The following is a 57671-nucleotide window of genomic DNA, read 5'->3' on the forward strand; positions in this document are numbered from 1 at the left end:
TATTGCCTTTATTCTACCCCAAACTAAAAGAATAAAAACCATATAAAAAAAGCGGTTAACAAGCTAAGCTAACAATTCACACAAAAGTAATGAAATAAGCTTTTAATAAAGTAAAAACTTGCTAAACTATATCGCAAGTCAGCAAATTGACCATGGTTGGCAGTATAGCGAGCCATGAATAATAATATCACTGGAAGCAATCGAAAGAGTTAACTCTTTCATATCAATGGAGAATTGAGCAATGGCATTTGAACTACCGGCTCTTCCTTACGCGAAAGACGCGCTAGAACCACACATCTCAGCAGAAACGCTAGATTTCCACCACGGTAAGCACCACAACACTTACGTTGTTAAGCTAAACGGCCTTATCCCAGGTACTGAGTTTGAAGGCAAAACACTAGAAGAGATCGTTAAGACTTCTACTGGTGGTGTTTTCAATAACGCTGCTCAAATCTGGAACCACACGTTCTACTGGCACTGTCTTGCTCCTAAAGCGGGCGGCGAACCAACTGGCGCTGTTGCAGAAGCTATCAACGCTGCATTCGGTTCTTTCGAAGAATTCAAAGCGAAATTCACTGATTCAGCAATCAACAACTTCGGTTCTTCTTGGACTTGGTTAGTTAAGAAAGCTGACGGTTCTCTAGACATCGTTAACACTTCTAACGCTGCTACTCCTCTAACAGAAGAAGGTGTTACTCCACTTCTAACTGTTGACCTATGGGAACACGCTTACTACATCGATTTCCGCAATGTTCGCCCTGACTACATGGCTGCATTCTGGAACCTAGTAAACTGGTCTTTCGTAGAAGAGAACCTAGCTAAGTAATTATTGCTTACGCTGCGCTATTTATAGCGAGTTATCTATTGAAAGCTCATGCCTCGGCGTGAGCTTTTTTGTATCTGTCGTGTTCCACAAAATCTAAACATTTCGTAATAAACCCGCCAATAGCGCTTACTTCTCGAACTATTGATAGCCTTCTTCCCAACCCTACATAAATTCTCTATTTGCCTGTAATTAAACACTAAAGTTTGCCGACTCCATGCCGTTAAAGGTGTATCCAATGAGAGGCGACATGCAAATACATACTTTAGACAAAGCAGGAATCATCAACGAACTGAAGTTCGGCATCGGGATCAGCCAAGCGGTTGAGCAAGGTCGCCGTGCAGATTTCGCGTTGCTGTTATCTATGTTTTCTAATGATGTCCGTGATTGCACGCCAATTGACACCATTGAAATCACAGAGACAAATGAAGATCGCCTGCGCAAACAATTTGGCGTAGCAGAACCTCAACAACTGCGTTCAAACCAGTCTTCATATGAGATTTCAGCTCAGCAATCTAATCATTTTCATCAAGCTAGCCTTGCCAGCGCCAAACTCAGCCATTACTTGAAACCTGAAGCGCTTGCCTTCATGCCTGAAGATACAGCCGACTTACCCGAAGAGGTTTACCAAAACCTTTCTGGTCATGACCGACGCAAACTCGCAAACAAGCATTTACCTGATTTGCCACATGCCACGCTCTACAATGAGCTAACCACCGCGCAACGTCGGTATCAAATTCAAGCTCAAGTATAGCGATCACCTACCTTTCCCTTTTTCGCTGTCTATCCATAGCTCTTCTTCGACTAACTCGCACACTTCAAAGTATTCACACGAATGATATGAACCACTAGCCTTAGGCAACCTAAAAACACCTGATGTCGGTTACCGCTTGAAGTTACTACAAAATGTGACGTGCCACTAAGTTTATAAAAACTTATTAATTGGCACACCTTAGTTTGAACCAATTCACACCCGTTGTATAAATTTCAACCCATCCTTATCCGACATGGACGATTTGTTTAGGTACTGGGATGGAAATAAAAAGCTCAATCATATTGGTGACATCTGCCGGCTCGCGACTGGGGGGGGCGATTGCGAACCACTTTGTTAACCTTGGAGCCACCGTCATCCTTTGTGATAAAGACACGGAAGCACTTAAAGCGACGTATCTACAGTGTGCCCGGTTTTCTGACTCTGTTTACCACTACACGCTCAAAGGCAATGACAGCCAAGCGATTCTCAGCGTATATGATTTTATTCAAACCACCTTCAACACGACACCCGATGTGCTGGTCAATAACTGGATAAGCTCCCCAATGCCTAGCCTAATTGGCGATCAGCCTGTGAGCAGCTTTATTAATGATCTCTCATCGATGGCATCGACCCTGTTCGCATTTGGGCAAATCAGTGCTGAGAGATTGCGAGAGGAAGATAAGGAAGGCGTGATTGTGAATGTGATATCTCATGATGACTTTCACGATGTGTCTGGCTTAGAGAGCGCAAACTCAATGATCACTGGCTTTACCCATAGTTGGGCGAAAGAGCTGACTCCCTTTGGCATTCGAGTCGGTGGCGTTGTTCCCGCCGTTCATAACTCCGATGGCAAGCTCAACCGATGTCACTGGGCGCAGCTGCAAGACGAGCTGACCAGAACAACCGAATACATTGTCTCGAATGACTACTTCAGTGGGCGAGTTGTCGCGGCAGAGGTTTAACTCCCTATTCCAATTGAACATGACTGGCTCAGCTAATATTAAGTAGCAGAGCTATTGCCTCTCAATCCGTTTTACAAACGAACCAAACATAAAAAAAGCCCCAGTCTCTCGACTGGGGCTTTCATCTTTTCCCGATAGATAAGTATCGTGCTAGCGAAAACTTATCTCAAAACTAATGCTTACTTATTATGCGTTAGCTTTTTCTTTTTTAGCTTTTGGCGCTTTCGCTTCAGCTGGCTTTTGGTCTGCTTTCTTAAGGATAACTGTAGTACCTTCGAAAGTTTCGCCTTCAACGTATGGTTGGCCGAAGTAAGAAGTTGTTAGAACTTCTTTTAGCTCAGTGATTAGAGGGTAACGTGGGTTAGCACCTGTACACTGGTCATCGAACGCTTCAACAGCTAGCTCGTCTAGTTTAGCGATGAAGTCAGACTCGTTAACACCCGCAGCTTGGATAGATAGTGGGATGTCTAGGTCAACTTTAAGCTCTTCTAACCAAGTCAGTAGACGTTCAATCTTCTGAGCTGTACGGTCACCAGCTTGGCTTAGGCCTAGGTGGTCAGCAACTTCAGCGTAACGACGACGTGCTTGTGGACGGTCGTACTGAGAGAATGCAGTCTGCTTAGTTGGGTTATCGTTCGCGTTGTAACGTACAACGTTTGAGATAAGTAGTGCGTTAGCAAGACCGTGTGGTAGGTGGAACTCAGCACCAATTTTGTGAGCCATTGAGTGACACACACCTAGGAATGCGTTCGCAAATGCTACACCAGCGATAGTTGCTGCGTTGTGTACTTTCTCACGAGCTATTGGGTCAGCCGCACCATTTTTGTAGCTTGATGGTAGGTATTCTTTAAGCATCTTAAGAGCTTGAAGAGCTTGACCGTCTGAGTACTCGTTCGCTAGAACAGATACGTAAGCTTCAAGAGCGTGAGTTACTGCATCGTAACCACCGAACGCTGTTAGAGACTTAGGCATGTTCATTACTAGGTTCGCATCAACGATAGCCATGTTTGGCGTGATTTCGTAATCAGCTAGTGGGTATTTAGCACCAGTCTTGTCGTCAGTAACAACAGCGAATGGAGTAACCTCTGAACCTGTACCTGAAGTTGTAGTGATACATACAAGCTCAGCTTTTTGACCCATTTTAGGGAACTTGTAGATACGTTTACGGATGTCCATAAAGCGCATTGCTAGTTCTTCGAAGTGAGTTTCTGGGTGCTCGTACATAACCCACATGATCTTAGCAGCATCCATTGGAGAACCGCCACCTAGAGCAAGGATTACGTCAGGTTGGAAGCTCTTCATTGCTTCAGCGCCTTTCTCAACAACAGATAGCGTTGGATCCGCTTCTACGTCGAAGAAAGTTTGAACTTCGATGCCTTGTGCTTTAAGCAAGCTAACTACGTCATCTGCGTAACCGTTGTTGAATAGGAAACGGTCAGTTACTAGGAATGCGCGTTTCTTACCTTCTAGGTCGCTCATTGCGATTGGAAGGCTACCACGACGGAAGTAGATAGACTTAGGTAGTTTGTGCCACAACATGTTTTCAGCTCGCTTCGCTACAGTTTTCTTGTTGATAAGGTGCTTAGGACCTACGTTCTCAGAGATAGAGTTACCACCCCATGAACCACAACCTAGAGTTAGAGAAGGTGCAACGTTGAAGTTGTACAGGTCACCGATACCACCGTGAGTAGTCGGGATGTTGATTAGGATACGAGCAGTCTTCATCTTGTCACCGAAGTAACGGATGCGGTCTGCGTTAGTATCTTGGTTAGTGTAAAGACCAGATGTGTGACCGATACCACCGATTTCAACCATAGTTACCGCTTGAGCAACTGCGTCTTCGAAGTCATCTGCGCGGAATAGACCTAGAGTTGGAGATAGTTTCTCGTGAGCGAATTCGTCATCGTAAGAAACTTTACCAAGACCTTCACCTACAAGTACTTTTGTATCAGCAGGAACTTTAACACCAGCCATTTCAGCGATTGCTGGAGCAGGTTGACCTACGATTTTAGCGTTTAGGTTGCCGTCGATAAGCAGAACTTTACGTACTTTATCAGCGTCAGCTTTAGATAGAACGTGAGCTTTGTGAGAAGCGAAACGCTCTTTAACTTCGTCATATACTTCGCTAACTACGATTGCAGCTTGCTCAGAAGCACATACTACGCCGTTATCGAAAGTCTTAGACATAAGGATAGATGCTACAGCACGTTTGATGTCAGCTGTTTCATCGATAACGACAGGAACGTTACCAGCACCAACACCGATAGCAGGCTTACCAGAAGAGTATGCTGCTTTAACCATGCCTGGACCACCAGTAGCAAGGATAAGTGCGATACCGTCGTGCTTCATAAGCGCGTTAGAAAGCTCTACAGATGGTTGGTCGATCCAACCGATGATGTCTCTTGGAGCACCAGCTGCAACAGCTGCGTCTAGAACTAGTTTCGCTGCGTCGTTAGTTGAGTTCTTTGCACGTGGGTGTGGCGAGAAGATGATGCCGTTACGTGTCTTAAGAGAAATTAGAGATTTGAAGATTGCTGTAGAAGTTGGGTTCGTTGTTGGAACGATACCACAGATGATACCTACAGGCTCAGCGATAGTCATTGTGCCTAGGTTGTCATCTTCTTCTAAGATGCCACATGTTTTTTCGTCTTTGTATTTGTTGTAGATAAATTCAGATGCAAAGTGGTTTTTGATAACCTTATCTTCAACAATACCCATTCCAGATTCAGCAACTGCTTGTTGAGCAAGTGGAATACGAGCGTGGTTAGCAGCAAGAGAAGCTGCGCGGAAGATTGCGTCTACTTTCTCTTGAGAGAATGTTGCAAACTCTTCTTGTGCTGCTTTAACGCGAGCTACTAGAGCATCAAGTTCCGCTAAGTTAGTTACAGGCATGGTGGATCTCCTAAAATAATAAATATTAAAAACTTTTTATTAAATTCGCTGCTTGCCGTTAACCTTAAACACCAGCGTTCTTAGTAAATTGCTTTCAGGGCTGAGTATATTATTTCACTGTGTGAAAAAAATTGACCCAGATCAGTTACCCAAAAAGAATTAACCAGAAAGTAGTAAGGCAATCGCAAAAATGAACTTAAGAGCATGATTTATATAGATTAAACTCACACTTTTCGTTCGCGCAAAAAACAAGCAAACAGACAACTTTTTTCTACATAGCGTAATAAACTGTAAAAAAGTTTCATTTTTAGTCCGTTAAATTACATGTATACAGCTATATTCGTGCTACTGAGAGTATATCTATAGCGTTGTACGGGCTAGATTCTGACATAATTTTTATTAATTTCGTGCGTCGGTTAACAGTTACTCAATAATAAATTACAAAATGAAACACTACCAACTAGCTTGCAACAGGCTTAAAACAAAAGTGAGATTCAATTAGTTTTTCTAAAAAGAATCACCCATTTCAAGTTAGTTTTTTTCATTCGCGTAAATTGAGTTTGTCCCTTACATTACGCGCCTAAACTATTCACAGATCAACCCTTCAACCTTAAGTACGCTAACTGGAGATCGCTCTCATGCAAGGCTTAGAACTCGCAATTTTTATGCAATTCTTCCTTGGGCTTGTTGCTGCCGTAAACCCAATCGGCATCATGCCTGTTTTTGTTTCTCTTACTGCTCATATGCCGCCAGAAGAGAGGAACAGGACAGCCTTACAAGCAAATATTGCTGTTGCCGTGATCTTGATTATGTCACTTGTTGCAGGGCAAATGCTTCTTGATATGTTTAGCATCTCGTTGGATTCATTCCGCGTTGCTGGTGGCTTACTGTTATTGAGCATCGCATTTTCGATGATGAGCGGTAAGCTCGGTGAAGATAAGCAGAACAAACAAGAGAAGTCTGAATACATCAGCAAAGAGCAGATCGGCGTTGTTCCACTTGCTATGCCGCTAATGGCAGGCCCAGGTGCAATCAGCTCGACCATTGTTTATGGTTCTCGCTACCCTGCTGCTATTGATACGGTCGGCATCGGCATTAGCATCATCGCATTCGCAACGTGCTCTTGGCTTTTGTTCCGTTCAGCGCCGGTTATCGTTCGCTTTTTAGGTCAAACGGGTATCAACGTGATCACTCGTATCATGGGTCTGATTCTTGGCGCATTGGGCATCGAGTTCATCGCCAATGGCCTACGTAATCTGTTCCCAGGCTTGGCATAACGTTTAACAACATTTCGGTTGCTCTATAAAGGGCAACAATATTGAAATATAGATGAGACGAGTAAAGCAATTGGGCTTTCACTCGCCTCGTTATTATGAAGCTTGTATAATGACTGTTAATGCATTTAACAGAAGACGAACCTCTCCTTATGTCACGCAAGCCACTCAAGCATCATTTGTACGTCATTATCTTTGGTACTCACACGCCAGCCGGACGTGCATTTGATATAACTCTGATCGTTGCAATCTTGGCTTCGCTGTTGGTTCTGATCTTAGAATCCATCCCTAATGTGATGACCGAATGGTCACAACAGCTGCGTTATATCGAATACACCTTCACTGCACTCTTCACTCTTGAGTATTTGTTAAGGCTCTATTGCTCCCCAAAGCCAAAATCTTACGCCACCAGTTTTTATGGTGTCGTTGACCTATTGGCGATTCTTCCGACCTACCTAGCAATCATCTTCCCAGGCGCTTCATTTATGGGTGTGGTGAGACTGCTGCGTGTGATGCGTATCTTCCGAATTCTAAAGCTGGTTCGCTACCTGCAAGATTCCAATATTCTGTTGCGCTCACTATTAATGGCACGACGAAAGATACTGATCTTCTTTAGCACCGTCGGCATCTTGGTGGTTATCTTTGGCGCCTTGATCTTTGTTATTGAAGGTCCTGACAATGGCTTCACCAGTATTCCTCACAGTATCTATTGGGCCATCGTGACTATCACTACGGTAGGTTATGGTGACATGGTGCCGCAGACCGCGCTTGGTAAAGCCATAGCATCACTGACCATGCTATTGGGTTACTCTATCTTAGCAGTGCCAACCGGGATCATTACTGCAGAACTCAGTAATGAGATGAACTCGCACAAAGAATTGGTTAAGTGCCCGAACTGTAACCGAGCGGGTCATGATTCAGACGCCATGTATTGCAAGCACTGTGCTAGCGAATTAGCGGATCCAGACAAGCGTGTCGTCACCGACGAGAAATAAAAGCAGACACGAGATTCGAGTAGCGAAGAGATTTAAGGGCAGTTTCGAGGGCCGAATAACGAGGTAGCAATAAACTAAAAAGGGTTGACGTTTATCGTCAACCCTTTCGGTTTATCAGCTAATAGAATTTAAGCAATCTTGCCTATTACGCTTTCTCAGCAAGGATAATGCGCAGAGTACGACGTAGTGGTTCTGCAGCACCCCAAAGTAGTTGGTCACCAACCGTGAAGGCGTTTAGGAAGTCGTTACCCATCGACATCTTACGCAGACGACCGACAGGTACAGACATTGTGCCTGTTACTTTCGCTGGTGTTAGCTCCTGTGCCGTGATGTCGCGGTCATTAGGAATCACTTTAACCCAATCATTGTGCGTTGCGATGATCTCTTCGATCTCGTCCATTGGCACGTCTTGCTTAAGCTTGATCGTTAGTGCTTGAGCGTGACAACGCATTGCACCGATTCGTACACAAGTACCATCAATTGGGATTGGCTGACCATCTAGACCAAGAATCTTGTTCGCTTCAACACCGGCTTTCCACTCTTCTTTACTCTGACCGTTTTCACGCTTCACATCGATCCAAGGAATCAGTGAGCCTGCAAGCGGAGCACCAAATTGGTCTGTTGGGAATGAAGATGAACGAATCGTATCAGCCACTTTCTTATCGATATCAAGAATTGAGCTTGAAGGGTTTGCTAACTCAGAACTTACGCTGTCGTTGATCACACCCATTTGTGAGATCAGCTCACGCATGTTCTTAGCACCCGCACCAGAAGCTGCTTGGTAAGTCATGGCACTCATCCACTCAACCATGCCTTTCTCGTACAGACCACCTAGAGCCATAAGCATTAAGCTCACAGTACAGTTACCGCCAACGAACGTGTTGGTGCCGCTGTGAATGCCTTGCTGGATTTGAGCCAAGTTAACAGGATCAAGAGTGATGATTGAATCAGCGTCCATACGCAGAGTAGAAGCTGCATCAATCCAGTAACCTTTCCAACCTGCTTGACGCAGTGCTGGGTATACTTTTGATGTGTAATCGCCGCCTTGACAAGTAATCACAGCATCAAGCTGTTTTAGGCTATCAATATCAAAAGCGTCTTGAAGTAGACCCGCATCTTTACCACCTAGAACAGGGGCAGGAATACCAATCTGAGATGTGCTGTAATAAACAGGCTCAATCAAGTCGAAGTCTTTCTCTTCAACCATACGTTGCATCAGTACAGAACCCACCATACCGCGCCAACCAACTAGACCTACTCTCATCGCTCACTCTCCATGTATAAATTAAAAATTGCTCTCCCCCATCTATAAGTTTTTCAGAAACAGAACTCAAGTGCTTTTTGTCAAAAAGTGTAACTTTTTCGTTTCTTTTAAGTGAACGTAATGAATCGTGCAGTTATCTCTGTATCGACATTCCATCTCCACCTCATTGATTAAGCGTCCATTATCGTCAAATTCAAACATTTACATCGCCAAAACCAGTTCAATCGACGCTCATCACAAACAGTAAATCCCTCTTTTAAACAAAGGTTAATCAGAATTTTATTTTACAAAACGAAAACAACGTGCGACAGATTTCAACATGTAACAATCATGAATTTAACAAAATTTTAGATTATGAAACCACAATTAATTGAGTTAACAGTCAAATATCACAACTTGGACGTATTTTTTCGATATAATAAACTAATTACTGTAGTGTCCGTTTTGTACCACACACTATAACGAAGCACTATAAATGCTCGAAATCACAAGAGGCTTTTATGAAGCAGAGTAAAACTCGCCTACCGAACCTATTGCAGGTATTCATCGCGTTAGGACTATTTCTATCCCTTGCTTTTTCCTTTACAGCAAAGCTTGACCTTCCAATTCAACTTGCCTTGTATATTGGCTGGTTCATTATCATGGTTCTTGGTATTCGTCTTGGACACCAATACAAAGACTTAGAAAAAGCAGCACTCAAAGGAATATCCAATGGCTTAGGCGCGGTTTTAATACTTTTAGCCGTTGGCGCTCTTGTTGGTACTTGGATCTCAGGCGGGATCGTACCTACTATCATTTACTATGGTCTGAAAGCTATCCACCCTTCTATCTTCCTTTTAGCGACCATGATCATCTGTTCTCTAACCGCATTGGCAACTGGTACTTCTTGGGGTGCTGCGGGTACAGCAGGTATCGCAATGATGGGTATCGGCCAAGGTCTCGGTGTTCCAGCGCCGATTACTGCGGGTGCAGTGCTGTCAGGCTGTTACTTCGGTGACAAGATGTCTCCGCTTTCTGATTCAGTGATTCTGGCTTCTTCAATGTCTGGTGTTGAAGTGGTTGAACACATCAAGGGCATGTTGCCAGTTGCGTTAATCAGCTACGTGATTACAGGCATCATGTTTACTGCGTTTGGTTTCCACTACGCGGGCAACGTTGACATGAGCCAAGTTGACTCTGTCATCAAAGCAATGGAAGTTCAGTTCTACATCACGCCTTACTCATTCGTTCCAGTACTTATCGTGCTTGGTTTGTTGGCTTTCCGTATGCCTTCATTCCCGGTAATCAGCTTTGGTTCTCTGCTGGGTATTATCTGGGCAGTCATGATCCAAGATATCGACTTCCTAACGGCATTCAACACTGCTTGGGCACCGTTCTCAATCTCATCTGGCGTAGAGTTTATTGATTCGATTCTTAACCGTGGCGGCATGTCTTCAATGCTGGGGTCGGTTGCGGTTATCGTATTTGGTCTAGGTTTCGGTGGCTTACTGGATAAAGTGGGCGTACTAGAGACAATCGCTAAAGTGTTTGAGCGCCGCGTAAACAGCGCAGGCTCACTAGCGACTAGCACCATTGGTACGGCTTTCATGGGTAACGTATTCGGTTCTGCAATGTACGTATCGTTAATCCTTACGCCAAAAATCTGTGCGAAAAACTACGACCGTTTAGGCTACAAGCGTAAGAACCTATCGCGTAATGCTGAGTTTGGTGGAACGTTAACGTCGGGTATGGTTCCGTGGAGTGATAACGGCATCTACATGGCGAGTATTCTTGGTGTTGCAACGCTGTCTTACGCACCATTCATGTGGTTAAGCTTCATCTGTATCATCGTGACTATCGTAACGTCTTACATGGGTTGGTTCGTTGATAAGTGTGAACCAACAGCACCAGCGTTTGAAGCTGAAGAAGCGACCGAGTTAAGCAAGCAACAAGCTTAAGTTCAGGAGCTAACGCTTTCGAACGTAACTCACAACGTTAATGGATAAATGCAAAAAGAGCGCCCTAGAGCGCTCTTTTTTTGATCTACTGATTTACTTATTTATTGGCGGTTCGTTTACCCAACCAGTAACCGATACCTAACGGTGCAAAGAACACTACTAAGATAAACAGGATGAAGTAGATAATCACACCTTTGATTAGCTCCATCAGCTTATCAATCGCAAGCACAACCACTTCTTGAGATACTCGGTCTAAATCTTGAGTGAACAGCTCTCTTTCTGATGTCACGATACCAGCAATCTCAATACGCTCTTTCGCAATCATCTCTACTAATGCTTCTCTCTCTCGTGTAACCATTTTTTCTAACGCCACACGTTCATCACTCAGCATCGCCAGTTTTTGGTCTGTTTTGTCACTAAGATCATTGAGCAATGGCTGCATTTCTGTCGACATAATAGAAGCCAGTGTTTGCATGTATTCCGGATTGTTCTCAATGAAGTCTTGCATGCTTGCTGATGTTTGACGAAGGCTTTCTAGAGTCATCGACAAATCTTCACCCGTCAGTGAGCTGTTCATCGCCACCAATTCGGCTTTCCAAGACATCAGTTTTGGCGTTTGGTCCGCCATTAGGCTTAAGCGGTCTGATGCATCGCTCATGGCTTCTGGCATGGTACCTAGACTCTGAACGATCTGTGATTCATCTTTACCAAGGTAAGCTAGCCATTCTCGATAGGCAGGCGTAGTTCTGAAGGTAAGATCGTTAAATGAGTTGCTCGCTACAAACTCGGCAACGAATGCTTTGCTCTTCTTAAAGTCACTAGAGCTCAGAACGCCCTTTGCTAGCTTCTCTGCTTCTTGGTCCAAAAAACGAGCAGTATCTACCGCATCATTTGTCTCGAACAGGTCAGCCCCTTCACCTTGAGCATAGAATTGATTCATTTGCGCAGTAAATACCCAAGTATCAATGAGTGCAGACATAGGAGATGTTTGGTAAGCCGCTTGTTGTAAGCCCTGCTCTGCATGGATCTTCCAAAGCAAAACATAAGATTGATGTAAGGTGTCATCAGCAGGGTAAGATTGCGCGATGAGATCGGCCGAATCTTCTACTCGTGTAAAGAACATCTTGGCGTATTCACGCGTCATGATCCGAGCATTTAACTCTTGTTGAGTGAGAGGCGTCGTTTGACTATCTAACTTAACTTCTAAGAGAGAACAACCACTTAGCACAATGCTAAGCACCAACACCATCCAACTTCGACTCGAAACTCGTAACATATAAACCTCTGACAAAGACTAAGGGCGCTGATTGTATGAGCGCTTCGTCATAGTATTGTCAAAAATCCTGTAAAAGTTAACGCTGACTGTCTAAATATTCATGAGCAGAATCCACAGAGGCTTTTATAGCCTGCTCTAGTTCAGCTAAATCATGTTCACTGATTGCTCTGGACTGCTTCATTGTCATTTCAATGGTTGCGGCAATGATGGCTAACCGAGACGCTTTAATACTGCCAGCCACGCCTTTTAAGCTATGTACAATGCGAGCCGCGGAGGTTTCATCTTTGGTCAACAAAGACTTAAACTTCTCGTAGTCACCTGCGTGGTCTTGTACAAACACACCAAGTAAGAGTTCGACAGACTCAGCATCACCATCGAGCGTTTCTAACATGTCTTCGATATCAATCGCAGGCTTTGAATCTGTGACACTGGCAACGTGTTTCTCTACTACTGGCGCCTGTTCAGGGACTTGCTGAATAGAGTATTGCGGTACAACGGGTTGGCTTGTAACGTTAACGCTCTGCGGAGGTTGAGAGTCGGAAGACTGGCGCGTTGGCCTGTTCTCGGATACATAAGCGTCACTATCTGCTTGTTTCACTGCTGAGGAAACAACATCGCTATAAGAAGCGTCTTCCTTACTTGAATTAATTTCTAGTTCAGAGCTGAGTTCTTGGTCTGCTTCTTTCATCGTTTTTGTGGACCTAACGCCCCAAAACACTATCCCGCTCATCGCCACCAAGCTTAAGCCTAGCATCAGCAACAATAGGTTGAATTGACGATCATGGAACTCAGCTTCGAGTTTTATGATCTGTTCATTTACTGAGTTTTTCTTAATCTTATCAACCAAATAGTTAAGCTGAGCGTAATCACTCAACAATGCTGACGCATCAGCCAGTAGTTGTTGGAGTGCATCTTGTTCTTCGTTTTCTAAGGAATAAGATTTTTCTAGAATGGAATCAAAGGCGCGATAAGTCGCTGACGAACTTTGATTTTCAGAATACATGGCTTCAAATACCACAACGCCGAATTCGTTGAGGAGTGGTTTTAGCTTAGGGGAAAGCTCTTTATCCGCACGCAAGATCTTAATGTTATCAACGATGTCTTGAACTTGGCTTTCGATTGGAATGAACTCATCGAACTTTTCAAGGAACTGATCGGCTACGTATAACAGTTGGTTCACATCAGGACGAAACAAGGCGCGTTGGAAATCAGATTCAATCTGCAGTCGGATCGAATAAACCAATTGAGCATCGAGTGCGAGATCATTGATACGAGAGACTCGAAGTGGTTCTGAGAAATAAAGCGATTGCCTCAACTCGTTGACTCGAATACCGAGCTCTTCGATTTGAGCAAGAGAATTGGTGTAGGAACGGCTTAGATTAAGAAGAGCCAATGAAGGAAGTAACCACAGAGCCAAGAGCACAACCAAAAAAGTGGCTGGTTTTTTAAAGCGTTTGGGCTTTGCTACTGATTGTTCCATCTATATTCCTTGTGCGTGTTAACTTGAAGCCATGACCGTAGCTAAAAGATTAAGCACAAAATAAGCGACAACGTCCTGCTGCCGCTTTTATCCGTTAACTTCGGACTATGACTTATTGCGAGTCAGTTGGTCACGTAAGTTCGGTGGAGTGCCTTTAATCGTTAGCGTGTCTGTCTCTGGATCGTAAAAGATACGTTCGCCTAGAAGCAGACTATCAAAACTAACATTCAAACCGCCACCAGCACCAACAAATTTTGTTAGTTTACGCATAGTTGCGCGATCGGCTGGGAAGCTGTCCTCTAACTCGTAGCCTTGCTCACTAGTATAGTCAAAGAAGCTTGTGCCATCTGTGCTCGCTGGCAACTCACCAGAAAGTTCACGAACTTGCACTTCATCGCCCGCTTTAAGCTGCTCGTTACAGTAATCCGCAACCTGCTTTTTGTAGCTGATCGCTTCTTCTTTCTCTAATTTAGAGTCAGAAACGAAGTCTTCTACCGCTTGCATCAGTACTTGGTTTTGCTGTTTCGCATCCAAACCCACTTCAGCTTGTAAGAAATCTAAGAAGAAATCCGCGACTTTACGGCCAACACGTCCTTTAATGTAAGTTAAGTAACGGTTTGACTCTTTATCAGTCTCATAAGTTGAAAGGTCTAGGCGAGCCGCGATATCCATTTTTGAGATATCAAGGTAGTCAGTCGCACTAATATCAAGCCCTTCAGTTACCTTTAGGCTTTGGTTTGAAGGCAATAAACCAATGAAAAGGTAATCTGTTGCAAGTGACTGATATTCAGCCATTACCAAGATACCTTCGTCAGCGAATGGGTACTTTGATAGTTCGTCTTTTAGACGTTGCGCACTCTTTTGAGAAAAATCGTAAAAGTTTGTCTCACCAGCACGAAGTTGATGCAACCACTGCTGGAATTCGCTGTCAGATTTGAAAGAACCAAACCCTTTGCCTGCTTTTGAATTAAAAACACGGTGAAGTTCAGCAACTAGGCTTTCAGATGAAGCATCGTTTTCTAGAGATTCAGCACGATAGTTAACAATCAGCTCATCCTGATCGTTCTTGCTCAGCTGGTGTAAAATTACGTTGGAAAGGTGAAGGCTCATAGTGAAAATATTACCGTTCAGGTTTCAGTTGTCGTGCATAGTAGGTTATCATAAGCCGCTTTTACTATCATTATTAGAGTCCTTATGCCGATTATATCTAAATACACAGATGATCAAGTTGAAAAAATCCTAGCTGAAGTAGGTGCTGTACTATCTAAGCACAAAGCTTCGCCAGAACTTTCACTGATGATCGCTGGAAATATCGCAACCAATGTCTTAAATCAGAATGTTGCTGCTTCACAACGCAAAGGAATTGCTGAAAAATTTGCCGAGGCTTTAATTTCTTCTCTTGAAGATAAAAAGTCTCACTAAATTTGATTGACGGATAAAAGAATTATAAATGGTAGACAGCGCAAACTCATATAGCGATCGTGTATCTCGACTGGTTGGTTGGGGTCACTGGTTTGCATTTTTCAACATCATTGCTGCGATGTTGATTGGTACTCGTTATATTACTCAATCTGCTTGGCCAGAAACCTTGCTAGGTCAATTCTATTTGGCTGCATCGTGGGTTGGTCATTTTGGCTTTTTAGTGTTCGCGCTCTATCTATTAGTGCTGTTCCCGCTCACTTTTATTCTTCCGTCGAGGAAGTTATTACGTTTGGTTGCCGTTATCTTCGCGACCATAGGTTTAACTGTCCTACTGATTGATACCCAAACGTATCAAAATATAAACCTCCACCTGACGCCTGTCGTGTGGGAGGTTTTATTCAGTGGAGAGGAATCTGCATTCACGTCTGATTTGCAGCACCTCTTCATTGTTATGCCGCTTATCTTCTTGCTGCAACTCGGTCTATCTGAGTGGGTTTGGCGTAAGCAGCGTAAACTGTCTCATAAACACATTGGCCGTCCGATTACTGCCGTCTTCTTCTTGTGTTTCATCAGCAGCCACTTGACCTACATGTGGGCTGATGCGTACTTCTATAACCCAATTACTAGCCAGAAAGCGAACTTCCCACTGTCTTACCCAATGACAGCGAAAAGCTTTATGGAAAAACATGGCCTATTAGACCGTGAAGAGTACCTTGAGCGTTTAGAAGCGAACAAAGAGAATGTAAACCTAGTTAGCTACCCGCTAGAAAAAATTCAATACAACCGCCGCAGTGATGATCTTAATATCCTGATGGTGAGTGTGAACAACCTTCGCTCTGACGCTCTTAATGCGACAGCGATGCCAAACAGCTATGCCTACGCACAACAGTCGATCAACTTCACCAACCACTACAGTTCAAGTAACGATATGTTTGGTATTTTTGGCTTGTTCTACGGCCTACCGAGCAGCTACGCAAGCAGCATTGAAGCTCAGGGGTCAAGCGCAGTATTGCTCGATGTTTTAGAGAATCACGATTACAAGTTCGCTGCTTTCAGTGGCGACAACTTTAGTGATGCACTGTACTCGGATATCATCTTCCGAGGCCGTGATGTGATGCCAGAGCAAGCAACTTATGATGACCAGAGTGCCATAAAAGCTTGGTCTAACTGGATTCAATCACCGCAAGCTAAACGCCCTTGGTTTAACTTTATTGAATTAACCACACTGGATAACTTCGCCAGCTACGATTCAAGTTCAGAGTCGGACTCTACGCTAACGACAGCAGAGCGTTTTGCAGCAGACTATCAAAAGTCGGCGACAGCGGCCGATGCTCAGCTAGCAACTATCTACGCTGAACTGGAACGCTTAGAGCTTGCCGATAACACGGTGGTTATCATTACCTCTAACCACGGTACTGAGTTTAACGAAACCAAAACCAACAGCTGGGGTGCAAACTCCAACTACAGTCGTTATCAGTTACAAGTACCACTGTTTATCAGCTGGCCTGGCAAGTCTGCTTCTGAATACACCCACCGTTCTAGTCATCTAGACGTGTCAGTAACACTGATGCAAGAGCTATTGGGTGTATCTTCGAACCCAACAGATTTCAGTAGTGGTCGCAGCCTGTTTAATGAACGTAACAGAAAGTGGATTCTCGCGGGCGACTCTCGTGAACTTGCTCTTGTTACTGACCAGCAAACAACGGTGTTGGATAAATTTGGTAACTACAAATTGTACGACCAAAATTACAAGCGCCTGAAAAACGTAAGCCCTCGCTTACCTGTGTTGATGCAAGGCCTGACAGAGCTACAGCGTTTCTACACAAAAAATGACTAAATAATCAGCAAACAGCAAAGGGAAGCCAATGGCTTCCCTTTTTTATTGCCGTGAATGATTAGAAAACAAGCAACAAAACAAAATTATGAAAATTAAGGGTTTACAAGATCCTCCACCCCTTATATTATTCACGCCACTGGAGGGATGGCTGAGTGGTCGAAAGCACCGGTCTTGAAAACCGGCAACCGTTAATAGCGGTTCTAGGGTTCAAATCCCTATCCCTCCACCACTTTAAAGAAAGCCGCTGAGAAATCAGCGGCTTTTTTGCATCTGAAGCTTTTTAAAATATAAAGCTCATCTAACAAAACTCTCTACAGTCCCAGTTTCAAACCCATTCACTTTATACCTAGTTTTAAATTCCGATCTCACCGTTCTAAACTAAAAGTTCATGCGCCTAAGCCACTCCCCTCATAACTTTACCTGCAAGCCAATTAGATACTTTCTTTTTTAATAGCACAGAAACACTTCACGTATAACAAAAGTTGGGAATACTTGGCTTATTGAATATTAGATTTTGTCGGCTTCTTAATAAACCGAACAATAAATAATCATTCAGAACAAAAACACCAAAAAGCGTTCATAAAAAAAGCAGTCAGTTAATAAGGGTATTTACAAGCGAAAGCCACCCTTATATCATACGCGCCATTGGAGGGATGGCTGAGTGGTCGAAAGCACCGGTCTTGAAAACCGGCAACCGTTAATAGCGGTTCTAGGGTTCAAATCCCTATCCCTCCACCACATTAAAGAAAGCCGCTGAGAAATCAGCGGCTTTTTTGTATCTGGCGTTTGCGTAAAGAACTTACGTATTTTCCACTACGCCACCTTTCGGCTCACTTCAAAACGCCCAATCAATTGGTCTAAACGGCTCAATGCATTGCCCATCAAGGACACTCGACGTGCGAGTTGCTTAGTAGACAATTGTAAGTCAGATATTGAACGTTGGGCTTTATCTGCCGTTTGTCCATTTTTCTGACTGTTTTCATCTAAGTTAGACATCGTGGTAAAGAGGTCACTCACCGCTGATTGAATTTGCTCACTGCGAGCATTTGAGTCGACTGTTAAGTTTCCTTTACTCACATTCTCGACACCTCGCTCCATGGACTCAACAGCACTGCGAGACTTACTATGCAGCTCTTTCATTAGGTCACTAATATGGTTAGCAGCTTGTGAAGTTCGGTCAGCCAGAGTTCTTACTTCAGAAGCGACGACAGAGAACCCTCTCCCGTGTTCACCTGCTCTTGCCGACTCAATGGCCGCATTCAAGGCCAAAAGGTTAGTCTGCGCGGTAATGTCAGTAATGATATCTATAATGTCAGACACCTTAGTCATTTCATTATTCACCTCATTCACGCTATGCGCCGAGCTTTCTACGATATTGCGAACAATCTCCATGCCTTCGACGGACTGATTGTACTCCTTCTCTGCGCTCAGGACGGCTTGTTTCATCACCGTGTCCATTTGCGTTGCTGAGACACTCGCATGAGTAATTTCGCTCTGTTGATACTGACTCAACTGAAGCATATTGCTTAACGCTTGTGATGCATCATCACTGGTTTGCTTCATCACGACACTGCGACGAAACATCGATTCCGAAACCTCTCTAACTTCGTGACTCGCATGGATCAACTCACTCACCGTGTTATCTAAATTGTCGATAAAACTGTTAGTCCAGCGCCCTAAGTTGCCAAGTTCATTATGACTGAATGTGGTGGGATCAAGTCTCCGACTTAAGTTGCCATCACCTTCGGCTAAGGTCTGCATTACCCCGGTCATTTCATGAATCTTCTTCGCTAGTGGTTTGGCGCTAACTAAACGGAATAAGCCCAATGAAAGCAACGCGCAAGCGAACATAATACCACTCTGCATAAAAGGTGTGAGTGTATAAAGGTTGGCAAACAGTAATGGAACAAATAGAGGCAGTAGCATGCAGCTGATAAAGTGCTTAGATAAGGTATAACTTAGACTTCGGTCTCTGTAGACCTCTTCTAAATCGGACTCACACATCATGCCAAAGGTATCTGGTGAACCATCTAATTGAAAAGTGATACCTTTGCCAATAACGGGTATGTGGCGATAGTCAGAATACCCCGGATAACCAATAAACAAGTTATTGCCATTTTTAATGGTTTCTCTGACGCCTGGGTGAAGCTGATTAGTGCCTGGGTCTGTAAAGCGAATCTCAAATTCGGTGTGGTGCTGGATCTTAACCGTTCCCCAATCAGTATGAATCCCTTGCTTTAAGTTCTCGCCGTGTGAAAAGGTATTATCTTCAAAGCGAGAACGAGAGAGCGCAACACCCGGCTGAGTATTAGGATCATGAATGGAGTCGACCATAAAGATATAGTTATCACCCGACTCGCTATAAATATGCCCCGCTTCTCTTTGAATAATGTCACCAATAACATCATTTGGAACACGACCACATAGGAATTGCGGCGCCCCTTCATCCCGAGAAAAGGGGACATAAAACATCAGCGTTACTTGGTCATGAAACGATGAACTCGAAGCCCCTACGTTCAACGTGCGCTGATCCATATACGGCCCATGCAGATAACGCTTTGAAGCCCCTTCAACTAAAGCCTTCTTGTCTCCAAGGTTAACCCCTACATGCTCATGATAACTCGATGCTTGTGCTATCCCCTTAGCATCGACGATCGCCAACTCAGAAAAATCCGTACTGCGTTTAAGAAGGCTAGATAACGTCCCCTGTGCTTGCTCTTCCGTTCGACTTGCCAAATAAACAGCAGAGTCTTCTAAAAAGTCCCATTGATTCTTGACCCAGTTATGCAGAAGTTGAACTCGCGTGTGAGCAATACTTTCAAAAGCTTGTTCAAGCTCCTCCGTCCTACTTCGATTGAGGAAACAAGCTCTGCGCATAGCCAGTTTTCCTGTTGCGCCAAACCAATTAAGCCAACTACGTTCCTTGTCCGTCAGGTTCATTTTTATCCCTTGTGTTTTTATAGACACATGGGTCAAGCAATTTACAGACCACAATTAACCACACAAATACGTAACTAATTAATAAAAAAGTACTTTATATGAGTCACAATGGTGCAAGCGTGTCTTTTATGGTGCAAAAGGCGCTTATTTCACACCATCATTTCAATGAACTATCAGCCGCTAATTTGAGAGGTTAACCGTGAACATGATAGGCCGCTTTTAACAGCTGCATGTGAATCGGCACCAGATCTTGGTGTTTAGTGCGGTACCCGCCACCGACTACGCAAGCCATCGGAATAGACTCTGATTTCGCTAATTCAATCATGAAACAGTCGCGCTCAAATATCCCTTGTGTCGAGACATTCAAATAACCCAGTTCATCGTCTTGATGAATATCTATCCCCGCATCATAAATAATCAGATCAGGTTGATGGTGAGCAATCGCTAACTTAGTGACTTGTTCAAAACAACGTAGGAACTCTTCATCTTCTGTTTCACGACTTAATGGCGCATCTAAATCGGATAGCGGCTTTCGTGCAGGGAAGTTTTTATCGCAGTGGAACGACAGAGTAATGATGTCGTCGTTGTCTTGGCAAAGAGTTGCTGTGCCATCACCATGATGAACGTCGCTATCAACGATCAGCACTTTATCGATATGTTCAAAGGTCAGCGCGTGTTTTGCCGCTAAAACCAAATCGTTCAACAAACAAAAGCCACTGCCAAAATCATGATGCGCATGATGATAACCACCACTCAAATGAATCGCTAAACCAGTCTCTATTGCCATTTCAGCGGCCAAGCAGGTTCCACCACTTGAGTAGAGTGTTCTTTCGATAAGTTGCTCGCTCCACGGGAAACCGATACGTCTCATCTTTGCTGCAGGTAACTTACCAGACACGAGCAAATCAACATATTCGCTATCATGTACCTGTTTTACTTGCTCAACCGAAACCGGCGTTGGTTGGCACACTTCAAACTTGCACTTCCATCGAGGTTCGCTATTCATCAGCGCCTCAACAGCACTATGCAACAACTGATATTTGTTGATTGGGTAGCGATGACCTTCTGGTAAAGGTAACTGTGAATAGATTGGGTGGTAAATTAAAGGAATCATAATCAGGCTAATTGCGTATCTTTCTCAAAATCATAACAGCCTCAAACTTGGCGACAACCTTAATTAATGATAATGGTTATCATTGTTATTAATTATAAAGTAGAGACCATAATGAAAAACGTAATACTCATCTTTGGGGTGATCTGCGGCTCAGCGGCAGCAGTAATGATTTTTGTAGGAATGCTAATGGCCAGTTGGTGGAGCGTTGATTTTCTCGTGTTAAGCCATCAAACTTAACTAATTGAACTGAAAAGGAATCACCATGAGCGTTATTTTTATTACTGGAGCGAACCGCGGCATTGGCTTAAGCCTGACTCGACAATACTTGGAAAGTAATCACAAGGTGTACGCGACTTATCGTGATGACAATTCAGCAAAAGAACTGCTCTCACTCGCAGACCACAACACCAACCTTACCTGTATTCAATTAGAGATAACCGATTACCAAGCAGTAAGCCAACTCCCTTCGCAAATAGAGTCGATTGATATCTTGATCAACAACGCTGGCTACTATGGCCCTAAAGGCTACGGGCTGGGTAATACCGATGTTGAAGAGTGGCGTCGTGTATTCGAAGTCAACACCATCGCTCCACTAAAGCTTGTCGAAACGCTATTGCCTCTACTAGAAGGCAGCCATATCAAAAAGGTCGCTTGTTTATCCTCTAGAGTCGGCAGCATGACCGAGAACACCTCAGGCGGAGGTTATATCTATCGCTCCTCTAAAGCCGCTCTAAACTCCGTGGTTAAGAGCTTAAGCAACGACTTAACCGATAATGGCTTTACGGTGTTAGCACTGCATCCAGGCTGGGTACAGACCGAAATGGGTGGCCCTAATGCTCTGATCGATACCAACACTTCAGCTTCCGGCCTTATTAAAGTCATCGAGTCCGCGAATACCGGAGTAAGTGGTCACTTCTTCAATTTCGATGGCAACGAAATAGACTGGTAATCCACAGATGAATGCAGGCTCTCTCTCAAACCTAGTTAAGCACTCAACGCTGTTTTGTCTAACAGTGATGCTAACTGGCTGTTTCAGTAATGGCCCCGGCGACTTATTCGACGACTATCAAACTAAGGTCGCTAGAGTACAAGATGCTGAAGAACTCAAAGAGGATTGGGAGTTTGAAAGCCTACCGAGAAAACGAGAACTGCTGCTTGACGTGCCCTCACTCTCTATCGGTCTCATCGACAGCTATCAGCTTCGTCAGTGTAGACTGTTCAATCTGATAGCAGAAAGAAATTCGGTTCTAGGCAAGGTCGCAGATGAGTTTCGTAACTACGATTATCAAGTCGCGCTACTTGAAGGCTTAGGCAAGTGTTTATCCAGTACTGAATTAGACCCAGAGATCGTAGAATTACTCAATAAAATCGAGCAGCAGAAGCTCACACAGTTTCCGCTGCACCAATGGAATCTCATCTATGCCAGTGATGCGATGCAGTCACAAATGCGGGGTAGTCAGTGGTTACGCGCTGATATTGGCGATCAGGTAAGACAAACCAGTGATGCGTTAGAACACATCAATCAAGCGTTAAACACATCGCTCGTTTCCGGCAAAACCACTGAGGTTCAAGAAGTATTAGAGAAGAGTTCGACCCTTGGGGATTTATACTACTCGCTCGCTCGGGCGTCAGTTGAGCTTGATACCATCACCAAACAGCTGACAACTTTTGATGACAAGATCATCTGTGGTAAACAACGAGACACCACTAAGTTCCGCTATCTCAACAATGTGTTCGAGCAACAATACATAGGTAAGGTTCAGCCTTACATGGCGCAACTGGATGGCTACTATCAGCACATAGCCCCGCAACTAGGAATGTTTGACGCGCAACCTGAACTGCACAGTTATTACTTTCCCATCCAAGATGCACATCAAGCCTTTCGATCATCCACTCGTCGCCATGTTGACTATTGGCAGCAACTGTTTAAACGTTGTGGCCGTAAAGTCGGTCGCTAATCCTAACCTCAATAAGTCTTAGCTTTTAGTGCTCTTTTTAGCGGAAGTACCTTTCTTAGCATACGTACCTGTCTTGGCGTAAGACTTCTTCGCCCCACCGCCTTTACGGCGTTTGAAGGCAGGTCTCTCGACTTTAGGAAGGTGGCGGAGTGATTCAGGAACTTCTCCCGTTTTTACTTTACCCATTAAACCATCAATCTTGCTTTCTAACGCTTGCATGAAAGGCTGATACGCTTGATTTCGTTCTGCCATGCCTTGCAACTGGTGCTCCCAGTGCGCTGTCATGTCTGGAAAGGTAGAATCCTCAGGTAAGGCATGAATCAAGCCTCTGCCCGCAGGGCTACTGTGAATACTCTTACCTTGGCGCGTTAGCAGCTGCCTTTTGAATAAAGTATCGAGAATACCCGCACGGGTGGCTTCTGTGCCAAGGCCATCGGTCTCTTTCAAAATGGCTTTAAGGTCTTTGTTCGCGACAAAGCGCGCGATACCTGTCATCGCTTGTAGCAAGGTCGCTTCCGTGAAGTGCTTTGGTGGTTCAGTTTTCTTATCGCCAATAATGCCTTCACGACACGTCAACACGGCTCCTTTATCCAATGGAGGCACCGTATCCGTGCCATCACCTTTTTCTTCAGTGTCCGTTTTCCCCATCAACACTTTCCAGCCCGGGTTGATAAGCTGACGCCCTTTTGCGATGAACACACCACCAGCAATATCAAAGACTAACTTGGCATCGGCAAAAATAGCAGGTGGGTAGAATTGCATTAGATACTGGCGAGCGATTTGCTGATAGATTTTCATCTCGTTGGCAGACAGGCCGTTCACCGATGACTTTTTCGGAGTAGGAATTATCGCGTGGTGAGCATCGACCTTACTGTCGTTCCATGCTTTGGATTTAAGAGAAAGATCCGCACCTTGAGCACCACTTTGCAGCTCTTTCGCATTGTTAGCGATAGCATCCACGACCGACTCTCTTTGCGAGTAATGATCTTTAGGTAGGTAGCGGCTATCAGAACGCGGGTAAGTGATGAGTTTGTGTTTCTCGTACAACGACTGACAAGTGTCGAGAACCTGCTGAGCACTCATACCAAAACGCTTAGACGCATCAATTTGCAAAGCTGACAACGAATAAGGCAGTGGCGCAGCTTGTTTACTTTGCTTTTGCTCTGATTCCGTTACCGTCGCGGGTTGATTCGCAATTCGGTTAGCCACGTTCTCAACCAGCTTTCGATTGAGCACGCGACCTTCTTCATCTTGCCATGGTTTACATGCTTCGCTTGGTTTCCAACGCGCTCGAATATCAAAGCTCTGGCCGTTGTTTTGATAAGGGATCAAAGCGTGCAGAGTGAAGTAATCTTTAGGAATGAAATTCTCAATTTCTTCATCACGTCTTACCACCAAACCAAGTACTGGCGTTTGCACTCGCCCTACCGACAACACGCCTTGGTAACCCGCCTTTTGACCAAGCAAGGTGTAAGCTCGGGTCATGTTCATGCCATATAACCAATCGGCTCTAGAGCGTGCCAAAGCAGAAATAGACAGTGGAATAAAGTCGCGGTTGCTGCGCATTTGAGAGAGCGCACGCTTCACAGCAGGTAAGTTCAAGTCGCTGATCAATAGCCTGTCCATCGACTCTTTCTTAGCCTTAGAGACTTTGCAGTAATCAATCACTTCATCAACCAGCAGCTGCCCTTCTCTATCCGGGTCACCCGCATGGACAATTTGGGTAGCGTCCTTCAATAGCTTTCGGATCACCGAGAGCTGTTTGCTTGACGTCTTACGAGGTCTTAGTTGCCATTGCTCTGGCAGAATAGGAAGATCGGCTAAATTCCACTTCTTATAACGATCATCATAAGCATCTGGCTCAACCTGCTCCAATAAATGTCCAATACACCAAGTCACCACATCTCCATTACCACATTTGATAAACCCTTGGTCTTTCTTCTGTGGATTAGGTAGTGCGGCGGCAATCGCGCGGCCGAGGCTTGGTTTTTCAGCAATAATAAGGCGAGACATGTTTTTCCAGATGCTACAAACAATTAGAGCCACATTATCTAATGTGGCTCTAATAAATCAAGAAAAACTGGTTGTTTATACAGTTAGCATTCCACTATTCAAGCTTCAGCTTTCTTTATAAAAACTCAACGAACTTAGAGAAGTCGCGCTCTGGCACTTTCATTGGTGTACAGCCTGGAGTGCCTAGGTATAGGAAGCCAACAATTTCATCGTCGCCTTCTAGGCCAAATGCTTGGTGTACTTCTGGGTGGAACATCCATTTACCTGAGCGCCAAAAGCCTTGGAAACCTTGTGCGACTGCGGCCATTTGCATCGCCTGTGCAGCACAACCCGCAGACAGATGTTGTTCGATAGCAGGCACTTTCTCGTGCTCAGTTACTTTGGCAATCACAGTAATCACCATCGGAGCTCGGAACGGCGCTTTTTTTACTTTCTCGATAACCGCTTCTTCGCTGTCATCCGCTTCAGCGGCGCGCACCAAGATGTCTGAAAGCTTTTGTAGGCCTGAACCTTGCGCGATAACAAAGCGCCATGGTGTTAGTGCACCGTGGTCTGGAGCACGCAGCCCTGCTTTGATGATGTTTTCTAACGCCACACCTTCAGGTGCCGGATCAGAGAGTTTTGCGATTGAGCGTCTGTTGAGCAATAGATCCAAAGCATCCATTTGAAGTCCTTACTATTTCTTTATTATTTGTATACTTGAACTTTAGCACAGAATACAAACGATAATAAATCTCAACGGCTGTCCATTTAGGCTAGATTAGAAACAATAAAGGCTCCTAAATCTATGACTTAGGAGCCTTGTTCAAAATCTAACTCAGCAAATTAAGTAACAATATCTACTGATAAGATTACAGTTTGATAGCTGATTCTATAACTTAATCGCTAGCTCAACACCTTGACGAATTGCGCGTACTGCATCCAATTCACCCGCGTAATCGGCGCCGCCTATCACATGCAGTTTGCCACCAAACTCTTGCCACATGTCTTCGAATGGACGAACTGACACCTGACCTGCACATACGATAACCGAGTCAGCATCCAGCACCTGCTCTTTCTTACCAACGCTGATATGCAGACCTTGGTCATCAATCTTGTTGTAGCTCACGCCACCCAGTAGATTAACACCGCGTTTTTCTAGTGTGCGTTTGTGAATCCAGCCTGTAGTTTTGCCCGGACCTTTACCAACACGACCCGCTTTACGCTGCATCACCCACACCGTTTTATCGCTGAATGAATCAGGGTAAGGGTAAAGTCCGCCTGGGTGTTCCATATTCTTATCGATGCCCCACTCATGCAGCCAATCGTCTAGGCTGTGTGAAGTCGGTTCTGTCAGCATGGTTGCCACATCGACACCAATACCACCAGCACCAACAATCGCGACCTTTTCGCCTACTGGTGTCTTTTCACGAATCAAGGTTTGGTAATCGACCACGTTTTCTTGGTCAATGCCCTCAATATCGAGCTTTCTTGGCTCTACGCCAGCCGCCATCACGACTTCATCGTACTTCAACAACATCTCAAACGTTGCCTCAGTATCCAGTTTCAGGTTCACGCCTGATGCGTCGATTTGGTTAGCAAAGTAGCGAATCGTTTCTCTGAATTCTTCTTTACCCGGAATCTGCATTGCCAATCTAAACTGACCGCCGATACGGTCATTTTTCTCAATCAAGTCAACCTTATGCCCACGCTGAGCTAAAGTCGTTGCACAGGCTAAACCGGCTGGGCCTGCGCCGACAACCGCAATGGTCTTAGTCGCTTGCGCTGGCTGAACAACAATTTCAGTCTCGTAACAAGCGCGTGGGTTCACCAAACAGCTCGCACGTTTACCTTTAAACACGTTATCAAGGCAAGCTTGGTTACAACCGATACAGGTATTGATGAACTGAGCTTGGTCTTGAGCTGCTTTATTAACAAAATCCGGGTCTGCCAAGAATGGACGCGCCATAGACACCATATCAGCCTGCCCAGAGCTAAGAATACGTTCGGCCTCTTCTGGCGTATTAATTCGGTTACATGTCACCACTGGGATCGACACGTATGGTTTCACTTTTTCCGTCACCCAAGAGAATGCGCCTCGTGGTACTTGTGTCGCGATAGTCGGAACACGTGCTTCATGCCAACCGATACCGGTATTGATAATAGTCACGCCTGCTTCTTCCAGCTTTTGAGCCAATAGAACAACATCTTCAAAGGTGCTGCCTTGCTCAACCAAATCCAGCATCGACAGTCGGAAAATAATAATGAAGTCGTCACCCACTGCTTCGCGAATCGATTTAACAATCTCCAGCGGGAAACGCATGCGCTTCTCATAAGAACCGCCCCATTCGTCGTAACGCATATTGGTACGTTTACAGATGAATTGGTTAATCAAGTAACCTTCAGATCCCATAATCTCAATGCCGTCGTAACCCGCGACTTGGGCGAGTTCGGCACTGTTGGCAAAGGCACCAATGGTCTTTTTAATCTGACGAGGGCTCATCTCACTTGGAGCGAACTTAGCGATAGGCGCTTTAATGCCAGACGCACTTTGCGCAAATGGGTGCATCGCATAACGACCTGCATGCAACAATTGAAGCGCAATTTTACCGCCGTGCTTGTGGACGGCTTCGGTAACAACTTGGTGCGCTTTAGCGTGCTTTACTTTACTGAATTCAGCACTGAATGGGGTTAATCTGCCACGTAAATTAGGAGAGAAACCACCAGTAACAATAAGGCCAACGCCTCCTTTTGCTCGCTCTTCATAAAACGCGGCGAGTTTGTGGAGACCTTCTTTATTTTCTTCTAAACCTGTATGCATTGATCCCATCAATACACGGTTACGTAACTGGGTAAATCCAAGATCGAGTGGTTCAAGTAAATGTGGGTACATGGCAGACATCACTTCTATTATTTTATCCTTGTGGTCTGACCACAGTATAGTTCAATTACCAAAAGTTCAAACAACCGTTTACATTTTTGTAACACCGATCATAATGCTGCACGTTTTAATCGTTCAGAAGCCCTTAATTTGACTACACTTAATGAGAATATATATCGATTAACAATTCTTGGTGTAGTTTGAGCTTGGGAATTATCGTAGGATACTAAGCAGTTCATATTATTGAGATTAATGGTACTACGGCTTGTTAAAGCGACGTGATCTCACTGCGGAGACAGAATGAAAAAAATATTCAAATTTATAGGCATGTTCTTTAAAGGGATTTGGAAGCTCATTACGTTTGTACGTCTTGCGCTGGTTAACCTAGTCTTTTTACTCAGTATCGCCATCATCTACTTTGTGTACTTCCATTCAGATACGGCTCAACCGACGGTTCCTCAGGATTCGGCTTTAGTGCTTAATCTGTCTGGCCCTATTGTGGAACAAAGCCGCTATATCAATCCGATGGATTCGGTCACAGGTTCACTACTTGGCAAAGACCTTCCAAAAGAGAACATCCTGTTTGATATCGTTGAAACGATTCGCTACGCAAAAGACGATGACAAGGTTACTGGTATCGTTTTAGCTCTCAAAGAGCTGCCAGAAACCAACCTGACCAAGCTACGCTACATTGCTAAAGCATTGAATGAGTTCAAAGCAACAGGCAAACCGATTTATGCGGTGGGTGACTTTTACAACCAAAGCCAATACTACCTAGCCAGCTACGCAACTAAGGTCTTCCTATCACCAGATGGTGGGGTTCTTCTTAAAGGCTATAGCGCTTACTCGCTTTACTACAAAACGTTGTTAGAGAAACTAGACGTAAACACGCACGTGTTCCGTGTGGGCACTTATAAGTCAGCTATTGAGCCTTTCATTCGTGATGACATGTCAGACGCAGCGAAAGAGTCCGCTTCTCGTTGGTTAAGCCAACTATGGGGTGCGTACGTTGATGACGTCAGCAACAACCGTCAAATAGACGCTAAGACACTGAACCCAAGCATGGACACCTTCTTGAAAGAACTTGAGTCTGTGGACGGTGACATTGCAAAACTGGCCGAGAAACTTGGCTTAGTGGATGAGCTAGCGACACGCCAGCAAGTTCGACTAGAGCTTGCCGATGTTTTCGGCAGTGACGGCCAAGACAGCTACAACGCGTTTGGTTACTACGAATACCGTACAACCATGCTTCCAAACATGACTAGTGAATCACACGACGTTGCCGTGATTGTAGCGAGCGGCGCAATTATGGATGGCAAGCAACCACGTGGCACCGTTGGCGGCGATACCACAGCAGCCCTACTGCGCCAAGCACGTAACGACGATAAAGTGAAAGCGGTTGTACTTCGTGTCGATAGCCCAGGTGGCAGTGCCTTTGCTTCTGAAGTTATCCGTAATGAAATAGAAGCGATCAAGCAAGCGGGTAAACCGGTTGTTGTGTCGATGTCGAGCCTTGCTGCTTCGGGTGGTTACTGGATCTCGATGGGTGCGGATAAGATCCTAGCTCAGCCAACCACACTAACGGGTTCAATTGGTATCTTCAGTGTTATCACCACCTTCGAAAAAGGGTTGAACGATATTGGTGTTTACACTGATGGCGTTGGCACCTCACCTTTCTCAGGTCTTGGTATTACAACTGGACTTAGCGATGGCGCGAAAGACGCGTTCCAAATGGGCATTGAAAACGGATACCGCCGATTCATCAGCCTAGTTGGAGAAAATCGCGGTCTGGAAGTCGATGCTGTCGACAAGATTGCTCAAGGTCGAGTTTGGACAGGTCAAGATGCGATTCAGAAAGGCTTAGTCGATGAGATTGGTGATTTCGATGATGCGGTTGCAGCTGCGGCTTCACTTGCAGAGCTTGAAAGCTACAACATCTACTGGGTAGAAGAGCCACTTTCGGCCACTGAACAATTTATTCAAGAATTTATGAACCAAGTTCAGATGTCGATAGGCCTAGATATTCAATCGATGATACCAAGCAGTTTACAGCCTGTTACTCAACAGTTAGCTCAAGATAGCCAGCTGTTAGGCAACTTTAACGACCCACAAGGCCGATACGCTTTCTGCTTAAACTGCCAAGTTCAATAAGTTGAGCCAATAACTCAATAGCTAAGGGGTGCCTCTGTGTGAGGTGCCTCTTTTTATTGCATGATAATTCGCTATAATCGCCCCCCTGTTCCCTACATCACACTAAGTATTAATCGCCATGGAAAGAAAACACATCTATATCGCGTACACCGGCGGCACAATTGGCATGCAGAAGTCTATTGACCACGGCTATGTTCCTGTCGCAGGTTTCATGGATAAGCAGCTAGCTGGCATGCCTGAATTCCATCGCCCAGAGATGCCTGAGTACACCATTCACGAATACTCTCCACTAATGGACTCTTCAGATATGACGCCACTTGATTGGCAGACTATCGCTGATGACATTCGCGCGAACTACGATAAGTACGATGGTTTCGTTATCCTGCATGGCACAGACACTATGGCTTACACCGCTTCTGCGTTGTCTTTCATGCTAGAAAACCTTGGCAAACCAGTGATTGTAACCGGCTCTCAGATCCCACTTGCTGAGCTACGTTCTGACGGCCAAGCAAACCTATTGAATGCACTACACATCGCGGCGAATTACCCAATCAACGAAGTGACACTGTTCTTCAATAACAAATTAATGCGTGGTAACCGCAGCACCAAATCACACGCAGATGGCTTCAATGCGTTTACCTCTCCAAACCTTAATCCGCTGTTGGAAGCTGGTATCAATATCCAGCTAAGCAACAACGTTGTAGTCAACGAGCAACCTGAAGGGAAGTTCAAGGTTCATAACATTACTCCGCAACCTATCGGCGTAATCACAATGTACCCAGGCATCTCACACGAAGTTATCCGTAACACGCTATTACAACCTGTTAACGCGATGATTCTGCTTACTTTCGGTGTGGGTAACGCACCACAAAACCCAGAACTGCTTCAGCACCTGAAAGATGCCTCAGAGCGCGGTGTTATTGTGGTGAACCTAACTCAATGTTTGGCTGGTAAAGTCAACATGGGTGGTTACGCGACAGGTTGTGCACTAGCAGAAGCGGGCGTGGTGAGTGGTTACGATATGACACCAGAAGCGGCACTGGCGAAGTTGCATTATCTATTAAGCCAAAACCTAGGCTACGAAGAAGTGAAGGCTCAGATGCAACAAGTATTGCGCGGTGAGATGAGCTTATAACCTGTTCAAGGATTCACGTTAAAGCCAGTTATTCTATGAAAGTAACGGCGGCTTAACGTGAACTAAATCGTTTTATTGCTTATAAATAAACGAGTTAAACTAAAAGGGGTGGCACATTGCCACCCCTTTGTTGTAATTTAAGCTTAATGATTCGGGTTAACCCTAACAATGTCTTCTTGATCTGACTTAAACTGTTTCTTTAGTTCAGACTTAGATTTAAAGCTAATCTCACCACCAGCTGCAATTGTCATATGTTGAGCTTCAGAGTTATGTTTAGATTGGTATAACATAACCGCTTGCATACACGAGTCGCGCTGTTCTTTTGAGAGCGCCGTACCTTCTGGCCATTTACCCGTTTCAACTGCGTAGGTTAAACGTTCGTAGACCTCGGGTGTCATTGCGCTAAGAAGTTGTTCTGCATCCATGGTAAAGCCTTAGTTTTAACAATTTTCACCAGAAAATAACCCGTAACAGAATTGAGTCAAGAACCTGACCGATAATAAGTGCATCTGATCACAAGTGAAGGAATATGAAAATTATGAAATGGTTGGCGATTAGCCTATTGCCTTTCACTCTGGTTGGGTGTCTTGAAGGGAACAAAAATACCGATCAACTGTGCCAAAGCAATCCGGGTCTTCAGTGTGAACAATTGAACATGAACGATGGGCAATGTCGTGTCGCACGTACCGACCTCATCTGGCATCGATTTGAAGTTCAGAAGCAACCCACCGAAATCAACAAAATTAAAGAATTCGAATTAGTCACTGCCTACAAAAAGTGCCTAGAGCTCGCGGCACAGATCGAAACGATCGATCAATCTAAGCTGCAAGAGCGTCGCTTTACCTCTTTAATGCACAGTATCGAAGAGTCTGAGCGCATTGTTGATGAGCTATCGAAATCTGATACACCGGAAACGCTTTACTTCTTGTGGTCGCAAACTGGGGACACCAATGCCAGACGCAGTTTCCTACAACTAGAAGGCTCTGAAGCGTTAAACACAGCTGAGATGCAATATGCCTTGGCAACCTTCTATACCACCCGCAATCATATAAAGACACTTAAACTACTCAATAATGCGCTAACGCTTTCTAATGGCTCGGTAGCCAACACTGAAATCTTCAAGTCGATGGCCAGTATCAACCACAGCCTGGGACATATGGAAAAAGCGTACGTTTGGGCAATGGTTGCCAAAGACTTTGACGTGCCGATTGCTTCTGAAGCCGAGCTCACGGTGTTGTACCATTTCGACAAGGCAACCTATAAGAAGCTAAATAAAGACGCAGATAACATCGTCGAAGCGATTGAGGATGGAATTTACAGCCCTTCAATCGTCCCGAGTTACTGATCGCTTCATTTATAGTGTTCTTACTTAAGCTTGTTATTCACCTGCTTTCAAATAAAAACAGCTACCTTTTTAGTAGCTGTTTTTATTTGTACTAGAGTTAAATCTGAAACCTTGGGCGTTTCAGCCTTCCTAAATCGACAAATGCGACCTGTAAGGATTAGACAATAGTTACAAGTTATTTCGTACTTTCGTCATTTTTGTTGAAAATTAACGACACTGAATTAACACAGAACCGTTCACCTGTGGTCTTCGGGCCATCTGGAAAAACGTGACCTAAATGGCTATCACAGGCGGTGCAACGGATCTCTACACGCTTCATTCCGTGACTTAGATCTTCTATATAGCGTACTGCTTCATCATTCACTGGGGCATCAAAGCTTGGCCAACCACACCCAGAGTCATATTTGTTATCCGACAGAAACAAAGGGCTTTCACAGCATGTGCAGCTATAGACGCCAGTCTTATGGTTGTGCAGTAACTTGCCGCTATATGGGGCTTCAGTACCACGCTCACGACACACTGAAAATTCATCGTCCGTTAGGCGCTCACGCCAGTATTCATCAGGCTTTATCATATTTCCTCCCTTTTGAATCACGTTAATATCTCTCCACATTCTCAGTTATTATATTTACTTTTTTCTATAAAGGCTTGCATATGAGTCGTTTTGTAGCACATACTTTCTCACCAGGAAACATTGTACATATACACTCATAAGTGAATCATCATTTAGGGGTATTTTACCCAACTGGAAGGGTACAGAGCCACTTGCAATGGTCAATTTTCAATCACTTACACCCAATTGTTAAGAAAAGCGTCGCTTTTTTTTGACATTAAACAAGTTAAGTCGGATTATCTATTGCAGATGTATACTGGATTCTGTAATTTTACTACCAGTTATCTTTAATCAGAAATTAAGTTGTGGAGCAACTACAATGACTATCAAAGTAGGTATTAACGGTTTTGGCCGTATCGGCCGTTTCGTATTCCGCGCAGCTCAAGAGCGTGCAGACATCGAAGTAGTAGGTATTAACGATCTAATCGACGTAGAGTACATGGCATACATGCTTAAGTACGACTCAACTCACGGCCGTTTCAACGGTACTGTTGAAGTTGAAGGCGGTAACCTAATCGTTAACGGTAAAACTGTACGTGTTACAGCTGAGCGTAACCCAGAAGACCTTAAGTGGGATGCTATCGACGTAGACGTAGTTGCTGAAGCAACTGGTCTTTTCCTAACTGACGAGACTGCACGTAAGCACATCACTGCTGGCGCTAAGAAAGTAGTTCTTACTGGTCCTTCTAAAGATGCAACTCCAATGTTCGTAATGGGCGTTAACCAAGCATCTTACGCTGGTCAAGACATCGTTTCTAACGCTTCTTGTACTACTAACTGTCTTGCACCTATCGCTAAAGTACTTAACGATAAGTGGGGCATTGAGTCTGGTCTTATGACTACAGTTCACGCTACTACAGCAACTCAAAAAACTGTAGATGGCCCTTCTGCTAAAGACTGGCGCGGTGGCCGTGGTGCTTCTCAAAACATCATCCCATCTTCAACTGGTGCTGCTAAAGCTGTAGGCGTTGTTCTTCCAGAACTAAACGGCCTTCTAACTGGTATGGCTTTCCGTGTACCAACTGCTAACGTATCTGTAGTTGACCTAACAGTTAACCTAAAAGAAGCTGCATCTTACGAAGAAATTTGTGCTGCAATGAAAGAAGCTTCTGAAGGCGAAATGGCTGGCGTTCTTGGTTACACTGAAGACCAAGTAGTATCACAAGATTTCATCGGTGAAGTTCAAACTTCAGTATTCGATGCTAAAGCTGGTGTTGCTCTAACTGACAAATTCGTTAAAGTTGTATCTTGGTACGACAACGAAATCGGTTACTCAAACAAAGTTCTAGACCTAATCGCTCACATCTCTAAGTAATTTCTTTTTAGAAATCGCTTTAGATAAGCATTAGCGAAGACTGTTTTGAGCAGACTTTGAAAAAGGCGACCTTAGTGTCGCCTTTTTAATGCCTGCTATCTTTTAAACCGCGTCTGTCTAAGCTCATCAAGATAGCCCAAACGCAAAATTCAATTCTAATACTGACTCTGCTTGTTACTCATGAAAACACAAGCATCACTCTAGTCAGCATTTGAATTCAATTTCCTTAGAAGGATCATGTAATGGATTTATCTACTCTACCTGCACTGGCGGTACTTTCTGACAACGTCACTATCGTTGAACACGAAGGTGTAAAACTGGTTCGCGTTATCCACGATAAAGCAAACGCAGCGATTTCACTGTTTGGCGGCCATGTGGTGTCATTCCAACCGCAAGGTCAAGAAGACCTAATTTGGATGAGCCAACAAGCTAAGTTCGATGGTAAAACGGCTCTGCGTGGTGGTATTCCAGTATGTTGGCCTTGGTTTGGCCGCATTGCAGCACCAGCACATGGTTTTGCCCGTTCAAGTGAATGGCAATTGGTTGAACACCGTGAAAGCGAAGCTGGCGTGATTGTTAGCTTAGGTCTGAAGCCAAGCGAAGAGACGCTAGCAGTATGGCCTCATCAGTTTGATGCTCGCTTGAATGTTGAGATCGGCGAACAACTAAAAGTAACGCTGGACGTGAAGAACACTGATTCTCAGCCATGGACTTTCTCTGGTGCACTACACACTTACCTAAACGTTGGCGATATCCACAACACAACCACCACTGGTATGGGTGCTGAGTACATTGATAGCCTGCAAGGTGGCAAGATCTGCCAAGGTGGATCTGAACTGGTACTGACCGACACGATTGACCGCGTTTACACGCAACCAGAAGCGCAAATCTTTGTTGCTGACAAGAAGCTGGATCGCACGCTAACAGTTGAAAACCACGGTCATAACTCTGCAGTACTGTGGAACCCGTGGGCAGAAGGCGCTGCGGGTATGGGCGACATGCAAGATGATGGCTACCTAACCATGCTATGTGTTGAATCAACACTGCACGCACCAAGCCTAGAAGCAGGAAAAACATTACAGCCTGGTGAAAGCCACCAGCTGATTACTGTGATTAGTGCCCAATAACCGTATAAATACAGTTATAAAAAACGATTTTTGAGCGGCTTTATGTCGCTCTTTTACTTTTTGGTTTTAGCTCGTTACACTTGCGCTGTCTATTCTCCTTTAGAGGTCTCCATGACTTACCAATGCCCTTTGTGTCACCAACCTTTATCTCAAAACGATCGTACGTTTAAGTGTGAAAAGAACCATCAGTTCGACCTAGCGAAAGAAGGCTACGTCAATTTGATGCCTGCGCACCACAAACGCTCAAAAGATCCAGGTGACAACAAAGAGATGATGCAGGCACGTCGTCGCTTCCTTGAAGGTAACCACTATGACCCAATGCGCCAAGCGGTGGTGACGTTGTGTTCTCGCTATCTACCAGAAGAGACGCCTAGCCTATTGGATATTGGTTGTGGCGAAGGTTATTACACCAACGAAATTGCTGTGAATCTTCAAGAAAAGAAAGGGGCTACTTTTGGCCTAGACATTTCTAAGATTGCTATCAAATACGCCGCTAAACGCTACCCTGCTGTCGACTTCTCAGTTGCATCAAGCCATCGCCTACCCTTTGCTGAAAACAGCTTAGACGGAATTCTACGCATTTACGCGCCTTGCAAGGCTGAAGAGTTACAACGCACCATCAAAGATAATGGTGTGGTGATCACCGTGACACCAGCTAGCCGACACCTGTATCAACTGCGTGATGCAATTTATGATGGCGTTCGCTTGCACGACGAAGATCCAGAAGTGATCGAAGGTTTTACGCTTGAGCATCAAGAGCAACTAAACTATATGATGGAACTATCGGGGTCAGATGCATTCGACCTGCTACAGATGACGCCGTTTGCTTGGAAGGCGAGTGAAGAGTTTAAACTACAACTCACCGAGGCAGAGCAATTCAACTGTGAAGCTGACTTTATGCTGCGAGTGTACCGCAAACAAATTTAATTGATATTGATTATCGTTTGCATTGAAATCTTATCTTGCCTCCTTTAGTATGCGTGCTCTTCAAGGAGGCATTTCATGCAACGTATTATTCTTATCGGATTAGCTACTCTTCTCACGGCTTGTGCTAGTCAACCTGCAAAAGACACTTCTCAAAAAGTGGCTCAAACGGAATCCGTTTCCACATTCTATGACTACCAGTTCGCTTCTCCACAAGGCGAAACACTTTCTCTCGATGCATTACCCGAGCAGCTGATTGACGCTGATGTGGTTCTAATTGGCGAATGGCACACGCATTCTGCCATTCACCGCTTCCAAACCGACTTCTTAAAAGCGCGCCGCAACGCAACATCAAACATTGCGCTTTCAATGGAACAGTTCACTCGAGAGCACCAAGCCACACTTGACCAATACTTAAACGGCGAAATTGGCGAACAAATTCTCATGTCTCAAGCGGCAGTTTGGCCAAATTACGAAAGTGATTACCGCGCGTTAGTTGAGTTCGCAAAAGCCAACGACGTCGATGTTATTGCGGCAAATGCACCAAAGCCATTCGTGCAGTGTATTGGCCGTAAAGGATTGCCTTACCTAGACCAATTATCGACCGAGCAACGCCAATGGATTGCTGCCGAAGTGGATACTGGCGATAGCCCTTACAAAGAAAAGTTCATGGCTTCTATGCATCACGGTACGCCAGAGCAAACAGAAAAGCAGTTTGCCGCTCAGGTTACCTGGGACGAAACCATGGCTGAGTCGATTGTGGATTACCTAGCATCAAACCCTGATAAACAAGTGATTCACGTGGCTGGCAAGTTCCACACCGAGGGTGGTTTAGGGACGGCGGCATCAATTCTACGTCGTAACCCTGATTTAAAAATCGCCATCATCAGCCCGGTTGAAGCGATCTCATCGGATAGCGGTGATTATCAGCTTGAAGTGCTTTCGCCGCCGGCTCGCTTTGTAAAGAAAGAGAACCGAATGAAGGCATACAAGCATCTGTCAAAACGTAGCGCTAGCCTAGAGTGTGAGTAGGATCTGTTGATCCACTCTTCTAAGCTAAAGAGTCGATGGGCTAATCCTAGATAATTAGCCCATCGTCACAACTTGATCACGTTCCCGTCATTCATCCTAACTCTATCTAAAATCAAACATTCTTATCGGCACAAGACTTGCTTAGTAAATAGACGATTTAACCAAGCAGACGAAAATGTAATGTGCGAATAAAAAAACATCACTATCGATGATTAATTGCACAAGTTTTTCACACCTCTGCCGATACTATATTTAAGGATAGGTAAGGAGAGCTATATGACGCCAGTAGGAACGAGTAATACTCAGCTGTATTCGCCTTCGCAGATGAACGCTAAGAGTTCAGCTAACGAAGCTGAAAAGCCTACACCGCTTAAGGTTGAGCAAAATACGGTTAAGCTTTCTGATGAAGGCAAAGCACTCTTATCTGCCCTAAAAGAAATTGATAAAGAAGCGAAGAAAGTCGAAGCAGAAAACGCGACAGTTACCGATAAAGTTGAGTCATTCGCTCATGGTGCCTTGGGTATGGATCACCCAGATAAGATTGAAGAAGAAGATGATGGTTCTTATTCAGCGGGGCAATACCTGTCCGCAGCGGCAACCGTAGGCGGTATTCTTCTCGCACTCATTTAGCCTTGCCAACCTATCGCATTCTCTAGAATAAAAGCGATTTATCGTTACGACAATAGACCCGATTAGGTCTAAAAAACGAGTTCATTCCATAATTCCGCTCTCATTTTAATGGAATAATACTCGTGAAAAACACTTTTGAGCTTATCGATAAGCCAACCTTTTTTGGTGCTATAGCACTCCTACTCACGATAGTTTTCCCGCTCATTTTGTTCCCTGCACAGGGCGCAGACTGGATTGCGGTTGCGAAAACATTCATGACTGATCAACTCGGATTCCTGTATCTTGCTCTAGGTCTCGCAGCCTGTGCATTTATGGTGTACGTAGTATTCAGTGATATGGGACAAATTAAACTAGGCGAAGCTGATGAAGAGCCTGAGTTTAAAACTGCATCATGGGCTGCCATGCTATTTTGTGGCGGTATCGGTGCAAGTATCTTGTATTGGGGCTGTATTGAGTGGGCTTACTACTACCAATCACCGCCTTTCCAACTAGAACCTGGCAGTGAAGAAGCAGTACGCTGGGCTGCGACCTACGGCCTATTCCACTGGGGACCAATCGCATGGTCTATCTACCTAATCCCGGCAATTCCTATCGCTTACTTCTTCTACGTACGTAAACAACCTGTTCTAAAGATTTCAAGCGCATTAATGCCTGTTCTTGGTGAACACCGTAGTAAAGGCGTACCAGGAAAGATCGTTGATATCCTATTCATTTTCGGTCTATTAGGCGGCGCTGCAACAACATTAGGTTTAGCCGCTCCTCTGATCACTGAAGGTCTAAATCACCTATTTGGTCTACCTAAAAATAACCTAACGCAAGTGATGGTGCTTTTAGTGTGTACTGCGATTTTTGCTTACTCATCTTATGCTGGATTGGAAAAAGGCATCAAGATCCTAAGTAACATCAACTTCTGGGGTGCGATGGGTCTACTGGCTTTCGTTCTGATCGCGGGTCCAACAATCTTCATGTTAGAAACAGGCTTAGACTCAATTGGTCGTCTACTGTCTAACTTCTTCGTGATGGCAACGTGGGCTGAACCATTTGGTGGTTACGGTACATTCGAAAACACTCACTTCCCACAAGACTGGACGATTTTCTACTGGGCATGGTGGCTAGTATTTGCACCGAGTATGGGTCTGTTTGTTGCGCGTATCTCTCGCGGCAGAACCATCAAACAAATGGTGTCAGGGTCGATCTTCTTTGGTTCTCTAGGTTGTTTCCTGTTCTTCATGATCTTAGGTAACTACGGCCTATCACTGCAGCTTTCTGGTGAGCTAGATGTCGTTGCCATTTTGAATGCGGAAGGCGCAACCAAAGCTATCTTCTCGATGCTTGCACAATTGCCAATGAGCACGCTGGTTATCGCTGTATTTACAATGCTGTGTATCATTTTCACGGCAACAACATTTGACTCTATCTCATACATCCTAGCGTCTGTTGTACAAAACAACGTGACCGAAGAGCCAATGCGCTGGAACCGTATGTTCTGGGCATTTACTCTGTCGTTCTTACCAACGATTCTAATGTTCTTAGGCGGTCTAAGTACGCTACAAACGGCGGCGATTGTTGGTGGCTTACCACTGCTTGCTATCTCTGTGATGCTGATGATTTCAGCGGTTCGTGCGACTAACCTCGACCTACGCCATCAAGATGCGTATATCGAGCCAACGATCAACATCGAAGAACTGCCAGACATGGACCCTTGGTCTGCTGAAGGTATGGCGTTGGCTCAGTTTGAGAAAGAAAGAGATGCAGCACAAGAAGCCGCAGAACTTGAGCGTATTGCTTACACAGAACTTGCCGCAGTGAAGAAAGAAATTCGCGCTTATGTGTTAGAACAAGGTTCACAAATGGAAACTCACGAGTTACCAGAGAACCTACAACAAGCACTTGAGCAGGCCGAGAGTAATCTTAGTGCAGCACAAGCGAAAAAGATCGAGTTATCTGAGCAAGCTCAGAATGCTCGTATCACGTTCAATCAGGTGGTTGCAGACTTACCGCTTGCTTGACATTAGCCATGACACAGTCCATTGATTTGGACCCTCCTAAATACGACAAAGGCTCACAGAAATGTGAGCCTTTTTTTTATTCGGGTGATTGACTAGTCTTCGTTAACTAGCGGTTCGGGTGGTTCAAGATGTGATCTTCCCAATCGACAACATCGATTTCGTATACCACTTTGTTACGAACGCTTTCACCTGCTGCATGCATCTCTGTTTTTGATCCGGTGATCAACGGATGCCATTCAGGAATCGGCTTAGATTCTGATAAAAGGCGGTAAGCACAAGTGTCTGGTAGCCAGTGAAACTCATCGATCTTGTCACGAGTCAGCTTCAAACACTCTTCACCTGAAGTGAAGCGGTTCGGGTAATCTTTACACGAACATGTTTTGTCGTTTAACCAGCTACACGCCACATTGGTGTAGTAAACTTCATCGCTATCTTCATCCATTAGTTTATGTAGGCAGCACTTACCACAACCGTCGCAAAGTGATTCCCACTCATTCTCGGTCATCTGTTCTAGTGTCTTTTCTTGCCAAAATGGATTCGTCATAGGATTACTTCTTACTCTTTTACTGGGGTGCGTGTTATACCGCTAGCCCATAAAAAGTTCAAGGATAATAATTGTTCATTCTTTGATTCAATCAACAGCTGTCACTCTCATCATTTTTTGCTACTATCGCGCACCCTGTTATTTAGTGAGTTTAATTTGATGGAATGTCGCCTAGGTTGTGGAGCATGCTGTATCGCTCCAAGTATTACATCTGCTATTCCTGGAATGCCTAATGGTAAGCCTGCTGGGGTACGCTGCATCCAATTAAATGAGCAAGATCTCTGCAAATTATTTGGTCAACCTTCACGCCCGAAGGTATGTCACCAATTCAAAGCTTGCCCTGTCATTTGTGGTAAAACCGACCAAGAAGCCCTTGATAACCTGATCGAGTTAGAAGCTATTACCTAAGCGTATTAGCCCTTTTCTATATCCCAGCAATTTCTTTTCCTACTCATACTTTGCTTTAGGTTATAGGTGCTTATGAGGCCTCAATAGTCTTTCAAACAATACTGACTACCTCGCTATGAGTAATAACCGTTTCAGGAAACTCTCGGCGAAATAAAGCCATCGATAAGACATCACAGATCAATGAGGCCTTTATTCTCGTACCCATAAACCAACCAATAACTTGCCTTGAATAAAGGTCAATAATGGCAACTAATTATAGCCAATATTTGTTTGTAGCTACGTCGGTGATATCTCCTGCCCATTTTTAAATTAGCAGTCGTTGCACTGAAGACCTGAGCGAGCAAGGCCGTAACTACGGGTATTCAGTTCAGGTCAAGAAGTGGACAATATCTTATAAACTTGAAGTACTATGTGTATATCATCAGGTAGCGTTTTTATTTACTTTGTTGTCAGCCAATATATTGGATAATATAGCAATAATACATTATGGAAGGAAAATGTGATGAGTAAAAAAATGACCATGGCGGAGATTTCAAGACAGCTTGGAATTTCAACAATGACCGTGTCACGTTACTTTAATGACGGTTATGTCTCGGCTGAAAATCGCCTTAAAATTGATGCTATCGTCAAAGAAAATCATTATACCCCTAATATATTTGCTCGTTCCATTCGTAGCCAATCTAATATTATTGGTTTCGTTGCTCCTCGCATTGAGTCATATACAACCAGTTTAGTAATTAAAGGGGCACTGGCGGCTGCAAATGAATCACAAGTACGAATGCTTTTTCATGCCTCAGGGTTTAACCATGAGTCAGAATGCCAAGCTGTGAGAGAGTTTAATGGCTTAAATGCATTGGGCACTATTATTATTGCTTCAAAGCACAGTGTCGAAGAGACGTTTTATCAAACCTTAGACAATGTGTTATTTATTGGTAAAAACACCCCCCACCATTGCTGTTTATATTACCCCGACCATGCTGCAATTAAAGCACTCGTTTCCCAAACCATCACTCAGTTAAAACAACAGCAGGCACCGTTGGCAGCCGTACATTATATTTATGATGAGCGTATGCTTTCCAGCCGTACTAAGTTGATGCAAGCCACCATTACTGACACCGTCCCTGAGTTGAATTTTTCACTACAAGCTCTAGCCAACTCGGAGGACAAAGCCGGCTACCAGGCAATTCAATTACAGCCTAATCATGTCTACTTTTGTGCCACCGATAATATTGCTATTCGTTTATATCGTCGCGCCAAAGAACAGCAACTCAAGATTGGTCATAACTTATGGATTGTAGGCATGGGTGACTATGACTACAGCGATTTGTTAGTCCCAAGCCTGACTACTGTCGCTTTTAACTACTATCAAGTGGGCTACCAAGCTGTCAAAAAATTGCTCAAGCGCGATTTCAGTTCCGTTGAAGGCACATTCGACATAAGAATGAGAGAAAGTTCACAGTTTCTCTGAAATTGTATTGAGTCCAAATAGGTTCCATTTAACACTATGTGTTAACGATAACACACATAGTATAACCGATGACACTCGCTAATAATCTACACTCAAAACCACTCGCGTGGTGGAAGAAAGCAACTGCCTACCAAATTTATCCCCGTAGTTTTTATGATACAAACCAGGACGGTATTGGTGACATCAATGGGATCATTGCTAAGCTAGATTATCTTGCTGATTTGGGCATTGATTTAATATGGATCTGCCCATTCTACGCATCACCGAATGATGATAACGGTTACGATATCAGTGACTATCAAGCGATTCATCCTGACTTTGGAACCCTTGAGGATGTGGATAAATTAATCACTGCTGCTCATGAACGGGGCATTCGCATTATTATGGATTTAGTGATAAACCACACTAGCGATGAGCATCCATGGTTCATCGAATCGCGAGATAACAAAGATAGCCCTAAGCGTGATTGGTATATTTGGCGTGATGGTTGTGAGTCTACAGCTGAAAAGCCGACTTGCGAACCAAATAACTGGGAAAGTATTTTTCATGGTAGTGCATGGGAATATGATGACAAAACTGCACAATATTATTTGCACCTATTTTCTAAAAAACAGCCAGATCTTAATTGGGAAAACCCTGAAGTTAAACAAGCACTATTTAAAATGATTCATTGGTGGTTGGAACGAGGTATTGATGGTTTCCGTGTCGATGCAATTAGCCATATTCAAAAACAAGCTGGTTTACCCTCTTTACCCAATCCAAAGGGTGAAAACTATGTCTCTTCATTCGATTATCATATGAATGTGGCAGGGATTGAAAAACATCTGTATGAGTTAAAAGAGCAGGCGTTTTCGCCTTTTGATATCGTGACCGTTGGTGAGGCCAATGGGGTGACGGCTGACAACGCATTGCCTTGGGTTGCTGAAGCGACCGAGCACGATCAAGGTGGTGTTTTTAACATGATTTTTCAGTTTGAACACATGAAGCTATGGTCGGAAGAACAAAGCAACGAGAATTTCGATCTCGTGGCGTTCAAACGCATTTTATCGCGTTGGCAAGATGCCTTAGAAGGTAAAGGCTGGAATGCGCTTTATTTAGAAAACCACGATCAAGCTCGTAGTATTGATACTTTTGCCGATCCTAACTCTAGGTATGCCAGTGCTACCGCGTTAGCGAGTTGTTATTTCTTGATGAAAGGAACTCCATTTATTTATCAGGGCCAAGAGATTGGTATGGTAAATCATCAGTTTACTTCTCTTGACGAATTTAACGATGTGTCTGCGAGAAATTTAATTCAAAAGCTATCGCAACAAGGTCAGAGCGATGCCGATATCTTAGCCTTGTTAAATCAAGTATCCCGCGACCACAGTCGCTTGCCAATGCAATGGAATGACCAGGATTTTGCCGGTTTTTCTGAGGTGCAACCTTGGTTCTCGGTGAATCAACAGTATGCAGATATCAATGTTGAGCAACAACAGCAAGATCCAAATTCGATCTTAGGTTTCTATAAGCAGTTGATTGCTTTGCGCAAGTCACATGAAAGCTTAGTGGTTGGCCGTTATCAATTACTGCTAGCTAACGATCCTAATATCTATGTTTATCAACGTGTTGCTCAAGATATGACATGGACCATTATTACCAATTTAAGTCCACAAGATAGCGTTGTTGATATCGACTGCACCCAATTAGGCGAGTTAATGCTTGATAATCAGAATATTAACAATGAACACGTTCGCTCAGATTTTATAACAACGCAAATAGCCCCCGCTTATGCCGCGTATATATTTGCAAGAAAGCACTAAATTATATTTATGGCTAGGCGCTGATAACGTTAGCCTGTATTTAAATCAAGGAACTATTTATGAGTAAGTTACTATCGTTTGATTTTTGGCAACGATTTGGAAAGTCCCTTATCGTTGTTATCGCGGTGATGCCTGCCGCTGGTATCATGATATCACTAGGTAAAGTGGTCGCAATGTATGCGGGTGGGTTTGGTGCCATTGAAACACTAGGCGCTATAATGGAAAACATAGGTTGGGGGATCATTGTTAACCTTCACCTATTATTTGCGGTCGCGATTGGTGGCTCGTGGGCAAAAGAGCGTGCAGGTGGCGCATTTGCCGCGCTAATTGCCTTCATCTTAATCAACCGTATCACTGGGGTTATATTGGGCGTGGATAACGCTATGCTCAGTGACCCAGAAGCGGTTGTGATGAGCCTATTTGGTTCTGAGTTACCTGTCTCTCAATTCTTCACGAATATTTTGGGTGCTCCTGCCCTAAATATGGGTGTGTTTATCGGTATTATGTCTGGCTATTTAGGTGCCAACTTATTTAACCGCTATCATGACTTCGCTCGCTTACCTCAGGCATTAGCATTTTTCAACGGTAAGCGTTTTGTACCTTTTGTTGTTATTTTCTATTCGCTGATTATTGCGTTTGGTTTATCTGTAATATGGCCTTTAATTCAAGGTGCGCTTAATGATTTTGGTCAATGGATTGCTACCTCTAAAGACACTGCGCCGATCACTGCTCCTTTCTTGTATGGTACGTTAGAGCGTTTATTACTGCCATTTGGTTTACACCACACTTTAACTATTCCAATGAATTACACCGAGTTGGGTGGTACTTATGAGCTTTTGACTGGGATGAATGCGGGCTCAAGTGTTTATGGTCAAGATCCATTATGGCTTGCTTGGGTCAGCGATTTAAATAATCTTAAATTAAGCGATCCGACAACTTACCAACACCTGTTAGATACGGTGCACCCTGCACGCTTTAAAGCAGGCCAAGTTATTATCGCAGCCTCTTCATTGATTGGTATTGGACTTGCGATGTATCACTGTGTTGATAGTGATAAGCGCGCACAATATAAGCCAATGTTCTTATCTGCCTGTCTTGCTGTGTTATTAACCGGTGTGACTGAGCCTATTGAATTCATGTTTATGTTTATCGCTCCCGTTTTGTATGTTGCACATGCTGTGTTAACAGGAGTTGCATTTGCGTTGGTCGATGTGATGGACCTACGTGTACATGCCTTTGGTTTGATTGAGTTACTCACTCGTATACCTATGATGGTTTCAGCGGGCATCGGTGGTGATCTGGTTCGCTTTGCATTAGTTTCTATTGTTTTCTTTGTGGTTAACTATGGATTGTTCCGCTTCCTAATCGTGAAATTGAAGTTACCAACACCGGGTCGTATGGGTAACTACCTGGATGAAAGCTCAGAATCGATGTCAGAAGATGAGAAGATGAACATTATTATTCAGAATTTAGGTGGCCGTGCCAATATTGCTGAGATTGATGCTTGTATGACTCGCTTGCGTATTACAGTTAATGATCCGAAGTTGGTTGCTGAATATGCGTCATGGAAGCCGACAGGGGCTCTTGGTGCTGTGATTAAAGAACAGGGTGTACAAGTTATTTATGGCCCTGGGGTGGATGTTATTAAATCTAAGTTAATAGAGAAATATTCAGCACAACCTGTGTAATTCTTTTTAGATCAAATAACCTCGAGAAACGCAGCCTTGCGCTGCGTTTTATCTCACTAGAATAAATAAGTGAATAATAATGAAGTTAATGACACTAAATACCCACAGTTGGCAAGAAGAAAAACAGCTAGAAAAGTTAGATGTGGTCGCGCAAGCCATTATCGAGCAAGGGTGCGATGTGGTTGCATTACAGGAAGTGAATCAACATCAAGATAGCCCGGCCGTTGATGCCAATATATTAACCAATCACACTGTGTTGGCGAATAACTATGGTTATTTATTACAGAAAAAACTCATGGAATACGGTCATCACTACCAACTTACGTGGGATTTCGTTCATCAAAGTTATGAAGTATATCAAGAGGGGCTCTCATTTTTAACGCGACTACCGATTGTCGAACATGAGGTCATTGATTTAAGTGATAGCTATGATGTGAGCTTTTGGAAACATCGGCGAGCAGTGCGTATTAAAGTGACCTCTCAACAGGGTGATTTTAATCTTTATAATTGTCATTGTGGCTGGTGGAATGACTCAGAGAACTCATTTGAGGATCAGTTCGACCGAATCAAGGCAACTTTACCAACAGAGTTGAGCTTTCTATTAGGCGATTTCAACAACCCAAGCCATATACGTAATGAAGGCTATGATTACGTATTACAACGCGGTTTGATGGATTGTTATGAAGTTGCTGAAATCAAAGATGATGGAACCACTGTCATTAAAAACATTGATGGTTGGGAGCAAAATAGCCAAGCGTTACGCATTGATTTAGTACTTAGTAATCAGCCTGTAGTGGTAAAGCAGCATAAGGTGATTTTTAATCACGATTTTTATCCGGTTGTATCAGATCACTTTGGGGTGTTGGTAGAAGTAGAACTTACTTAATTTTTATCAACTCATCGTAGTTTAAATAAAAAGAATACTGACACAAATACGGCTAATTATCAGGTCACTCTTACTTGCTAAAATAGCGATAGAATACGACTGACCTTAACGATCTTTAGTGCGAGTTCGAAGTGATTACATAAGATTCTCTGTTCTTTCTTTCAACTATATACACAAGATTTCACACTTCTGCGAAATCTAAACTATCTTGTTGATACTGGTACAGATTAATAAGGATCGTTATGAATAGGTATATCGCAGAAATATTCGGTACATTTTGGTTGGTGTTAGGTGGTTGTGGTAGTGCCGTCTTAGCCGCTGCTTTTCCCGATGTAGGTATCGGCTTACTCGGGGTTTCCCTTGCCTTTGGTTTAACCGTACTCACTATGGCTTTCGCTATTGGTCATATATCCGGTTGCCACCTCAACCCTGCTATCACCATCGGTCTATGGAGTGGTGGTCGCTTTGATGGCAAAGATGTTGCGCCTTATATTATTGCCCAAGTGATTGGCGGTATTATCGCGGGCGGCGTGCTATTTGTGATTGCTTCAGGCCAAGCAGGTTTTGACGTTGTCTCATCAGGCTTTGCTTCGAATGGTTACGGTGAACACTCACCGGGTGGCTATTCGCTAACCGCAGCACTCGTGTGTGAAGTAGTAATGACTATGGTGTTCCTATTCGTGATCATGGGGGCAACCGATTCGAAAGCACCGGCTGGATTTGCACCTATCGCGATTGGTCTTTGTTTAACCTTGATCCACCTTATCAGTATCCCCGTCACTAATACCTCTGTGAACCCTGCTCGAAGTACTGGTGTAGCCGTATTTGTTGGAGACTGGGCTGTTTCGCAATTATGGCTATTCTGGGTTGCACCGATTATTGGTGCCGTGATTGGCGCGATGATATACAAAGCGGTAAGAGGTTCAGATTAAGCGCTGAAAAACGTCTAAAGCAATAAAAGAAAAAGCCGCTTAGTGATGCTTCACCAAGCGGCTTTTTTAGATCTTATGACGACCGAGTAAGGAGTGCGAAAGCGTGGTGCCATCCACCAGCTCTAGCTCACCACCAACGGGAACACCATGAGCGATACGGCTTGCGTTCACCTCATGGGCATTACATAGCTCAGCAATGTAATGCGCTGTCGCTTCCCCTTCAACTGTTGGGTTAGTCGCTAGGATTACTTCCGAGATATCACCACGACGCAGGCGGTAGTCCAAAACATCGAGACCGATGTCGCTTGGACCAATACCATCAAGTGGTGAAAGATGACCCATCAATACAAAGTAACGACCTGAATATTGGCCAGTTGCTTCGATAGCTGCAATGTCTGCAGGGCTCTCTACTACACAGATTTGACCATTTTCCTGACGTTTAGGATTGGTACAAATGTGGCAAGTATCTTCTTCAGTAAAAGTACGGCACTCATTACAGTGACCAATTTCGGTCATTGCTTGGCTAAGAGCTTCAGCCAACTGTAGGCCGCCTTTTCTATCGCGCTGTAACAAATGAAAGGCCATACGCTGCGCCGACTTGGGGCCAACCCCAGGTAGACAACGTAAGGCCTCCATCAAATGCTCCAGCATATGACTGGTACGCATATTTAACCGTTCTAATGTTCAAGTAATAGCCTGTTCAATACAAACCACCACCTGAATTAACCTTTAAGAATAAGTTACTTAGAAAGGCATCTTCATACCTGGTGGAAGTTGCATTCCGCCAGTTACGCTAGCCATTTTCTCTTTTTGAGTTTCTTCAACGCGACGAGCCGCATCGTTGAAAGCAGCAGCGATAAGATCTTCAAGCATCTCTTTATCGTCTTCCATTAGGCTTTCATCGATATCAACACGGCGAACGCTGTGGCTACCAGTGATCGTTACTTTTACAAGGCCAGCACCTGACTCACCTGTAACTTCCATATTTGCGATTTCTTCTTGAAGCTTTTGCATGCGCTCTTGCATTTGCTGGGCTTGCTTCATCATGTTGCCCATACCGCCTTTACCAAACATGTTAATACTCTCTGGTCTAATTGGTTTATTAAAATTAATTAAGCTATACGAGCTTAAATGGGGGTTAAAACAGTGTGATTCAACCCCTCGATGTTCAGTTCTCAGATTTGCTTATCTGGGATGATATGCCGGTCACTAAACAAGAAAACGTTCTAGATAGGACGAACGCTGTCTCTGTCGAGTTCAGCGGCAAAACGTCTTTCAATGAACTGTACGTTGGCATCGTTTTCTAAAGCGGTAAACGCGTCTTTCAACTTATCTTGATACAGTCGTTCTCGTAATTCTAGCGGCGTTTCTCCACCATCACCGATTTCAACACTCAAATGACACTCTTCTCCAAGCACAGTATTGAGAGACTGCAATAGCTCACTCTGCGCACGGTCGGTATTCAAATGAGCTTGGCTCGCTCTTAACGTTAAAGTGATTGATGTGTCGTTTTTAGCAAACACTGAGTTCAATGCTAACTGTTCAACAAGCTTGGCTGTCTCTAGCTTTTGAATCGTGGCTGACCATTCATCTTGAGCAATCGACTCTTGAAGTAATTTATCGACCATTTCTGGTGTCTTAATATGCTCCAACGCACGCTTGATCTGAGTAGGTGTAAGCTCTTTGCTCACCTCTTTCACTACAGGTTTAGACGGTTTCCAGCGATAAGGTTCATTATCGTTGGTCACATTTTCTGTCGAAGAGGATGATAAAGAAGCTGGCGACACCCGCTCAGAACCACCGTGTTGCTGAGCAACTCGATCAAGAACTGAAGTTTTAGCTGGTGTCGCTTTAGCCTTTTTTGGCGCCGAGCCTTTGTTTTCTGTTGCCGAACTGCCTCTACGTTGAGAACGTAATTGGTGGCGTAAACCACTCACAGGCGAAGTTGCACGCGCTGGCTGCTCTTGCGGAGCAGAAGGTGCAGCGCTTGGCTGTTGAACCGGACTCTGGTTTTGATAATTCGTTTGTTGCTGCTGAGGCTGCTCTGCACCGTAGCTTGGACGCTCATCATAAGCAGGAGGCGCGTCATACTGGCTATGCGGGTAATTCTGCTGCGGAGTCTGTTGCACGGGTGGCTGCTGCATAGCTTGCTGTTGAGGCGCCTGTTGTTGCATCTGAGGCTGTCTCGGAGCTGCCATTGGCGCAGGTTGACTCACTGACTGAGCAACGTTCTGAGCTTGAGCTGCTGGAACTGGCGCTGGGCTTGCCGACTGAGTCGAGATTGCCGTAGCAACCGCTTGTTCAGCTGGTCTAAATGCCAACATGCGTAAAACCACCATCTCAATACCAACGCGAGCGGTTGGCGACAATGGTAAGTCTTCACGACCTTTCAACACGATCTGGTAGTAGAGTTGAATGTCTTGTGGGCTAAGCGCTTTGCTCAGTAGTTCAAGCTTCTCAGCGTCAGGCTGTGCCTTATCTAATGTAGATGGCAAAGCTTGGAACATCGCAAGACGATGCAGTTGGGCCGCAAGCTGATTCAGCAAACCATCCCACTCGACACCGTTCTCAGCAAGGCTTTGGATACACGCCATCGCTTGCTGTGGCTGCTTACTGCTAATCGCTTCAAGCAAGTGGATAGCTTGGTCGGTATCCAGTGTTCCGAGCATGTGAGCAACAGTATCTGTTACGACATTGCCATTACCCAATGCGATAGCTTGGTCTGTAAGGCTTAGCGCATCACGCATACTGCCATCAGCAGCATGAGCAATCATTCCAAGCGCACGAGATTCAGACGTCACATCTTCTTGTTCAAGAATATGATCGAGCTGCTCGTGAATATTATCAACGCTGATCGGCTTAAGATGGAACTGCAAACAACGCGACAAGATCGTTACTGGAAGCTTCTGTGGATCCGTTGTTGCGAGCAAGAATTTCACATACTCAGGCGGCTCTTCTAAGGTCTTTAGAAGCGCGTTAAAGCTGTGCCTGGAAAGCATGTGGACTTCATCGATTAGGTAAACCTTGAAGCGACCACGTGCAGGCTTGTACTGAACATTGTCCAGAAGCTCGCGGGTATCTTCTACCTTAGTTCGTGATGCCGCATCGATCTCGAGCAGGTCAACAAAGCGACCTTCATCGATTTCTTTACAGGTTGCACATTCACCACAAGGTGTTGAGGTAATGCCTGTTTCACAGTTGAGTCCCTTAGCAAACAAACGACCGATGGTTGTTTTACCAACACCTCGTGTACCGCTGAACAGGTATGCGTGGTGCAACCTATTCTGGCTAAGGGCATTCTCTAATGCTGTTAAAACATGGGCTTGACCAACCACTTCTTTGAATTTGGTTGGTCGCCATTTTCGCGCTAACGCAAGATAGCTCATGAATAATTCCGAAAAGGATTAATGACCGTCGAATTCGCAGATGCTAAACACTTCTAGACCTAAGCCTTGTAAGCGCTTGTCACCACCGATTTCTGGAAGGTTAATAACAAAGGCAGCGTGTTCTACCACACCACCAAGCTGACGAATCAACTTTGTTGTTGCTTCAATCGTACCGCCCGTTGCTAGCAAGTCATCAACCATAAGCACTTTATCGCCTTCAACGATAGCATCAGTATGGATTTCTAGAGTGTCGGTGCCGTACTCAAGCTCATAAGATTGTGCCACAGTTTGACGAGGCAGCTTGCCCGGCTTACGAACAGGAATGAAGCCAACACCTAGCTCAAGTGCCAAAGGCGCACCAAATAGGAAACCACGAGCTTCAGTACCAACGATCTTAGTAAAGCCCATGTCCTTGTATGTTTCCGCTAGCAGGTCGATAGTCGCTTTGTAAGCTACTGGATCTTCCATCAAGCTTGTTACGTCACGGAACAAAATACCCGCTTTAGGGTAATCAGGAATGCTTTTGATGCTTGCTTTGATCAGAGAGATTTTTTCTGTGTTCATAATCTTATGCACTTCATTAGGCCGCTTTCCAAACTCTCGTTAACGAATCAAACATCAACGCTCGGAATTAAGGAAAGGTACGATTGGTATTCATTGCAACGAGAGTCATAACTCTGATTGCTGAAATAATAAACGCCCGCTATACAAGCAGGCACACTGGCTTAATGGTAGTGATTTTCTTTGCTGTCAGCAACCAACTCATGGGTTGGAAGTCGCATAAACCATGTGAGAAGAATAACAAGTACACAAATTAGGAAAGCCTTGACCCAAATGATAGGGGCAAAGTAGATGGATAACGCAAAACTCAACAAGATAAAGAATACGCCACGCGTTTTAACTTGTTTGGTGACGGCACCGTGTTGATACCAATTGTTCAGCAAAGGACCCAGCGTTTTGTGCTCATGCATCCATTTATGAACTTTCGGATTGCTTCGCATGAAGCATGCGCTGGCAAGAAGGAGAAAAGGAGTGGTTGGCAGAACGGGCAAAACTATCCCTAGAACTGCGAGAAATATACAAAGGCCACCAGCAATATTGAGGCTTAAAACTCGAACGCTAATTGTGGCCTCCTTGAGTTAGCTATCACCAATCGGCGACGACAGCTTAACTAGAATGTTGCGTAACCATTGAATACACGGATCAACGTAAGTGTTGCTGGTAGCAATGGAATCATTAAAAATGCGGCTAAAAATCCTAAAAAGTAGAATACATTAAACGGGTCTTGAAAGTCTTTGTTATCTGCCATGATTGCTTCTTGTTTTTGTTAGTGAAGGTAAGTATCCGGCGAACCAAACCCGCTTTGCTAAATCGACATTTAACAAAAAAGGCATAGCCACACCATTTGCGCAACTATACCTTAATCAATTATTCACAAAAACCGAGGAAATATAGGGTTAATCAGTAGACCCTTGGTGTATGTCTAAACTAAAACTTGCCGCTCCAAGTAGGCTCAACGACAGTTGGCAGCCCTGTTCGATCGGAAGGTCCCGCGTAATAAAGTTCTTCTTGCAGTTCTCACCCAAGCGCTCACCTGCTGCAATATATTGATTCAATTCACCATTCGACCATTGCCCGTCTAGACCCGCAGGCAAAATGGAGATGGTTCCCTCGGCAAGGTCAGCAACACCAAACAAGGCATTCACTGGGGTGGAGCATTTAGAGCAACGAATCCCCTTCTCTAAGATTTCAGCAATATCTTTGAGATCAACATTAAAATCTTTTCTGTTTCTTATGTAATCGTGGAACAGCGCTCTCACTAACAATGTTGTCGCGGAGCCGCCATTATCAGACGACGATGAATCGACGAGGTAAAAAGCAAACTGCCCGTTCATCATCCACGCATAGTCAAACACAAGTGGCATCATCTCTGTTGATTGCAGTAACCGGTAACTGCAACGCCATGAGCCTTGTCGCGTATCTTTCTCTGGAAGCAGCGCATGCAGTAAGTCTTTTGCTGCGCTTGGGTTATCTTGAAGGTAATTCAGGTGCCAATGCAGTTCTTGGTCTTCAGGGATCTCTCCCCCATCATCCACACAGAACCATTGGCTCGAAAAATCTCGTTGGTCTGAAATGTTATCGAACGAATCTGTCAATGTATTCGCAATCGCACTTCCTAGGTGACGGTGATCCTCTAACGGCTTCGCCAAGAAGTCTTTAATACCAAATCGCAAGGCTTTCGCCACGTCAGACATATCATCAGTGCCAGACACAACGATCATAGGCAGTGACGGGTACTCTAAACTGAGCTCTTCCACAAGCTCTATGCCATCAAGTATTGGCATTGATAAGTCACACACAATTAAATCTGGCGCTGAGTCTCTAAGTTTCTGCAAAGCGTCCAGTCCATTTTCAGCCTCAACCACTTTATAACCGACCTTGTCTAGGTACGCGCTGGTTATACGGCGAAAAATAGGATCATCATCAACCAACATCACGCATTTTTGGTTAATTACTTCCTGAGCCGAGGTCATTACTGGCTGACTGTGAGTTTTGTACATAATCTATAACCTCACAAAACTAAGTCGAATTATTATTGTTATCTGTTCTAAGAACTAATATAAAACTTAGTAATAAAATGCTAAATACACAAATTTGCACTCTTTACTGGTAATTCGTGACGAGGGTTGGAATACTTGTAAATAGTGCAACGAGTTGACGTAACGCAAACATTGATCTCACTGTTACGTATAAATTAGATGAGATTGTAAACAAATGTGTCTGGATTTATGAAATTAGATGATTTAAACCTCTTTCGACTCGTCGTTGAAAATGGGAGCTACACCGCAACATCGCGCAAGACTATGATTCCGGTTGCGACCATCACACGACGCATCCAAGCCTTAGAAGATTCTTTGAACCTTAGGCTTCTCAATAGACACGCGCGTAAACTTTCTTTAACAGAGGCAGGCGAACGTTTCTTCAATGAATGCTCTCCGCTGTTGCAACGTCTCTCTTCTACTGCAGAAGAGTTAACTGACGTGTGCAAAGGCGCTTCCGGTAAGATTCGTATTACGGCACCCTCAAACCTGACCAAGCGCATGATGATGCCAATGTTCAGTGAATTCATGATTCAATACCCTGATATCAATATTGAGCTGATGATGAACAACCAAGCGGATCAGCTGGATCCAACGGAGTGGGACGTAATTTTCCGAGTCGGCCCTCAGCGTGATTCAAGCCTAATCGCTCGAAAAATCAGTGAAGTCAAAGATATTCTTATCGCGAGCCCTGAGTACTTAGCGAAGAACCCAGCTCCAAGCCATGCTGAAGAGCTAGCGAACCATTCGCTACTCAAAGGCTACCCGCTGATTAAGTGGCAGCTGAGTAATTCGAATGAAGAGACGGTGGTGAATAGCGAGAAAGGCCGTTTCAACGCCAATGCGCTTAATGTCGTAAGACAAGCGTGCTCAGAAGGCCTAGGTATCACCCTGATGCCTGACGTGATGATTCGTGAATACATTGAAGATGGCAGCTTAGTGCAAGTCTTAGAAGACTGGAGCGCTAACCCTCGTGATATTTACATGCTTTATAACCACAAAGACCATCTACCAGAGAAAGTGAGATTGTTTATTGATTTTGTGATCGCATACCACATTCATTAAGGTCAATCCCCTTCTCTATAAACAAAAAACCAGAGCCGATGCTCTGGTTTTTTATTTTCTGTATCGCTAGCGAAACTCTGTATGACTAACGAAACGCTAGTTAAGCGCCTTCGTTGTGTAACTCTAAGTTAGCAAGATCTTGTTGAATCTCACGCTGAACCTTTGAGTCGTCATTACGCAAAGAGTCTAGGAAATCTAGGTACACTTGGTCGATATCGCCCGTTACATACTCGCCGTTAAATACAGAAGTATCAAAACGAGAGATGTCTTGATTGCCCATGCCCACTGCAGAAATCAGATCTGGTAGCGTTTGGAAAATCAAGGCGTCTGCGCCAATCTGCTTACAAATCGTTTCGTTATCACGACCATGAGCAATCAACTCTGTCGCGCTCGGCATATCAATGCCGTAAACGTTAGGGAAGCGAACCTCTGGAGCAGCTGAAACCATGAAGACCTTATTTGCGCCAGAATCACGAGCCATCTCAATGATCTGCTCTGATGTTGTGCCGCGAACGATAGAATCGTCAACCAGAAGAACGTTCTTACCTTTAAACTCAGAGCGAATTGCGTTGAGCTTACGGCGAACCGACTTCTTACGTTGTTGCTGACCTGGCATGATGAATGTGCGGCCAACATAGCGGTTTTTCACGAAACCTTGACGGTATGGCTTATTGATCGCTTGAGCGATTCGTAGCGCAATATCGTTTGATGTTTCAGGGATTGGAATAACTACATCAATGTCTAAGTCTGCGTACTCTTCTTTAATACGCATACCAAGCATCTCACCCATCTCAACGCGTGCGCTGTAAACCGAGATTTTGTCGATGAATGAATCTGGGCGTGCAAAGTATACAAACTCAAAGATACATGGGTTTAGTTGTGGGTTGTCTGCACATTGCTTAGTGAAAAGCTCACCGTCAAACGTTGCGTAGATAGCTTCACCTGGTGCTACGTCGCGCATGAAGTCGAAACCAACAGCATCGAGTGCTACCGATTCAGACGCAACCATGTACTCTGTTTTACCTTGAACTTCACGCTTACCAAGACACAATGGACGAATACCATGTGGGTCACGGAATGCGATCATACCGTGGCCGATGATCATCGCCGTTACGGCGTAAGCACCACGAATTGTACGATGCACATTTGCCACAGCGCGGAAAACGTCATCTGAAGTTACGTTACCTTTAACAGTATCGATCTCATGAGCTAATACGTTCAGTAGAACTTCAGAGTCAGAGGTTGTGTTTACATGACGACGGTCTTTTTCGAACAACTTCTCACGAACTTCGTTTGCGTTCGTCAGGTTACCGTTGTGCGCCAACGTAATGCCAAAAGGAGAGTTTACGTAGAAAGGCTGAGCTTCAGACGCACTTGAACTACCCGCAGTAGGATAACGAACATGGCCAATACCAACTTCACCTTGTAGGCGCTGCATGTGTTTTGCTTCAAAAACATCTTTTACTAAACCGTTCGCCTTACGCAGACGGAAACGATTGCTTTCTATGGTACAAATACCAGCGGCATCTTGGCCACGATGCTGCAATACCGTTAAAGCGTCATAAATAGACTGGTTTACAGGTGTTGAACCCACGATTCCAACAATACCACACATGTCCTAATCCTCGATTTTTCGACATTAACTGGCGCTAGAGCGCGCCAGATAAGAAACTAGATGTTGCTTGTAAATGCTCGAAGAACGGCGCAATGATTCGACTAAATTCTGGAACCAATTGCGAATTCTTCCACCACTCAGAACTTGGGAATGCAGTAAACGCATCCATGAAAAACAACACTGCAGAAACAATCAAAACACCACGTAAGCCACCAAAGACGACACCGAGGATTCTGTCTGTACCTGACAGGCCTGTTTTCTGAACTAGTTGACCGATGACATAGTTAACTAAGGCACCCACAACTAACGTTGCAACAAACAATGCTGCTATCGCAGTTCCGTTTCGAAACATCTCATCTTCGATATTGGTGAAGTACATCGCTAATTTAGCGTAGTACTGGCTAGCAATAAAAAATGCTCCAAACCAAATAACGAGTGACAAGGCTTCTTTAGCGAAACCACGAACTAAACTGATCACGGCAGAGAAGCCGATCACGCCTAAAATGACAAAATCTAACCAATTCATGAATTCTTCATCTTAAGTTGGCGCGCATTTTAACAGAAAAAATGCTGACGCAAACGTTTTCTTATGGATTTAACGGTTTAAATTTGAGCAACTGGCCTTTTGAACCCGTAATTTTTTCTAATTCCTTAATTTGTCGCTCAAGTTTGGATTTAGAGACATCCGGGCCAATAATTACTCGCGTAAAAGTTTTTTCTTGCTTGGTGTGAGCCTGATAACCGCGCTTTTGCAGATCCTTAACAACGTTTTTTGCGTTGTCAGCATTCTTCAAAGCCATCAATTGAATAATCCAAGCACTGTCTTGGTATTCATTTTTTTCAGGTACCGGCTTAACCACAACTGCCACTTTGTCTGCTTCTTTATCATTAGAAGAAGACGCGGTTTGCGTGTTTGAATTATCAGTACGACCACTTTCAACCACTTGCTCAACCGGAGAATCCGGTAGCGCTATCTGATCTTCAACGGGATCGAGTACTTCAAACACTTCAACATTACTATCAAGCTCAGGCTTAATTGGAATGCTTGCAAACTCTTCTTTGTAGTGGAGCTTCTTACCATCTAGTACATCGGGCAATACAATCACGCCAATGGCCACTAAAATGATGGTGCCGACTAACCGGCTTTGGAATTTACTTGCCATTTAGTTTCCTTTTTTCTGCCAATGCTCCAACA

General features: G+C 44.3%; 50 protein-coding genes, 2 tRNA genes and 1 pseudogene (1 of these 53 running past the window's edge). 28 read left to right on the forward strand and 25 right to left on the reverse strand.

Annotated features, from left to right (window positions below):
* Positions 1-241 precede the first annotated feature (241 nt).
* From sodB to F0229_RS01265, 3 genes are all read left to right on the forward strand, one after another.
* A complete protein-coding gene (sodB, locus tag F0229_RS01255; protein WP_004734050.1) occupies positions 242-826 on the forward strand; it encodes a superoxide dismutase [Fe] in 585 nt (194 codons plus the stop codon).
* A 247-nt stretch (positions 827-1073) separates the two neighbouring features.
* Positions 1074-1577: a VC2046/SO_2500 family protein gene (locus F0229_RS01260; protein WP_276202729.1), complete on the forward strand. Its 504-nt coding sequence runs from the start codon at positions 1074-1076 to the stop codon at positions 1575-1577.
* A 278-nt stretch (positions 1578-1855) separates the two neighbouring features.
* Positions 1856-2539: an SDR family oxidoreductase gene (locus F0229_RS01265; protein WP_017061182.1), complete on the forward strand. Its 684-nt coding sequence runs from the start codon at positions 1856-1858 to the stop codon at positions 2537-2539.
* 186 nt (positions 2540-2725) lie between these two features.
* Here F0229_RS01265 and adhE read toward each other — a convergent pair whose 3' ends face one another.
* Entirely contained in the window at positions 2726-5431 is a 2706-nt protein-coding gene (gene adhE / locus F0229_RS01270) for a bifunctional acetaldehyde-CoA/alcohol dehydrogenase (protein ID WP_017061183.1), read from the reverse strand.
* Positions 5432-6069: 638 nt separating this feature from the next.
* Here adhE and F0229_RS01275 point away from each other — a divergent pair.
* Positions 6070-6708, forward strand: coding sequence for a YchE family NAAT transporter (locus F0229_RS01275; protein ID WP_017061184.1), 639 nt, complete (start codon positions 6070-6072; stop codon positions 6706-6708).
* Positions 6709-6857: 149 nt separating this feature from the next.
* Positions 6858-7700, forward strand: coding sequence for an ion transporter (locus F0229_RS01280; protein WP_029235134.1), 843 nt, complete (start codon positions 6858-6860; stop codon positions 7698-7700).
* A 145-nt stretch (positions 7701-7845) separates the two neighbouring features.
* Here the strand turns inward: F0229_RS01280 and asd are convergent, their stop codons facing one another.
* On the reverse strand, positions 7846-8964 hold the full coding sequence (gene asd / locus F0229_RS01285; protein WP_017629874.1) for an aspartate-semialdehyde dehydrogenase: 1119 nt from the start codon (positions 8962-8964) through the stop codon (positions 7846-7848).
* A 500-nt stretch (positions 8965-9464) separates the two neighbouring features.
* Here asd and nhaC point away from each other — a divergent pair, with 500 nt between their 5' ends.
* The gene (gene nhaC, locus F0229_RS01290) at positions 9465-10901 is read left to right on the forward strand and encodes a Na+/H+ antiporter NhaC (RefSeq protein ID WP_017063453.1); all 1437 of its coding nucleotides are present in this window, start codon (positions 9465-9467) and stop codon (positions 10899-10901) included.
* A 97-nt stretch (positions 10902-10998) separates the two neighbouring features.
* On the opposite strand, the gene F0229_RS01295 is transcribed toward nhaC, so the two are convergent.
* From F0229_RS01295 to yejK, 3 genes are all read right to left on the reverse strand, one after another.
* Positions 10999-12177, reverse strand: a complete 1179-nt coding sequence (locus F0229_RS01295) for a chemotaxis protein (protein ID WP_171732081.1) — start codon at positions 12175-12177, stop codon at positions 10999-11001.
* A gap of 76 nt (positions 12178-12253) precedes the next feature.
* Positions 12254-13657 carry an Hpt domain-containing protein gene (locus F0229_RS01300; protein WP_171732082.1) on the reverse strand — a complete coding sequence of 468 codons (1404 nt, stop codon included), beginning with the start codon at positions 13655-13657 and terminating at the stop codon, positions 12254-12256.
* A 105-nt stretch (positions 13658-13762) separates the two neighbouring features.
* Positions 13763-14767 (reverse strand): nucleoid-associated protein YejK, encoded by a 1005-nt coding sequence (yejK, locus tag F0229_RS01305; RefSeq protein WP_017061190.1) that lies wholly within the window; start codon positions 14765-14767, stop codon positions 13763-13765.
* Between the two features lie 84 nt (positions 14768-14851).
* Between yejK and F0229_RS01310 the strand changes: the two genes are divergently transcribed.
* From F0229_RS01310 to F0229_RS01325, 4 genes are all read left to right on the forward strand, one after another.
* Positions 14852-15079, forward strand: a complete 228-nt coding sequence (locus F0229_RS01310) for a YejL family protein (RefSeq protein ID WP_017068253.1) — start codon at positions 14852-14854, stop codon at positions 15077-15079.
* Positions 15080-15107: 28 nt separating this feature from the next.
* Entirely contained in the window at positions 15108-16916 is a 1809-nt protein-coding gene (locus F0229_RS01315) for a DUF3413 domain-containing protein (RefSeq protein ID WP_017065981.1), read from the forward strand.
* A gap of 138 nt (positions 16917-17054) precedes the next feature.
* Positions 17055-17145, forward strand: a tRNA-Ser gene (locus F0229_RS01320).
* A 418-nt stretch (positions 17146-17563) separates the two neighbouring features.
* Positions 17564-17654 (forward strand) — tRNA-Ser (locus tag F0229_RS01325).
* Positions 17655-17729: 75 nt separating this feature from the next.
* Here F0229_RS01325 and F0229_RS01330 read toward each other — a convergent pair.
* Together F0229_RS01330 and F0229_RS01335 are read right to left on the reverse strand one after the other, a co-directional pair.
* Positions 17730-19856, reverse strand: coding sequence for a methyl-accepting chemotaxis protein (locus F0229_RS01330; RefSeq protein ID WP_171732083.1), 2127 nt, complete (start codon positions 19854-19856; stop codon positions 17730-17732).
* A 193-nt stretch (positions 19857-20049) separates the two neighbouring features.
* The gene (locus tag F0229_RS01335; RefSeq protein WP_171732084.1) at positions 20050-20970 is read right to left on the reverse strand and encodes a histone deacetylase; all 921 of its coding nucleotides are present in this window, start codon (positions 20968-20970) and stop codon (positions 20050-20052) included.
* 262 nt (positions 20971-21232) lie between these two features.
* On the opposite strand from F0229_RS01335, the gene F0229_RS01340 reads away from it, so the two are divergent.
* Together F0229_RS01340 and F0229_RS01345 are read left to right on the forward strand one after the other, a co-directional pair.
* A complete protein-coding gene (locus F0229_RS01340) occupies positions 21233-21919 on the forward strand; it encodes an SDR family oxidoreductase (protein ID WP_102332520.1) in 687 nt (228 codons plus the stop codon).
* Between the two features lie 7 nt (positions 21920-21926).
* Positions 21927-22928 carry a DUF3080 domain-containing protein gene (locus F0229_RS01345; RefSeq protein WP_171732085.1) on the forward strand — a complete coding sequence of 334 codons (1002 nt, stop codon included), beginning with the start codon at positions 21927-21929 and terminating at the stop codon, positions 22926-22928.
* An 18-nt stretch (positions 22929-22946) separates the two neighbouring features.
* Here the strand turns inward: F0229_RS01345 and F0229_RS01350 are convergent, their stop codons facing one another.
* From F0229_RS01350 to F0229_RS01360, 3 genes are all read right to left on the reverse strand, one after another.
* A complete protein-coding gene (locus F0229_RS01350; protein ID WP_171732086.1) occupies positions 22947-24941 on the reverse strand; it encodes a DNA topoisomerase III in 1995 nt (664 codons plus the stop codon).
* Between the two features lie 115 nt (positions 24942-25056).
* Positions 25057-25605, reverse strand: a complete 549-nt coding sequence (locus F0229_RS01355) for an NAD(P)H nitroreductase (protein WP_017059376.1) — start codon at positions 25603-25605, stop codon at positions 25057-25059.
* A 207-nt stretch (positions 25606-25812) separates the two neighbouring features.
* Positions 25813-27822, reverse strand: a complete 2010-nt coding sequence (locus tag F0229_RS01360; protein WP_017070327.1) for an NADPH-dependent 2,4-dienoyl-CoA reductase — start codon at positions 27820-27822, stop codon at positions 25813-25815.
* Positions 27823-28101: 279 nt separating this feature from the next.
* On the opposite strand from F0229_RS01360, the gene sppA reads away from it, so the two are divergent.
* Together sppA and ansA are read left to right on the forward strand one after the other, a co-directional pair.
* Positions 28102-29952 (forward strand): signal peptide peptidase SppA, encoded by a 1851-nt coding sequence (gene sppA / locus F0229_RS01365; RefSeq protein ID WP_102320043.1) that lies wholly within the window; start codon positions 28102-28104, stop codon positions 29950-29952.
* Between the two features lie 118 nt (positions 29953-30070).
* Entirely contained in the window at positions 30071-31087 is a 1017-nt protein-coding gene (gene ansA, locus F0229_RS01370; protein ID WP_171732087.1) for an asparaginase, read from the forward strand.
* Positions 31088-31230: 143 nt separating this feature from the next.
* Here the strand turns inward: ansA and F0229_RS01375 are convergent, their stop codons facing one another.
* A complete protein-coding gene (locus F0229_RS01375) occupies positions 31231-31512 on the reverse strand; it encodes a YeaC family protein (protein ID WP_010437067.1) in 282 nt (93 codons plus the stop codon).
* A 113-nt stretch (positions 31513-31625) separates the two neighbouring features.
* Here F0229_RS01375 and F0229_RS01380 point away from each other — a divergent pair, with 113 nt between their 5' ends.
* Complete coding sequence (locus F0229_RS01380) at positions 31626-32432, forward strand: DUF2989 domain-containing protein (RefSeq protein WP_017059380.1); 807 nt, start codon at positions 31626-31628, stop codon at positions 32430-32432.
* Positions 32433-32607: 175 nt separating this feature from the next.
* Here F0229_RS01380 and msrB read toward each other — a convergent pair whose 3' ends face one another.
* Positions 32608-33045 carry a peptide-methionine (R)-S-oxide reductase MsrB gene (gene msrB / locus F0229_RS01385; protein ID WP_080582205.1) on the reverse strand — a complete coding sequence of 146 codons (438 nt, stop codon included), beginning with the start codon at positions 33043-33045 and terminating at the stop codon, positions 32608-32610.
* A 319-nt stretch (positions 33046-33364) separates the two neighbouring features.
* On the opposite strand from msrB, the gene gap reads away from it, so the two are divergent.
* From gap to F0229_RS01415, 6 genes are all read left to right on the forward strand, one after another.
* Positions 33365-34360, forward strand: a complete 996-nt coding sequence (gene gap / locus F0229_RS01390) for a type I glyceraldehyde-3-phosphate dehydrogenase (protein ID WP_017059382.1) — start codon at positions 33365-33367, stop codon at positions 34358-34360.
* A 242-nt stretch (positions 34361-34602) separates the two neighbouring features.
* Positions 34603-35487: a D-hexose-6-phosphate mutarotase gene (locus tag F0229_RS01395; RefSeq protein WP_102332525.1), complete on the forward strand. Its 885-nt coding sequence runs from the start codon at positions 34603-34605 to the stop codon at positions 35485-35487.
* A gap of 111 nt (positions 35488-35598) precedes the next feature.
* Positions 35599-36414, forward strand: a complete 816-nt coding sequence (gene rlmA / locus F0229_RS01400; RefSeq protein WP_017059384.1) for a 23S rRNA (guanine(745)-N(1))-methyltransferase — start codon at positions 35599-35601, stop codon at positions 36412-36414.
* 75 nt (positions 36415-36489) lie between these two features.
* Positions 36490-37443: a ChaN family lipoprotein gene (locus F0229_RS01405; protein WP_136973519.1), complete on the forward strand. Its 954-nt coding sequence runs from the start codon at positions 36490-36492 to the stop codon at positions 37441-37443.
* A gap of 276 nt (positions 37444-37719) precedes the next feature.
* Complete coding sequence (locus F0229_RS01410) at positions 37720-38073, forward strand: hypothetical protein (protein WP_017070749.1); 354 nt, start codon at positions 37720-37722, stop codon at positions 38071-38073.
* 122 nt (positions 38074-38195) lie between these two features.
* A complete protein-coding gene (locus tag F0229_RS01415; RefSeq protein WP_171732088.1) occupies positions 38196-40082 on the forward strand; it encodes a BCCT family transporter in 1887 nt (628 codons plus the stop codon).
* A 106-nt stretch (positions 40083-40188) separates the two neighbouring features.
* Here F0229_RS01415 and F0229_RS01420 read toward each other — a convergent pair whose 3' ends face one another.
* Positions 40189-40626, reverse strand: a complete 438-nt coding sequence (locus F0229_RS01420) for a YcgN family cysteine cluster protein (RefSeq protein WP_017059388.1) — start codon at positions 40624-40626, stop codon at positions 40189-40191.
* Positions 40627-40785: 159 nt separating this feature from the next.
* On the opposite strand from F0229_RS01420, the gene F0229_RS01425 reads away from it, so the two are divergent.
* Entirely contained in the window at positions 40786-41034 is a 249-nt protein-coding gene (locus F0229_RS01425; protein ID WP_017059389.1) for a YkgJ family cysteine cluster protein, read from the forward strand.
* Between the two features lie 20 nt (positions 41035-41054).
* Here the strand turns inward: F0229_RS01425 and F0229_RS01430 are convergent.
* Positions 41055-41402, reverse strand: a pseudogene (locus F0229_RS01430) (DDE-type integrase/transposase/recombinase); the annotation flags it as partial.
* Positions 41403-41536: 134 nt separating this feature from the next.
* On the opposite strand from F0229_RS01430, the gene F0229_RS01435 reads away from it, so the two are divergent.
* The 5 genes from F0229_RS01435 to aqpZ all read left to right on the forward strand — a co-directional run bounded on the left by F0229_RS01435 (position 41537) and on the right by aqpZ (position 47810).
* The gene (locus F0229_RS01435; protein ID WP_017070321.1) at positions 41537-42502 is read left to right on the forward strand and encodes a LacI family DNA-binding transcriptional regulator; all 966 of its coding nucleotides are present in this window, start codon (positions 41537-41539) and stop codon (positions 42500-42502) included.
* 68 nt (positions 42503-42570) lie between these two features.
* The gene (locus F0229_RS01440) at positions 42571-44304 is read left to right on the forward strand and encodes an alpha-glucosidase (RefSeq protein ID WP_171732089.1); all 1734 of its coding nucleotides are present in this window, start codon (positions 42571-42573) and stop codon (positions 44302-44304) included.
* Between the two features lie 59 nt (positions 44305-44363).
* Complete coding sequence (locus tag F0229_RS01445; protein ID WP_171732090.1) at positions 44364-45992, forward strand: PTS transporter subunit IIBC; 1629 nt, start codon at positions 44364-44366, stop codon at positions 45990-45992.
* A gap of 79 nt (positions 45993-46071) precedes the next feature.
* Positions 46072-46878, forward strand: a complete 807-nt coding sequence (locus tag F0229_RS01450) for an endonuclease/exonuclease/phosphatase family protein (RefSeq protein ID WP_170962780.1) — start codon at positions 46072-46074, stop codon at positions 46876-46878.
* A 242-nt stretch (positions 46879-47120) separates the two neighbouring features.
* Complete coding sequence (gene aqpZ, locus F0229_RS01455; protein ID WP_171732091.1) at positions 47121-47810, forward strand: aquaporin Z; 690 nt, start codon at positions 47121-47123, stop codon at positions 47808-47810.
* 66 nt (positions 47811-47876) lie between these two features.
* Here the strand turns inward: aqpZ and recR are convergent, their stop codons facing one another.
* From recR to F0229_RS01490, 7 genes are all read right to left on the reverse strand, one after another.
* On the reverse strand, positions 47877-48476 hold the full coding sequence (gene recR, locus F0229_RS01460) for a recombination mediator RecR (protein ID WP_019823189.1): 600 nt from the start codon (positions 48474-48476) through the stop codon (positions 47877-47879).
* Between the two features lie 78 nt (positions 48477-48554).
* On the reverse strand, positions 48555-48884 hold the full coding sequence (locus F0229_RS01465; RefSeq protein WP_017062338.1) for a YbaB/EbfC family nucleoid-associated protein: 330 nt from the start codon (positions 48882-48884) through the stop codon (positions 48555-48557).
* A gap of 152 nt (positions 48885-49036) precedes the next feature.
* Entirely contained in the window at positions 49037-51196 is a 2160-nt protein-coding gene (gene dnaX / locus F0229_RS01470) for a DNA polymerase III subunit gamma/tau (RefSeq protein ID WP_171732092.1), read from the reverse strand.
* 18 nt (positions 51197-51214) lie between these two features.
* Positions 51215-51760, reverse strand: a complete 546-nt coding sequence (gene apt / locus F0229_RS01475; protein WP_017062340.1) for an adenine phosphoribosyltransferase — start codon at positions 51758-51760, stop codon at positions 51215-51217.
* Positions 51761-51921: 161 nt separating this feature from the next.
* Positions 51922-52293 (reverse strand): YbaN family protein, encoded by a 372-nt coding sequence (locus F0229_RS01480; RefSeq protein ID WP_029225617.1) that lies wholly within the window; start codon positions 52291-52293, stop codon positions 51922-51924.
* Positions 52294-52367: 74 nt separating this feature from the next.
* Positions 52368-52505 (reverse strand): hypothetical protein, encoded by a 138-nt coding sequence (locus tag F0229_RS01485; RefSeq protein ID WP_017067606.1) that lies wholly within the window; start codon positions 52503-52505, stop codon positions 52368-52370.
* A 148-nt stretch (positions 52506-52653) separates the two neighbouring features.
* Positions 52654-53757 carry a response regulator gene (locus tag F0229_RS01490; RefSeq protein WP_102332530.1) on the reverse strand — a complete coding sequence of 368 codons (1104 nt, stop codon included), beginning with the start codon at positions 53755-53757 and terminating at the stop codon, positions 52654-52656.
* Between the two features lie 228 nt (positions 53758-53985).
* Between F0229_RS01490 and F0229_RS01495 the strand changes: the two genes are divergently transcribed.
* The gene (locus F0229_RS01495; RefSeq protein WP_017062344.1) at positions 53986-54861 is read left to right on the forward strand and encodes a LysR family transcriptional regulator; all 876 of its coding nucleotides are present in this window, start codon (positions 53986-53988) and stop codon (positions 54859-54861) included.
* 100 nt (positions 54862-54961) lie between these two features.
* On the opposite strand, the gene purF is transcribed toward F0229_RS01495, so the two are convergent.
* The 4 genes from purF to folC all read right to left on the reverse strand — a co-directional run.
* Entirely contained in the window at positions 54962-56476 is a 1515-nt protein-coding gene (purF, locus tag F0229_RS01500; protein ID WP_017062345.1) for an amidophosphoribosyltransferase, read from the reverse strand.
* 34 nt (positions 56477-56510) lie between these two features.
* Positions 56511-57002 carry a CvpA family protein gene (locus F0229_RS01505; RefSeq protein ID WP_009848678.1) on the reverse strand — a complete coding sequence of 164 codons (492 nt, stop codon included), beginning with the start codon at positions 57000-57002 and terminating at the stop codon, positions 56511-56513.
* Positions 57003-57063: 61 nt separating this feature from the next.
* Positions 57064-57639 carry an SPOR domain-containing protein gene (locus F0229_RS01510; RefSeq protein WP_017063432.1) on the reverse strand — a complete coding sequence of 192 codons (576 nt, stop codon included), beginning with the start codon at positions 57637-57639 and terminating at the stop codon, positions 57064-57066.
* Positions 57640-57671, reverse strand: the end of a protein-coding gene (gene folC, locus F0229_RS01515) for a bifunctional tetrahydrofolate synthase/dihydrofolate synthase (RefSeq protein WP_171732093.1). 1231 nt of this gene lie beyond the right edge of the window; 32 of the gene's 1263 nt are visible here — the last part of the coding sequence; its start codon lies off the right edge, out of view; it ends in the stop codon at positions 57640-57642.

Source organism: Vibrio sp. AIC-3 (assembly GCF_013114515.1).
Lineage (GTDB): Bacteria > Pseudomonadota > Gammaproteobacteria > Enterobacterales > Vibrionaceae > Vibrio > Vibrio crassostreae_C.

Excerpts from the sequence above, each read along its gene's own strand:
- sodB (WP_004734050.1), top strand. The coding sequence starts at position 242 with ATGGCATTTGAACTACCGGCTCTTCCTTACGCGAAAGACGCGCTAGAA.
- F0229_RS01260 (WP_276202729.1), top strand. The coding sequence starts at position 1,074 with ATGCAAATACATACTTTAGACAAAGCAGGAATCATCAACGAACTGAAG.
- F0229_RS01265 (WP_017061182.1), top strand. The coding sequence starts at position 1,856 with ATGGAAATAAAAAGCTCAATCATATTGGTGACATCTGCCGGCTCGCGA.
- adhE (WP_017061183.1), bottom strand. The coding sequence starts at position 5,431 with ATGCCTGTAACTAACTTAGCGGAACTTGATGCTCTAGTAGCTCGCGTT.
- F0229_RS01275 (WP_017061184.1), top strand. The coding sequence starts at position 6,070 with ATGCAAGGCTTAGAACTCGCAATTTTTATGCAATTCTTCCTTGGGCTT.
- F0229_RS01280 (WP_029235134.1), top strand. The coding sequence starts at position 6,858 with ATGTCACGCAAGCCACTCAAGCATCATTTGTACGTCATTATCTTTGGT.
- asd (WP_017629874.1), bottom strand. The coding sequence starts at position 8,964 with ATGAGAGTAGGTCTAGTTGGTTGGCGCGGTATGGTGGGTTCTGTACTG.
- nhaC (WP_017063453.1), top strand. The coding sequence starts at position 9,465 with ATGAAGCAGAGTAAAACTCGCCTACCGAACCTATTGCAGGTATTCATC.
- F0229_RS01295 (WP_171732081.1), bottom strand. The coding sequence starts at position 12,177 with ATGTTACGAGTTTCGAGTCGAAGTTGGATGGTGTTGGTGCTTAGCATT.
- F0229_RS01300 (WP_171732082.1), bottom strand. The coding sequence starts at position 13,657 with ATGGAACAATCAGTAGCAAAGCCCAAACGCTTTAAAAAACCAGCCACT.
- yejK (WP_017061190.1), bottom strand. The coding sequence starts at position 14,767 with ATGAGCCTTCACCTTTCCAACGTAATTTTACACCAGCTGAGCAAGAAC.
- F0229_RS01310 (WP_017068253.1), top strand. The coding sequence starts at position 14,852 with ATGCCGATTATATCTAAATACACAGATGATCAAGTTGAAAAAATCCTA.
- F0229_RS01315 (WP_017065981.1), top strand. The coding sequence starts at position 15,108 with ATGGTAGACAGCGCAAACTCATATAGCGATCGTGTATCTCGACTGGTT.
- F0229_RS01330 (WP_171732083.1), bottom strand. The coding sequence starts at position 19,856 with ATGAACCTGACGGACAAGGAACGTAGTTGGCTTAATTGGTTTGGCGCA.
- F0229_RS01335 (WP_171732084.1), bottom strand. The coding sequence starts at position 20,970 with ATGATTCCTTTAATTTACCACCCAATCTATTCACAGTTACCTTTACCA.
- F0229_RS01340 (WP_102332520.1), top strand. The coding sequence starts at position 21,233 with ATGAGCGTTATTTTTATTACTGGAGCGAACCGCGGCATTGGCTTAAGC.
- F0229_RS01345 (WP_171732085.1), top strand. The coding sequence starts at position 21,927 with ATGAATGCAGGCTCTCTCTCAAACCTAGTTAAGCACTCAACGCTGTTT.
- F0229_RS01350 (WP_171732086.1), bottom strand. The coding sequence starts at position 24,941 with ATGTCTCGCCTTATTATTGCTGAAAAACCAAGCCTCGGCCGCGCGATT.
- F0229_RS01355 (WP_017059376.1), bottom strand. The coding sequence starts at position 25,605 with ATGGATGCTTTGGATCTATTGCTCAACAGACGCTCAATCGCAAAACTC.
- F0229_RS01360 (WP_017070327.1), bottom strand. The coding sequence starts at position 27,822 with ATGTCTGCCATGTACCCACATTTACTTGAACCACTCGATCTTGGATTT.
- sppA (WP_102320043.1), top strand. The coding sequence starts at position 28,102 with ATGAAAAAAATATTCAAATTTATAGGCATGTTCTTTAAAGGGATTTGG.
- ansA (WP_171732087.1), top strand. The coding sequence starts at position 30,071 with ATGGAAAGAAAACACATCTATATCGCGTACACCGGCGGCACAATTGGC.
- F0229_RS01375 (WP_010437067.1), bottom strand. The coding sequence starts at position 31,512 with ATGGATGCAGAACAACTTCTTAGCGCAATGACACCCGAGGTCTACGAA.
- F0229_RS01380 (WP_017059380.1), top strand. The coding sequence starts at position 31,626 with ATGAAATGGTTGGCGATTAGCCTATTGCCTTTCACTCTGGTTGGGTGT.
- msrB (WP_080582205.1), bottom strand. The coding sequence starts at position 33,045 with ATGTGGAGAGATATTAACGTGATTCAAAAGGGAGGAAATATGATAAAG.
- gap (WP_017059382.1), top strand. The coding sequence starts at position 33,365 with ATGACTATCAAAGTAGGTATTAACGGTTTTGGCCGTATCGGCCGTTTC.
- F0229_RS01395 (WP_102332525.1), top strand. The coding sequence starts at position 34,603 with ATGGATTTATCTACTCTACCTGCACTGGCGGTACTTTCTGACAACGTC.
- rlmA (WP_017059384.1), top strand. The coding sequence starts at position 35,599 with ATGACTTACCAATGCCCTTTGTGTCACCAACCTTTATCTCAAAACGAT.
- F0229_RS01405 (WP_136973519.1), top strand. The coding sequence starts at position 36,490 with ATGCAACGTATTATTCTTATCGGATTAGCTACTCTTCTCACGGCTTGT.
- F0229_RS01410 (WP_017070749.1), top strand. The coding sequence starts at position 37,720 with ATGACGCCAGTAGGAACGAGTAATACTCAGCTGTATTCGCCTTCGCAG.
- F0229_RS01420 (WP_017059388.1), bottom strand. The coding sequence starts at position 40,626 with ATGACGAATCCATTTTGGCAAGAAAAGACACTAGAACAGATGACCGAG.
- F0229_RS01425 (WP_017059389.1), top strand. The coding sequence starts at position 40,786 with ATGGAATGTCGCCTAGGTTGTGGAGCATGCTGTATCGCTCCAAGTATT.
- F0229_RS01435 (WP_017070321.1), top strand. The coding sequence starts at position 41,537 with ATGAGTAAAAAAATGACCATGGCGGAGATTTCAAGACAGCTTGGAATT.
- F0229_RS01440 (WP_171732089.1), top strand. The coding sequence starts at position 42,571 with ATGACACTCGCTAATAATCTACACTCAAAACCACTCGCGTGGTGGAAG.
- F0229_RS01445 (WP_171732090.1), top strand. The coding sequence starts at position 44,364 with ATGAGTAAGTTACTATCGTTTGATTTTTGGCAACGATTTGGAAAGTCC.
- F0229_RS01450 (WP_170962780.1), top strand. The coding sequence starts at position 46,072 with ATGAAGTTAATGACACTAAATACCCACAGTTGGCAAGAAGAAAAACAG.
- aqpZ (WP_171732091.1), top strand. The coding sequence starts at position 47,121 with ATGAATAGGTATATCGCAGAAATATTCGGTACATTTTGGTTGGTGTTA.
- recR (WP_019823189.1), bottom strand. The coding sequence starts at position 48,476 with ATGCGTACCAGTCATATGCTGGAGCATTTGATGGAGGCCTTACGTTGT.
- F0229_RS01465 (WP_017062338.1), bottom strand. The coding sequence starts at position 48,884 with ATGTTTGGTAAAGGCGGTATGGGCAACATGATGAAGCAAGCCCAGCAA.
- dnaX (WP_171732092.1), bottom strand. The coding sequence starts at position 51,196 with ATGAGCTATCTTGCGTTAGCGCGAAAATGGCGACCAACCAAATTCAAA.
- apt (WP_017062340.1), bottom strand. The coding sequence starts at position 51,760 with ATGAACACAGAAAAAATCTCTCTGATCAAAGCAAGCATCAAAAGCATT.
- F0229_RS01485 (WP_017067606.1), bottom strand. The coding sequence starts at position 52,505 with ATGGCAGATAACAAAGACTTTCAAGACCCGTTTAATGTATTCTACTTT.
- F0229_RS01490 (WP_102332530.1), bottom strand. The coding sequence starts at position 53,757 with ATGTACAAAACTCACAGTCAGCCAGTAATGACCTCGGCTCAGGAAGTA.
- F0229_RS01495 (WP_017062344.1), top strand. The coding sequence starts at position 53,986 with ATGAAATTAGATGATTTAAACCTCTTTCGACTCGTCGTTGAAAATGGG.
- purF (WP_017062345.1), bottom strand. The coding sequence starts at position 56,476 with ATGTGTGGTATTGTTGGAATCGTGGGTTCAACACCTGTAAACCAGTCT.
- F0229_RS01505 (WP_009848678.1), bottom strand. The coding sequence starts at position 57,002 with ATGAATTGGTTAGATTTTGTCATTTTAGGCGTGATCGGCTTCTCTGCC.
- F0229_RS01510 (WP_017063432.1), bottom strand. The coding sequence starts at position 57,639 with ATGGCAAGTAAATTCCAAAGCCGGTTAGTCGGCACCATCATTTTAGTG.